Annotated in this window: 53 protein-coding genes and 3 pseudogenes (2 of these 56 running past the window's edge); 36 read left to right on the plus strand and 20 right to left on the minus strand. The window is 70.6% G+C overall.

Going from position 1 to position 56,293, the window contains the following annotated elements:
• A protein-coding gene (locus IEV65_RS15580) for a helix-hairpin-helix domain-containing protein (protein ID WP_229734890.1) crosses the window boundary here: on the minus strand, window positions 1-144 show its 5' end (the start). Its footprint begins 849 nt before the window's first position; 144 of the gene's 993 nt are visible here — the first part of the coding sequence; it begins with the start codon at window positions 142-144; the stop codon falls past the left edge of the window.
• A gap of 226 nt (window positions 145-370) precedes the next feature.
• Here IEV65_RS15580 and IEV65_RS04600 point away from each other — a divergent pair, with 226 nt between their 5' ends.
• The 5 genes from IEV65_RS04600 to IEV65_RS04620 all read left to right on the plus strand — a co-directional run bounded on the left by IEV65_RS04600 (window position 371) and on the right by IEV65_RS04620 (window position 5,350).
• Window positions 371-1,711: a patatin-like phospholipase family protein gene (locus IEV65_RS04600; protein ID WP_229734893.1), complete on the plus strand. Its 1,341-nt coding sequence runs from the start codon at window positions 371-373 to the stop codon at window positions 1,709-1,711.
• A 79-nt stretch (window positions 1,712-1,790) separates the two neighbouring features.
• Complete coding sequence (locus IEV65_RS04605; protein ID WP_188428385.1) at window positions 1,791-2,531, plus strand: response regulator transcription factor; 741 nt, start codon at window positions 1,791-1,793, stop codon at window positions 2,529-2,531.
• Window positions 2,532-2,535: 4 nt separating this feature from the next.
• On the plus strand, window positions 2,536-4,032 hold the full coding sequence (locus tag IEV65_RS04610) for a sensor histidine kinase (protein ID WP_229734895.1): 1,497 nt from the start codon (window positions 2,536-2,538) through the stop codon (window positions 4,030-4,032).
• A complete protein-coding gene (locus IEV65_RS04615) occupies window positions 4,029-4,925 on the plus strand; it encodes an NAD-dependent protein deacetylase (RefSeq protein ID WP_308642556.1) in 897 nt (298 codons plus the stop codon). The genes IEV65_RS04610 and IEV65_RS04615 overlap by 4 nt, the downstream gene beginning before the upstream one ends.
• Window positions 4,926-5,017: 92 nt before the next feature.
• Entirely contained in the window at window positions 5,018-5,350 is a 333-nt protein-coding gene (locus tag IEV65_RS04620) for a PRC-barrel domain-containing protein (RefSeq protein ID WP_188428386.1), read from the plus strand.
• A 94-nt stretch (window positions 5,351-5,444) separates the two neighbouring features.
• On the opposite strand, the gene lexA is transcribed toward IEV65_RS04620, so the two are convergent.
• The gene (gene lexA, locus IEV65_RS04625) at window positions 5,445-6,170 is read right to left on the minus strand and encodes a transcriptional repressor LexA (RefSeq protein WP_188428387.1); all 726 of its coding nucleotides are present in this window, start codon (window positions 6,168-6,170) and stop codon (window positions 5,445-5,447) included.
• Window positions 6,171-6,414: 244 nt separating this feature from the next.
• Here lexA and IEV65_RS04630 point away from each other — a divergent pair, with 244 nt between their 5' ends.
• A complete protein-coding gene (locus IEV65_RS04630; RefSeq protein ID WP_188428388.1) occupies window positions 6,415-6,819 on the plus strand; it encodes a LysM peptidoglycan-binding domain-containing protein in 405 nt (134 codons plus the stop codon).
• 47 nt (window positions 6,820-6,866) lie between these two features.
• Here IEV65_RS04630 and IEV65_RS04635 read toward each other — a convergent pair whose 3' ends face one another.
• Window positions 6,867-7,433: a hypothetical protein gene (locus IEV65_RS04635; RefSeq protein WP_188428389.1), complete on the minus strand. Its 567-nt coding sequence runs from the start codon at window positions 7,431-7,433 to the stop codon at window positions 6,867-6,869.
• Between the two features lie 95 nt (window positions 7,434-7,528).
• Here IEV65_RS04635 and IEV65_RS04640 point away from each other — a divergent pair, with 95 nt between their 5' ends.
• Window positions 7,529-9,712, plus strand: a complete 2,184-nt coding sequence (locus tag IEV65_RS04640; protein ID WP_188428390.1) for a RecQ family ATP-dependent DNA helicase — start codon at window positions 7,529-7,531, stop codon at window positions 9,710-9,712.
• Window positions 9,713-9,737: 25 nt separating this feature from the next.
• Here the strand turns inward: IEV65_RS04640 and IEV65_RS04645 are convergent, their stop codons facing one another.
• The gene (locus IEV65_RS04645) at window positions 9,738-10,049 is read right to left on the minus strand and encodes a hypothetical protein (protein ID WP_188428391.1); all 312 of its coding nucleotides are present in this window, start codon (window positions 10,047-10,049) and stop codon (window positions 9,738-9,740) included.
• The gene (locus IEV65_RS04650; RefSeq protein WP_188428392.1) at window positions 10,046-10,579 is read right to left on the minus strand and encodes a PadR family transcriptional regulator; all 534 of its coding nucleotides are present in this window, start codon (window positions 10,577-10,579) and stop codon (window positions 10,046-10,048) included. Before IEV65_RS04650 ends, IEV65_RS04645 begins: the two co-directional genes overlap by 4 nt.
• A gap of 182 nt (window positions 10,580-10,761) precedes the next feature.
• Between IEV65_RS04650 and IEV65_RS04655 the strand changes: the two genes are divergently transcribed.
• Entirely contained in the window at window positions 10,762-11,301 is a 540-nt protein-coding gene (locus IEV65_RS04655; RefSeq protein ID WP_188428393.1) for a hypothetical protein, read from the plus strand.
• 47 nt (window positions 11,302-11,348) lie between these two features.
• Here IEV65_RS04655 and IEV65_RS04660 read toward each other — a convergent pair whose 3' ends face one another.
• A complete protein-coding gene (locus IEV65_RS04660; protein WP_229734897.1) occupies window positions 11,349-12,185 on the minus strand; it encodes a CPBP family intramembrane glutamic endopeptidase in 837 nt (278 codons plus the stop codon).
• Between the two features lie 22 nt (window positions 12,186-12,207).
• On the opposite strand from IEV65_RS04660, the gene IEV65_RS04665 reads away from it, so the two are divergent.
• Window positions 12,208-13,482, plus strand: a complete 1,275-nt coding sequence (locus IEV65_RS04665) for a glycoside hydrolase family 32 protein (protein ID WP_188428394.1) — start codon at window positions 12,208-12,210, stop codon at window positions 13,480-13,482.
• Here IEV65_RS04665 and IEV65_RS04670 read toward each other — a convergent pair.
• Window positions 13,433-14,725 carry a VOC family protein gene (locus tag IEV65_RS04670; protein WP_188428395.1) on the minus strand — a complete coding sequence of 431 codons (1,293 nt, stop codon included), beginning with the start codon at window positions 14,723-14,725 and terminating at the stop codon, window positions 13,433-13,435. The genes IEV65_RS04665 and IEV65_RS04670 overlap by 50 nt on opposite strands.
• 256 nt (window positions 14,726-14,981) lie before the next feature.
• Between IEV65_RS04670 and IEV65_RS04675 the strand changes: the two genes are divergently transcribed.
• Entirely contained in the window at window positions 14,982-15,509 is a 528-nt protein-coding gene (locus IEV65_RS04675) for a dsRBD fold-containing protein (protein WP_188428396.1), read from the plus strand.
• Between the two features lie 19 nt (window positions 15,510-15,528).
• Here the strand turns inward: IEV65_RS04675 and IEV65_RS04680 are convergent, their stop codons facing one another.
• The 3 genes from IEV65_RS04680 to IEV65_RS04690 form a co-directional block, all read right to left on the minus strand.
• The gene (locus IEV65_RS04680) at window positions 15,529-16,548 is read right to left on the minus strand and encodes an LLM class flavin-dependent oxidoreductase (RefSeq protein WP_188428397.1); all 1,020 of its coding nucleotides are present in this window, start codon (window positions 16,546-16,548) and stop codon (window positions 15,529-15,531) included.
• A gap of 67 nt (window positions 16,549-16,615) precedes the next feature.
• Window positions 16,616-21,673, minus strand: coding sequence for an nSTAND1 domain-containing NTPase (locus IEV65_RS04685; protein ID WP_188428398.1), 5,058 nt, complete (start codon window positions 21,671-21,673; stop codon window positions 16,616-16,618).
• A 132-nt stretch (window positions 21,674-21,805) separates the two neighbouring features.
• Window positions 21,806-23,275: an aldehyde dehydrogenase family protein gene (locus IEV65_RS04690; RefSeq protein ID WP_188428399.1), complete on the minus strand. Its 1,470-nt coding sequence runs from the start codon at window positions 23,273-23,275 to the stop codon at window positions 21,806-21,808.
• 303 nt (window positions 23,276-23,578) lie between these two features.
• Between IEV65_RS04690 and nrdR the strand changes: the two genes are divergently transcribed.
• The 8 genes and pseudogenes from nrdR to IEV65_RS04730 all read left to right on the plus strand — a co-directional run.
• Window positions 23,579-24,055: a transcriptional regulator NrdR gene (nrdR, locus tag IEV65_RS04695; RefSeq protein ID WP_188428400.1), complete on the plus strand. Its 477-nt coding sequence runs from the start codon at window positions 23,579-23,581 to the stop codon at window positions 24,053-24,055.
• A gap of 86 nt (window positions 24,056-24,141) precedes the next feature.
• The gene (locus IEV65_RS04700) at window positions 24,142-27,039 is read left to right on the plus strand and encodes a vitamin B12-dependent ribonucleotide reductase (protein ID WP_188428401.1); all 2,898 of its coding nucleotides are present in this window, start codon (window positions 24,142-24,144) and stop codon (window positions 27,037-27,039) included.
• A gap of 540 nt (window positions 27,040-27,579) precedes the next feature.
• Window positions 27,580-28,110 (plus strand): LAGLIDADG family homing endonuclease, encoded by a 531-nt coding sequence (locus tag IEV65_RS15955; RefSeq protein WP_371870160.1) that lies wholly within the window; start codon window positions 27,580-27,582, stop codon window positions 28,108-28,110.
• 159 nt (window positions 28,111-28,269) lie between these two features.
• Entirely contained in the window at window positions 28,270-29,139 is an 870-nt protein-coding gene (locus tag IEV65_RS04710) for an HNH endonuclease (RefSeq protein WP_188428403.1), read from the plus strand.
• Window positions 29,140-29,302: 163 nt separating this feature from the next.
• Window positions 29,303-30,499, plus strand: coding sequence for a DNA cytosine methyltransferase (locus IEV65_RS04715; RefSeq protein WP_229734899.1), 1,197 nt, complete (start codon window positions 29,303-29,305; stop codon window positions 30,497-30,499).
• A 3-nt stretch (window positions 30,500-30,502) separates the two neighbouring features.
• Complete coding sequence (locus IEV65_RS04720) at window positions 30,503-31,357, plus strand: hypothetical protein (protein WP_188428404.1); 855 nt, start codon at window positions 30,503-30,505, stop codon at window positions 31,355-31,357.
• Window positions 31,358-31,469: 112 nt separating this feature from the next.
• Complete coding sequence (locus IEV65_RS04725; RefSeq protein WP_188428405.1) at window positions 31,470-32,705, plus strand: ATP-binding protein; 1,236 nt, start codon at window positions 31,470-31,472, stop codon at window positions 32,703-32,705.
• 583 nt (window positions 32,706-33,288) lie between these two features.
• A pseudogene (locus IEV65_RS04730) lies at window positions 33,289-33,714 on the plus strand (ISL3 family transposase); the annotation flags it as partial.
• 57 nt (window positions 33,715-33,771) lie between these two features.
• Here the strand turns inward: IEV65_RS04730 and IEV65_RS04735 are convergent.
• A pseudogene (locus IEV65_RS04735) lies at window positions 33,772-33,987 on the minus strand (ADP-ribosylglycohydrolase family protein); the annotation flags it as partial.
• A gap of 142 nt (window positions 33,988-34,129) precedes the next feature.
• Window positions 34,130-34,768 carry a DsbA family protein gene (locus IEV65_RS04740; RefSeq protein WP_188428406.1) on the minus strand — a complete coding sequence of 213 codons (639 nt, stop codon included), beginning with the start codon at window positions 34,766-34,768 and terminating at the stop codon, window positions 34,130-34,132.
• 192 nt (window positions 34,769-34,960) lie between these two features.
• On the opposite strand from IEV65_RS04740, the gene IEV65_RS15960 reads away from it, so the two are divergent.
• A complete protein-coding gene (locus tag IEV65_RS15960; RefSeq protein WP_371870161.1) occupies window positions 34,961-35,749 on the plus strand; it encodes a helix-turn-helix domain-containing protein in 789 nt (262 codons plus the stop codon).
• Between the two features lie 72 nt (window positions 35,750-35,821).
• On the opposite strand, the pseudogene IEV65_RS04750 reads toward IEV65_RS15960, so the two are convergent.
• Window positions 35,822-36,748, minus strand: a pseudogene (locus IEV65_RS04750) (ADP-ribosylglycohydrolase family protein); the annotation flags it as partial.
• A gap of 88 nt (window positions 36,749-36,836) precedes the next feature.
• Between IEV65_RS04750 and IEV65_RS04755 the strand changes: the two are divergent.
• The 8 genes from IEV65_RS04755 to IEV65_RS04790 all read left to right on the plus strand — a co-directional run bounded on the left by IEV65_RS04755 (window position 36,837) and on the right by IEV65_RS04790 (window position 42,143).
• Window positions 36,837-37,526, plus strand: a complete 690-nt coding sequence (locus IEV65_RS04755) for an NUDIX hydrolase (protein ID WP_188428408.1) — start codon at window positions 36,837-36,839, stop codon at window positions 37,524-37,526.
• 49 nt (window positions 37,527-37,575) lie between these two features.
• Entirely contained in the window at window positions 37,576-38,016 is a 441-nt protein-coding gene (locus tag IEV65_RS04760; RefSeq protein ID WP_229734903.1) for a very short patch repair endonuclease, read from the plus strand.
• A 140-nt stretch (window positions 38,017-38,156) separates the two neighbouring features.
• Entirely contained in the window at window positions 38,157-38,882 is a 726-nt protein-coding gene (locus IEV65_RS04765) for a hypothetical protein (protein WP_188428409.1), read from the plus strand.
• A complete protein-coding gene (locus tag IEV65_RS04770; protein WP_188428410.1) occupies window positions 38,879-39,328 on the plus strand; it encodes a phage holin family protein in 450 nt (149 codons plus the stop codon). Before IEV65_RS04765 ends, IEV65_RS04770 begins: the two co-directional genes overlap by 4 nt.
• Window positions 39,325-39,990, plus strand: a complete 666-nt coding sequence (locus tag IEV65_RS04775) for a DUF3618 domain-containing protein (RefSeq protein WP_188428411.1) — start codon at window positions 39,325-39,327, stop codon at window positions 39,988-39,990. Before IEV65_RS04770 ends, IEV65_RS04775 begins: the two co-directional genes overlap by 4 nt.
• A gap of 711 nt (window positions 39,991-40,701) precedes the next feature.
• Window positions 40,702-40,983: a type II toxin-antitoxin system RelE/ParE family toxin gene (locus IEV65_RS04780; protein ID WP_188428412.1), complete on the plus strand. Its 282-nt coding sequence runs from the start codon at window positions 40,702-40,704 to the stop codon at window positions 40,981-40,983.
• Between the two features lie 14 nt (window positions 40,984-40,997).
• Window positions 40,998-41,294 (plus strand): HigA family addiction module antitoxin, encoded by a 297-nt coding sequence (locus IEV65_RS04785; RefSeq protein WP_188428413.1) that lies wholly within the window; start codon window positions 40,998-41,000, stop codon window positions 41,292-41,294.
• A 102-nt stretch (window positions 41,295-41,396) separates the two neighbouring features.
• Complete coding sequence (locus IEV65_RS04790) at window positions 41,397-42,143, plus strand: DUF5677 domain-containing protein (protein ID WP_188428414.1); 747 nt, start codon at window positions 41,397-41,399, stop codon at window positions 42,141-42,143.
• 193 nt (window positions 42,144-42,336) lie between these two features.
• Here the strand turns inward: IEV65_RS04790 and IEV65_RS04795 are convergent, their stop codons facing one another.
• A complete protein-coding gene (locus IEV65_RS04795; protein ID WP_188428415.1) occupies window positions 42,337-43,539 on the minus strand; it encodes a DUF6236 family protein in 1,203 nt (400 codons plus the stop codon).
• Between the two features lie 273 nt (window positions 43,540-43,812).
• On the opposite strand from IEV65_RS04795, the gene IEV65_RS04800 reads away from it, so the two are divergent.
• Window positions 43,813-44,982 carry a protein kinase family protein gene (locus IEV65_RS04800; protein WP_188428416.1) on the plus strand — a complete coding sequence of 390 codons (1,170 nt, stop codon included), beginning with the start codon at window positions 43,813-43,815 and terminating at the stop codon, window positions 44,980-44,982.
• 505 nt (window positions 44,983-45,487) lie between these two features.
• Here IEV65_RS04800 and IEV65_RS04805 read toward each other — a convergent pair.
• Window positions 45,488-46,057: a TetR/AcrR family transcriptional regulator gene (locus IEV65_RS04805; RefSeq protein ID WP_188428417.1), complete on the minus strand. Its 570-nt coding sequence runs from the start codon at window positions 46,055-46,057 to the stop codon at window positions 45,488-45,490.
• 152 nt (window positions 46,058-46,209) lie between these two features.
• On the opposite strand from IEV65_RS04805, the gene IEV65_RS04810 reads away from it, so the two are divergent.
• The gene (locus tag IEV65_RS04810; RefSeq protein ID WP_188428418.1) at window positions 46,210-47,523 is read left to right on the plus strand and encodes a glycosyltransferase; all 1,314 of its coding nucleotides are present in this window, start codon (window positions 46,210-46,212) and stop codon (window positions 47,521-47,523) included.
• Window positions 47,524-47,626: 103 nt separating this feature from the next.
• Entirely contained in the window at window positions 47,627-47,881 is a 255-nt protein-coding gene (locus IEV65_RS04815) for a DUF427 domain-containing protein (RefSeq protein ID WP_229734904.1), read from the plus strand.
• Here IEV65_RS04815 and IEV65_RS04820 read toward each other — a convergent pair.
• On the minus strand, window positions 47,794-49,302 hold the full coding sequence (locus IEV65_RS04820; protein WP_188428420.1) for an Hsp70 family protein: 1,509 nt from the start codon (window positions 49,300-49,302) through the stop codon (window positions 47,794-47,796). The genes IEV65_RS04815 and IEV65_RS04820 overlap by 88 nt on opposite strands.
• A 277-nt stretch (window positions 49,303-49,579) precedes the next feature.
• On the opposite strand from IEV65_RS04820, the gene IEV65_RS04825 reads away from it, so the two are divergent.
• Together IEV65_RS04825 and IEV65_RS04830 are read left to right on the plus strand one after the other, a co-directional pair.
• Window positions 49,580-50,056 (plus strand): cupin domain-containing protein, encoded by a 477-nt coding sequence (locus IEV65_RS04825; RefSeq protein WP_188428421.1) that lies wholly within the window; start codon window positions 49,580-49,582, stop codon window positions 50,054-50,056.
• Between the two features lie 40 nt (window positions 50,057-50,096).
• Window positions 50,097-50,468 carry a GntR family transcriptional regulator gene (locus IEV65_RS04830; protein WP_188428422.1) on the plus strand — a complete coding sequence of 124 codons (372 nt, stop codon included), beginning with the start codon at window positions 50,097-50,099 and terminating at the stop codon, window positions 50,466-50,468.
• An 8-nt stretch (window positions 50,469-50,476) separates the two neighbouring features.
• On the opposite strand, the gene IEV65_RS04835 is transcribed toward IEV65_RS04830, so the two are convergent.
• A complete protein-coding gene (locus tag IEV65_RS04835; RefSeq protein WP_188428423.1) occupies window positions 50,477-50,662 on the minus strand; it encodes a DUF1059 domain-containing protein in 186 nt (61 codons plus the stop codon).
• Window positions 50,663-50,777: 115 nt separating this feature from the next.
• Between IEV65_RS04835 and IEV65_RS04840 the strand changes: the two genes are divergently transcribed.
• Both IEV65_RS04840 and IEV65_RS04845 read left to right on the plus strand, forming a co-directional pair.
• Complete coding sequence (locus IEV65_RS04840) at window positions 50,778-52,454, plus strand: NERD domain-containing protein (protein ID WP_188428424.1); 1,677 nt, start codon at window positions 50,778-50,780, stop codon at window positions 52,452-52,454.
• A gap of 70 nt (window positions 52,455-52,524) precedes the next feature.
• Window positions 52,525-53,070, plus strand: coding sequence for a dihydrofolate reductase family protein (locus IEV65_RS04845; protein WP_188428425.1), 546 nt, complete (start codon window positions 52,525-52,527; stop codon window positions 53,068-53,070).
• A 46-nt stretch (window positions 53,071-53,116) separates the two neighbouring features.
• Here IEV65_RS04845 and IEV65_RS04850 read toward each other — a convergent pair whose 3' ends face one another.
• Window positions 53,117-53,533 carry a CBS domain-containing protein gene (locus tag IEV65_RS04850; protein ID WP_188428426.1) on the minus strand — a complete coding sequence of 139 codons (417 nt, stop codon included), beginning with the start codon at window positions 53,531-53,533 and terminating at the stop codon, window positions 53,117-53,119.
• 141 nt (window positions 53,534-53,674) lie between these two features.
• Entirely contained in the window at window positions 53,675-54,241 is a 567-nt protein-coding gene (locus IEV65_RS04855) for an NADPH-dependent FMN reductase (RefSeq protein WP_188428427.1), read from the minus strand.
• Between the two features lie 126 nt (window positions 54,242-54,367).
• Between IEV65_RS04855 and IEV65_RS04860 the strand changes: the two genes are divergently transcribed.
• Window positions 54,368-55,339: a hypothetical protein gene (locus tag IEV65_RS04860; protein WP_188428428.1), complete on the plus strand. Its 972-nt coding sequence runs from the start codon at window positions 54,368-54,370 to the stop codon at window positions 55,337-55,339.
• Between the two features lie 2 nt (window positions 55,340-55,341).
• Here IEV65_RS04860 and IEV65_RS04865 read toward each other — a convergent pair whose 3' ends face one another.
• A complete protein-coding gene (locus IEV65_RS04865) occupies window positions 55,342-56,130 on the minus strand; it encodes a class I SAM-dependent methyltransferase (RefSeq protein WP_188428429.1) in 789 nt (262 codons plus the stop codon).
• A 93-nt stretch (window positions 56,131-56,223) separates the two neighbouring features.
• Here IEV65_RS04865 and IEV65_RS04870 point away from each other — a divergent pair, with 93 nt between their 5' ends.
• On the plus strand, window positions 56,224-56,293 hold the start of the coding sequence (locus tag IEV65_RS04870; protein WP_188428430.1) for a hypothetical protein. It continues 404 nt past the right edge of the window; 70 of the gene's 474 nt are visible here — the first part of the coding sequence; it begins with the start codon at window positions 56,224-56,226; its stop codon lies off the right edge, out of view.

Raw genomic sequence — 56,293 nt, forward strand, 5'->3', positions numbered from 1 at the left:
ATCGACGTGCGGGCCATCGAGGTGCAGGTCGTCGAGGTGCAGGTCGTCGAGGTGCTCGCCGTGCTGGCCGTGATCCTGACGAAGGTGGCGCAGCAGGTCGGCGAGTCGGTCGGGCTCGGTCTCGGTGGCGGCGTCACGTGGCATGCCGCGAACGTAGGTCGGGCGGCCGGTCGCCACCAGCGTCCCCCGCGCCTCTGTGGACAACGAGCTCCGCCGCTCAGGGCGTGTGGACAAGGGGCCCTCACGGCGGGGCGAGCGGTGACCGGGCACCCTCCCGACCTGCGGTGTCACCCGAGCCGTCACCTGGCGTACGCCCGACCATCCGCGTGCCGTTCACCCTCACGTCACCAGGTCCCGCTTGCCTGGCAGTGTGCTCCACCACCACGGACCGGGACACCCTCCCGGGAGCTCCGCGGACCTGGTCCTCGCGCAGCTGGAGGCCGCCCGCGCCACGGCGCACCACGGCCCCTCCGCCCGGCGACCGCGCAGCGGGACGGCCCTGTGCCTGTCGGGCGGCGGCTTCCGTGCCGCGCTCTTCCACCTCGGAGCCGTCCGCCGGCTCGACGAGCTCGGCGTGCTCGGCCGGCTGCGCACGATCAGCGCCGTCTCGGGCGGCTCCATCGTCGCCAACCTGCTGGCGCACCCCGACCTCGAGTGGCCCGACCCGGCCGGCCCGCCGGCCAGGGTCGGCGGCCTGGAGGAGCTCGTCGCCGCCCCGCTGCGCACGCTGACCGCGCGCAACGTCCGCACCCCGGCGCTCCTGGCGCGCCTCCGTCCGGAGGCCTGGGGTCGGGCCGGGGTCACGACGACCGTGCTGGCCGACGAGCTCGAGCGTGCCGTGCCGTGGTGGGGGACCGACCTGCGCGAGCACCGGCGTGGTGGCCCGGTCATCCTCACCGGCGCCACCGAGACCGGGTATGGCGTGTCCTGGGTCTTCGCGGACGCCCGCTCGGTCGGTCCGCGGGGCCGGGTGGGGGACCACCGGCTGGGGTTCGCCGCCCCGCCCCCGGGCCTACGAATCGTCGACGCCGTCGCCGCCTCGTGCGCGCACCCGCCCTGGTTCGAGCCGTTCCAGCTGGACGGCCGCGAGCTCGGGCTCAGCGGCGGGGTGCCCGACCTCGACGAGCCGCCGGAGGTGCGCGACGCCATCCTGCGCCGGCTCGAACTGGCCGACGGCGGTGTCTACGACAACTACGGCCTGGAGCAGGTCTGGTCCGACCACGCGACAGTCCTGGTCAGCGACGGGGGAGCGGTCTTCCGCGGACGCGCCGCCGGCTCGCCGGTCGGCCGCCTCTGGCACCTGCTCTCGATCGCGGCCAACGGCGGGCAGACCACGCGGCTGCGCTGGCTGCGCGCGAGCTTCTCCGCCGGCATCCTGGACGGCGCGACCTGGTCCCTCGAGACCCCCAACACCGTCTCCCCGGTCCCCGGTCACGCGCCGGAGGCGGGCCTCGTGGACGGCTACCCGGCCGGGCTCGTCGCCGCCATCAACCGGGTGCGCACCGACCTCGACGCCTTCACCCCGGATGAGCAGATGGTCCTGGAGCGGCACGGGTATGTCGTCTCCGACGCCTCGGTCCGCCGCCACAGCCCCGCGACGGTCGCGCTCGACGCGCCACTCCAGCCACCCCACCCTCAGGTCGCCGACCTCGACCGGGCCCGCCTCGCGCTGGCCCGCTCGGCGCGGGTGACCGCGCTGGGGCGGCGCTGACACGGCATACCACCTCCCTCACAGCAGGCGCACAGCAGGCTCACACCCCGGCCACCGAGTGGCAGGATGAGATGCACCCATGAGAGCCTCCGCCGCGCCGACACCACCCCGTCTGACCCGCGCAGACGGGTCACCGGTGCGCGTCCTGGTCGTCGACGACGAGGCCCAGCTGGCCGAGCTGCTGTCGATGGCGCTGCGCTACGAGGGGTGGCAGGTCGAGACGGCGGGCAGCGGCGCCGACGCCGTCCGGGTCGCCCGCGAGCTGCGGCCCGACGCGGTGGTGCTCGACATCATGCTCCCGGACCTCGACGGCCTCGAGGTCCTGCGGCGCCTGCGGGCCGACGACCCGGAGATCCCCGTCCTCTTCCTCACCGCCCGTGATGCCGTCGAGGACCGCGTCGCCGGGCTCACCGCGGGTGGGGACGACTACGTGACCAAGCCGTTCAGCCTGGAGGAGGTCGTCGCGCGCTGCCGGGCGCTCATGCGGCGCACGGCCGTGGTGGCCAGCGGGACGTCCTCGGTGCTCGCCGTCGGCGACCTCACCCTCGACGAGGACGCCCACGAGGTGCGCCGCGGCGGGGAGGAGATCACGCTCACGGCGACCGAGTTCGAGCTGCTGCGCTACCTCATGCGCAACCCCCGACGCGTCCTGTCCAAGACACAGATCCTCGACCGCGTCTGGCACTACGACTTCGGCGGCCAGGCCAACGTGGTGGAGCTCTACGTCTCCTACCTGCGCAAGAAGATCGACGCCGGGCGCGAGCCGATGATCCACACGGTTCGCGGCGCGGGCTACGTGCTCAAGCCGCCGGCGGGCTGAGCCGGTGGCCGCCCGGCGCAGCCGCTCCCTGCGCACCACGATCGTCACCTCGGTGGTGGCGCTCTTCGCCGTCGTCCTGCTGCTCTCGGCCGGGGTGACGACGCTCCTGCTCCACCGAGCGCTCTACGCCCAGCTCGACGCCGACCTGCGCGCCAGCTCCGAGCGGGTCGTGGCCGCCATGACGATGGGCATGGGCCACGGCCCGACCGGGATGCACGGCGGACCCGGCAGGCCACCGGGGACCGCGGCCCAGTCGCTGGTGCTGGTGGCGCAGCCCACCGGCGACGACCTCGAGATCGTCGCCAGCGAGGCCGTCACCCTCGACAACCGGGTCACCGAGCTCTCCGACGCGCAGGCCCGCCGGCTGCTGGCCGACGCCGACGAGCCGGGGGCCGGCGAGCCCCGCACGGTGACGCCGGGCGACGGACTGGGCCCGCACCGCGTCATGGCCACGAGGGTGGAGGCCGACGGCAGCGACCTGCTGGTGGTCACCGGCGTGCCGGTCTCGGGCGTCGTCGAGTCCACCCGTCAGGCGGTCCTCATCATGATCCCCGCCGGCCTCCTGTCGCTGGTGGTCGCCGGGAGCGGCACCGCCTGGCTCGTGCGCCGCAACCTCGCCCCCCTCGACCGGGTCGCGGCCACCGCTCGCCAGGTCTCGGCGCAGCCGTTGGCCACGGGCGAGGTGGCGCTCGCGGCCCGCGTGCCGGAGGCCGACACCGATCCCGCGACCGAGGTGGGCCAGGTCGGGCTGGCCCTGAACAACCTGCTGGACACCATGGAGTCCGCCCTGACGGCCCGGCACGAGAGCGAGCAGCGGGTCCGGCAGTTCGTCGCCGACGCCTCCCACGAGCTGCGCACGCCGCTGTCCTCGATCCGCGGCTACGCCGAGCTGAGCCGTCGCGACCCGGAGGCGGTCCCTGCGGGCGTCAGCCACGCGCTCGGGCGGATCGAGTCGGAGTCGTTGCGCATGCAGGGCCTGGTCGAGGACCTCCTGCTCCTCGCCCGCCTCGACGCCGGCCGGCCGCTGTCGCACGACGAGGTCGACCTCACGCTGCTGTGCCTGGACGCGGTCGGGGACGCCCGGGTCGCGGGGCCGGACCACCGCTGGGAGCTCGCGCTGCCGGAGGAGCCGGTCCTGGTCCGCGGGGACGAGGCTCGCCTGCGGCAGCTGGTCACCAACCTCCTGGCCAACGCCCGGGTGCACACGCCGGCGGGCACGACGGTCGCGACCAGCGTGCGCCGGGGCACCGAGGGCGTCCGGCTGGTCGTCGCCGACGACGGACCGGGTGTCCCGGAAGCCTTGCAGGGCAAGGTGTTCGAGAGGTTCACCCGCGGGGACGACTCACGCTCGCGCAGCACCGGCAGCTCGGGCCTGGGACTGAGCATCGTCGACGCCGTCGCCCGGGCCCACCAGGGGTCGGTCACCCTGGAGTCCTCCCCGGGCCGTACCGTCTTCACCGTGCTGCTCCCCGTCGACGGTCCGTCCGGGGCGGCGCCGTGAGCCGCGGCCCGGTGCCCCTCGACCAGACCCTCCCGCCCGACTCGGCCGTGGACGAGGAGGGGTATGCCGTGCTCCGTCGCCTCGTCTCCCGGGGCGGGGTGGTCGCGCTCACCGGCGCCGGCATGTCCACCGCGTCCGGGATCCCGGACTACCGCGGGCCAGACGGCCAGCGCCGGGTCCAGCCCATGCAGCACGCCGAGTTCGTCGGTTCCGCGCAGGCCCGACAGCGCTACTGGGCCCGCTCGTTCGCCGGCTGGGACAGGTTCAACGCCGCCCGCCCGAACCCCGCCCACCACGCGGTCGCCCAGCTCCAGCAGCTGGGTGTCCTGGGGCCGGTCGTCACCCAGAACGTCGACGGACTGCATCAGCGGGCCGGTGCCGACCAGGTGCTCGAGCTGCACGGGAGCCTGGACCGCGTCACCTGTCTCGACTGCGGCGAGCAGGTCGCACGGGTCGCGGTGCAGGAGTGGCTCGAGGCGGCCAACCCCGGCTTCCTCGCCAGGCTGGACTCCGGGTCGGCCGGTCAGGTGCGGCCGGACGGTGACGTGGTGGTGGCGGACGACGCCGTGGCCTCCTTCCGGGCGCCGCGCTGTCTGGTCTGCGGAGGCGACAGTCTCAAGCCCGACGTCGTCTTCTTCGGCGGCTCGGTCCCCAGGCCCGTGGTCGACCGCGCCTTTGCGACCGTCGAGTCGGCGTCGACCCTGCTCGTGCTGGGCTCCTCGCTGAGGGTGATGAGCGGCTACCGGTTCGTGCGCCGCGCGACGCGCCTCGGCATACCGGTGGCGGTGGTGACCAGAGGGGAGACGCGAGCGGACGGGGAGCCCACCGTCCAGCTGGACAGCCTCCTGGGTGACGTTCTTCCTCGGCTCGTCGCCGACCTCGCGGGTGCCTGACCAAGCCGTGACTGTGCTTGCCCGCCACGGACGCGTGTGGTGCACTGGCGCAGACGCGGCACGGCGGCGTGTCGCGCCCAGGAGGAGAAGACGTGATCTCTCAGGAGCAGCTGAACAGGCTCTACGACGCCGAGGTGCTTGATCAGGACGGCGAGCGGATCGGGGCCCTCGGCGAGGTCTACCTCGACAACCGCACCGGTGACCCTGCCTGGCTGACGGTGCGAGCAGGCTGGTTCGGTGGGCGCAAGGTCTTCGTGCCGCTGGCGACGGCCGAGGTGCGGGACGGGCAGATCCAGGTGCCGTACAGCCTCGAGAAGGTCAAGGGCGCTCCCGACGTCGTGGCGGACGGCCACGTGTCCGAGGGCGACGAGCAGGACCTCTACACCTACTACCGCGTCCAGGACGGGCCGGCTCCCTCGGCCTGAACGCAGCACAGCGCCGCCCCGGTCGAGTGGGGCGGCGCTGTGGGTCACGGACGTCCCGCCGGAGGCAGCCGGCGTGCAGGACGGCCCGCCTGGGTCACACGCGGCGCAGGACCGCCGTGACCTTGCCCAGGATGACGGCGTGGTCCCCGTCGATCGGCTCGTAGGCCGGGTTGTGCGGCATGAGCCACACCTTGTCGGTGCGCTTCTTGTAGGTCTTGACGGTCGCCTCGTTGTCGAGCATCGCAGCCACGATGTCGCCGCTGACGGCGGTGGGCTGGCGGCGCACGACCACCCAGTCACCGTCGCAGATGGCCGCGTCGATCATGGAGTCACCGACCACCTTGAGCAGGAACAGCTCGCCGTCGCCCACGATCTGACGGGGCAGGGGGAAGACGTCCTCGACGGCCTCCTCAGCCAGGATCGGCCCACCTGCGGCGATGCGGCCGACGACCGGCACGTAGGACGCCTCGGGGCGGGCGTCACCGATGCCGGTCTCGTCGTAGACGTCCGCGTTGCTGGGGGCCTCCGGGGAGGTGTCCTCGCCACGGCGGTAGCCGACGCCGTCCCGGCCGGGGGAGACGACCTCGATGGCGCGGGGCCGGTTGGGGTCGCGGCGGAGGTAGCCCTTGCGCTCCAGCATCTTCAGCTGGTGGGCGACCGAGCTCGGTGAGGTCAGACCCACCGCCTCACCGATCTCGCGCAGGCTGGGCGGGTAGCCCCTGGCGTCCACAGAGTCGCGGATGACGTCGAGCACACGCCGCTGTCGGTTGGTCAGCTGCGCGCCGCCGTCGCGGTCGGGAAGCTCGTGGATCGTGGCCATCTCCGCGTCTCCGTCTCTCGTCTGGTCCGGTCCGGCCGGCCTGTCCGGCAGGTGTGTCAGGCAGGTGTCTCAGGCAGGTCTGTCGGTGCTCGGTGATTCAGTTCCCGACATGACCTCAGCGTACGGCGAGCGCCTCGCCCGCACAAACATCTGTTCGACCGGCGTGTCGACAGATGCGTACGATCGTGCTATCAATAGGACAAGCGTCCGATCGAACGCGCGTCCGAAGTTCAGGAGGAGCACCATGAGCACCCTCGCAGTGAGCACCCTCGCAGTGCAGACCCAGGGCATCACCCTGGCTCCGGCCCGGAGCGGCCGTGGTCGGCGTGACCACCTGCGCCTCGTGGGCGAGCAGGAGCGCGCGCCGCGTCCGGCCGCGCTGCGCCTGACGCGTCGCGGCCGTCTCGCGCTCGCGAGCAGCCTCGCGCTCGTCCTCGCTCTGACGGTGGCCCTGGTCGTGAGCGCCCTCAGCCCGGCCGGTGCCAGCTCGGCGGTCGTCGTGGAGCCAGGGATGACCCTGACCCACATCGCGCAGGAGTACCTGCCCGACGTGCCCCTGAGCCAGGCCGTCAGCGACATCCAGCGAGCCAACCGGCTGAGCACCACGAGCATCGCCGTGGGGCAGGAGCTAGTGATCCCCGGCCGCTGAGCGCCAGGGCCGTCCAGGGTGACGGTCGTGCGGTCCTGCCAGCGACGTCAGCCAGTCGGCTCGTCGGCGTGGATGGCCGTCCAGACGACGGGCAGCTGCTCCGACGGGATGAAGTAGCCGCTCAGGTGCGGGTCGAACATGAGCCCCGCGATCTCCGCGGCCGTGTACGCCTCGGCCGAGCGGACGACCTCCTCGGGGGCCAGAGCGATCGCTCGCAGGTCCTCCGAGGGGGAGATCATCCCGTTCTGGACGGCGAAGTGACGTGCGCGCTCGGCGTTGGTGAAGGTCATCAGCATGAGCTGGCCGTCGATGGAGGCGGCGGCCGGGGACTCCCGACCCTGCTCTCCGACCGCCACGAACCACCACTGGGGCAGGGCCATGGTGGCCCGCCACAGCTCGGTCATCCCGGCGTGGTCCTCGGGTCCCTCGACGCGGGCCGCGAGCAGGTCGGTCTCGGTCTCCGCCGGGGGCAGCAGAGGGTCGACGGCGACCTCGGTCGGCTGGGTGGCTGACGACGTCGGCTCGGACGCCGGCTCGGGGCGCACGCCCTCGTAGATCGAGGGCGCCGGCTCGGGCCCGTCGTCCTGGAACGGCACGTCCGTGGGGGTGGTCATCCCCCTATCGGACCACATCGCGGCCTGCAGGGGCCATCCGAGCCCGCTGTGGACGAGCGTGCCGGTGTGTGGGTGCGGGCGGTTACGGTCGACCTATGACGAGCCTCACCCAGGACGCGACCGACGCCACGCCCGAGACGGTGGAGTCGGCCCGCCGGGCGCTGCGCCGCCTCGTGGGTCGCCCGGACGCGGACTTCCGCGACGGCCAGCTCGAGGCCGTCCTGGCCCTGGTGGAGCAGCGGTCCCGCGTGCTGGTCGTGCAGCGGACGGGCTGGGGCAAGTCGGCGGTCTACTTCGTCGCCACCGCGCTGCGCCGCGCTGCCGGAGCGGGCCCGACGGTCATCGTCTCGCCTCTGCTCGCGCTGATGCGCGACCAGATCGCGGCCGCCGCGAGGGCGGGGGTGCGGGCCGTGACGATGAACTCCGCGAACGCCACGGACTGGGACGACGTGCGCGCCGCGCTGGCGGCCGACGAGGTGGACGTCCTGCTGGTCAGCCCCGAGCGGCTCAACAACCCGCGCTTCCGAGACGAGCAGCTGCCCGACCTCGCGGGGCGGTGCGGGCTGCTCGTCGTGGACGAGGCCCACTGCATCAGCGACTGGGGGCACGACTTCCGCCCGGACTACCGGCGGATCCGCACGCTGCTCGAGACCCTGCCCGAGGGCACCCCCGTGCTGGCCACGACGGCCACCGCCAACGAGCGCGTCGTCGCCGACGTCGTGGAGCAGCTCGGTGCCGGAGGCGCGTCGGTCGCGACGATCCGCGGCCCGCTGGCCCGGGCCTCGCTGCGGCTGGGGGTGCTGCCCCGGCTCACGCCCGAGCAGCGTCTGGGCTGGATCGTGGCGCACCTGGGCTCGCTGCCGGGCAGCGGGATCATCTACTGCCTCACGGTGTCCGCCGCCGAGGACGTGGCGGCCGCCCTCCGCAGCGCCGGGCACGAGGTCGCCTCCTACACCGGGCGCACCGACCCGGAGGAGCGCGAGCGCCTGGAGGCCGCCCTGCGGGACAACAGGGTCAAGGCGCTCGTGGCCACCAGCGCGCTGGGCATGGGCTTTGACAAGCCGGACCTCGGTTTCGTCGTCCACCTGGGGGCGCCGAGCTCGCCGGTGGCCTACTACCAGCAGGTGGGCCGGGCCGGACGCGCCACCGAGCGGGCCGACGTCCTGCTGCTCCCCGGCTCGGAGGACCGGGAGATCTGGTCCTACTTCGCCACGGTCTCGATGCCCCGCCAGGACCAGGCGGACGCGGTGCTGCGCGCGCTCGCGGAGTCCGACCGGCCGCTCTCGACCCCCGCTCTCGAGACGATCGTCGACGTGCGCCGGACCCGCCTCGAGCTGCTGCTGAAGGTGCTCGACGTCGACGGTGCGGTCGAGAAGGTGCAGGGCGGGTGGCGGGCCACCGGGCAGCCGTGGTCCTACGACCGCGAGCGCTACGGCCGCGTGGCCGACGCCCGCGTGCGCGAGGCCGAGCTGATGACCACCTACCAGACGACCACCGGCTGCCGGATGGCCTTCCTGCAGGAGTGCCTGGACGACGACACGGCGACCGCCTGCGGACGGTGCGACAGGTGCGCTGGGGCGTGGTACCCCACGGACATCCCGGAGGCCGCGGTCGGGGCGGCCCGCCAGACGCTCGCGGCGGTCGGTGTGCCTCTCGACCCACGCTCCCAGTGGCCGACCGGCATGCCCCGCCTGGGCGTCGACGTCAAGGGACGCATCCCGGCCGGCGAGCTGGCCGAGGAGGGCCGGGCGCTCGCTCGTCTGTCGGACCTCGGGTGGGGGCAGCGTCTCCGTGCCGTCCTGGCCGACGGCACCTCGCGGGTCGTCGACCCGGACGACCCCGAGCGGGGGATGGCGCACGGTGCGCCCGTCCCCGACGAGGTGATCCGCGGTGTGGTCCAGGTGCTGGCCACGTGGGGCTGGGCTCAGCGTCCGGTCGGTGTGGTGGCCATGCCGTCGCGTCACCGTCCGGCGGTCACCGGCTCCCTGGCCGAGCAGATCAGCACGATCGGCAGGCTGCCGCTGCTCGGGCGGCTGGACTACCTGCACGGCGGCCCGGTCGGTGACTCCGGCGGCAACAGCGCCTTCCGCCTCGCGAACGTCTGGGGCCGGATCGGTGTCGGACCCGGGCTCGCCGAGGCCCTGCGGCAGACCCGCGGGCCGGTGCTGCTCGTCGACGACACGGCTGACTCGCGGTGGACCCTCACCGTCGCGGCCCGGGAGCTGCGCCGCGCGGGTGCGGAGGCGGTGCTGCCGCTCGTCCTCGCCGTCGAGGCTTAGGTCCTCGCTGGCCCCGTTCGGGGCGTCAGAGGGCCAGGGCCAGCAGGAAGGCCGCGTAGCTGCCCAGCGCTGCCCAGGCCAGCGGGTCGCGCACCCGGCGCGGCGCGTCGAGGGCGACCGCCAGGCCGACCCCGGCGAGCAGCGCCCAGCAGACGGGGTGCCCCCAGCGGATCGCCAGCGACTGCAGCCCAGCCGTCGTGTCGGCCTTGTCGGGGACGACGACCGTCCACAGGGTCGACATGCCGAGGGCGGCCACGGCGCCTGCCGCGCCCAGGACGCGCGAGCGGCCGGCCGCCCAGCCGCGCAGAGCCGTGATCGGTCGGGATGTTGGGGTCACGGCAGGTCCTCCTCGAGCAGCGCGGACGCGTCCGCGTTCCAGGCCAGGGTGGCGTCCACGAGCGCGATGCCGTGGCGCACGGTGATGAGCCAGTAGGTGCGGTCGGGGGAGTCCTGGGCGAGGACCAGCTGCTCGAGCGCGGCATACCTGGAACGGGCCTGCTCCAAGGCCTCCCAGTGCCGCCGGAGGTGGCCCTGCAGGACCCCGGGCGGCGCCTCGCGGCCGAAGAAGAGCTGGAGCAGCAGCTCGTTGCGCTCGGGCGTGAGCGACTCCGCCTCGCCGGCCAGCCAGGTGCGCAGCGCGCCCCGCCCTGCGTCCGTCAGCTCGAACGGGTCGCTGCGGGTCGTGCCGGTCCGGCGCACGAGTCCTTCGTCCTCCAGCTGGGCGAGCGTGGGGTAGAGCTGGCCGAAGCTCTCCCGCCAGAAGTGGCCGACCGAGCCGTTGATCTCCTCGCGGAGCCGGTAGCCGGTCATCGGCCCGTGCGTCAGCATGCCGAGGACGGCGTAGCGGGTCTTCGACGTCCGGCTCATGACTCAAGACGATATATCTGACAGATACAGTCCCGCAAGCAGGTCATGGGGCCCGCCGTGCTCGGCGGTGCGACCGTGCACACCCCAATCTCGCGTCGGCCGCACCCGCCGCCGGGCACGGTGCGCAACGACCTGTCCTCCGCGATCGGCAACAGCGGCGACGTCCACGACAGAGTGGGGGCATGAACCGCGTGCGTGCAGTGCTGCTGTCGGTCGGTCTGGGGGTCGCGGTCGTGTCGGTGTCGGGATGTCTCGGCTTGGCCCCCGCGCCCGCGCCGGTGTCCGGGGCGGTGGGCGTCACCGTCGACGAGACGGGCGGCCCGGTGCTGGTCGTCGAGGCGTGCGAGGAGAGCGCCGCGCGTGTGGAGCTGTCCTGGACGCGCGAGGGGCTCGCCGACGACCAGCAGAACCAGGCGATCGGCGTGTACGCCGCGACGGCGCCGAGGGCTGGCACCAGCCGCCTCGCGCTGGGTGACCCGGGCGCGGAGTGGGACGGGGAGCCCTTCGACCTCGACGGGGACACGCGGGGCGTGATCGCCGGCGGGTCGACCACCGCCGGCCACACCCTGCGCGACGTCGTCTTCCTTGAGTCGGACCTTGCCGAGCTCACGCCTGGTGCGGTGCGGTGGGCGCAGGGCGTCAGCGAACAGGGCACCGTGATCTCTTCGACGCTCCCCGAGGAGGAGTTCTCGGCCGCCGTGTGCGGCCCGGTCGACGGCTGAGGCGCCGCGGGCAGCGCCCGTCCGAGCTCCACCCGGCGGATCGAGGCTCAGTAGAGGAAGAAGGGGAAGACCGCCCGGTCGTGGGCGTGCACGATCGCGAGGTAGACGATGGCGTCGAAGAGCAGGTGGATGAGCACGACATACGTCAACGACTTGGTGCGCGTGAAGATGAAGCCCTGCAGCAGCGCGAAGGGCACGGTCAGCGCCGGGCCCCACTCGCGGTAGCCCAGCTCCCACAGGAACGAGACGAAGATCGTGGCCTGCAGCAGGTTGGCGAGCCAGACGGGGAAGTGGCGTCGCAGCAGCGCGAAGCACACGCAGATGAAGAACAGCTCGTCCCACAGCCCGACGGCGTTGACCCCCACGAAGAAGCGGGCGTACTCGCTGGCCGTGTGGATGGCGGGCCAGTTCTCGTAGGCGCCGGAACGGATGAAGTAGACCGGCAGGATGAGAAAGCCCAGGACCGGCACCAGCACGACGTAGGTCCACTGCAGCCGGGTCCAGCGCCGCCCCGTGAGCCACGGGAAGCGGATCGCCTCGCACCGGTAGACGAGCCGGTCCACGAGCACCGGCACGGCCACCGCCGCCGCGAGCACGAGCCCGAGCCGGACGAACATCGGCCAGCTGATGTCGGCCTCGACCGACGTGGTCGACACGATGCCGATGCCCAGGCCGATGAGCAGGAGGTCGCGGAACAGGCTGCGCTCGAGCAGGTATGCCGTGGCCAGGCTCGCGACCAGCAGCGCGTGCCCGGCCCAGGCGGTCTGGACGCCGAAGATCAGCACCGCCGAGACGGAGACGCCGACCGCGGGCAGGAGCGCGCTCCAGGACACGGCCGGCACGGGCTCGGCGGCCGGGTCGCTCGTCGTCGTGGCAGAGGGCACGGGCCGAGCGTACGGTGCCAGGGTGAGCGGTACGACATACCACCTCCGACCGGCGTCGGGATGGCTCAACGACCCCAACGGGATGGTGCGGCACGGGGACCGTTGGCACGTCTTCTTCCAGCACAACCCGGCGGGACCCTTCCACGACGCGATCGCCTGGGGGCACGCGAGCAGCGCCGACCTGGCGGGCTGGGACCTGCACCCGGTCGCCTTCGGGCCCACGCCCGGTGGCCCGGACGCGCTCGGCTGCTGGTCGGGATGCTGGCTGCCCGGGCTGGAACGGCCGGCGGTCGCGTACTCCGGCATCGCCACCACGGCGTTCGCGAGCACCGTGTGTGTGCGGACGGGCAGCGAGGACCTCCTCGGGTGGTCGGCGCCCACCGTGGTCGCCGAGACGCCGCCAGGGGTGCGGCAGATGCGTGACCCCTGCGTCGTCGAGCACGGCGGGCTCCGGTATGCCGTGCTCGGCGCCGAGCTCGACGACGGCGAGCCCGCGGTGCTGCTCTTCGGGCTCGCGGACCCGTGGCGGTGGGACTACCTCGGTGTCTGGCTCACACCGGCGTCCGCGCCGGTGCTGCAGCAGGCACGGCCGGCCGACGTGTGGGAGTGCCCCCAGCTGGTGCCGGTGGGCGAACGCTGGGTGCTGGTGCTGTCGCTGCACGACCGGGGAGTGCTCGGACCGGTCGTCGCGGCCGTCGGTGACCTGGTGGACGAGGAGGGGCTGCCGCGCTTCGTGCCCGAGCGCCTGGACCTCCTCGACGCGGGCAGTTCCTTCTACGCGCCGCAGGCCGTCCTGGACGGCGCGGCAGATCCGTGGGTGATGGGCTGGGTGCGTCAGGAAGGCAGGGCGCCGGGCGTGCACGACGCACCGACGTCCGACGACCTCGACGAACTCCACGCGCGGGACCATGCGGGGTGCCTCACCCTGCCCCGCCGGCTCGTCCTGCGCGACGGGCGGGCCCGCCTCGCGCTCGACCCTGCCGTGCGCCGCCTGGTGGTCGGGGACGGCGACGCGCTCGCCGCGGGCAGGCACGCCCTGACCGAGCCCGGTCGCGCCCTCGTGGACGGCGCCGCCCGACTGGAGCACCCGGCCCTCGAGCCCGTTGAGCTGCCGTCCGGCACCGAGGTCTGGGTGGACGACGACGTGGTGGAGGTCTACCCGGGCGATGGCAGCACAACCTCGACGTGGCGCGCTGCGCAGCCCTGGACGCTGCTGGTGGACGAGGGCGGTGCCACGTGGTCGCCGCTCAGCCCTGCTGCCCCGCCCACTGCTCCTCGCGCCCCACGGCCGTCGTGAGGTCGACCTCGTTGCCCTCCGGGTCGGCGACCGTCCACCAGATCGGCCCGGCGTCGCGCACGATCGTGCCGCCCGCCGCGACCGCCGCCTCCACCCGCGCGGCGAGCTCGTCGTCCGGCACGAAGACGTCGAGGTGGATCCGGTTGCGCTGGGCCCGACGGTCGGTCTCGGAGGCGTCCATCGGCTGGAGGACCAGTGGCAGGTTGAGCTGGCGGGGGTCGACGATGTCGGTCACCCCTTCGCGCTGGTCGGGCCGGTAACCGAGAGCGGCCTGCCAGAAGCGGCGCACCGCCGCGATGTCCACCGCGTCGACGACGACCTGCACGAAGCGGGCGAGGGCGGGGTCGGCCCGCAGGCCCAGGTCGCGTGCCGCCTCCTGCACGCGCGCCGCGAGCGCCTCGTAGCGCTCGTCCATCTCCCACGCGTCCTTGGCGGTGGCGAGGACGACGAGGCCCGGACGCAGGTCGATGCCGAGCGGCAGGCCCGCCTCGTCGGCCAGGGCGGCGGCGGCCTCGGCGAGATCAGCCGCCTCGTGCGGGGAACTGGTCCGGTAGCAGGCGACCGCAGCGAAGACGAGGCGCCAGTCCTCGGTGGCCGCTGACTCCCACCGGTCGGCGCCCGGCGGCAGCGGGAGCAGATCGGCCTCGTTCCCCTCCGGGTCGCCGACCGTGGCGTAGTAGCCGTGGTCGTGCAGCACCGTGCCACCCAGCCCCGTCACGGCCCCCACGCTGCTGACCGCCACCTCGTGCGGCGTCACGACATCCACGTGGAGCCGGTTGCGCAGCGGCCGGGGCGCGTCCTGCTCCTGGAACCAGATCGGCGCCGTGCGCCGGTGCGGGTCGACGACGTCCTCCTCCAGCAGGTCGTAGCCGAGCACCCGCTGCCAGAAAGGCATGACCGCGGTCGGGTCGAGGGTGTCCATCGCCAGCTGGACGTCCTGCACCGCGGCCGGGTCGGCCGTCAGCCCGAGGTCTGCGGCAACCTCCGACACCGCCCGCGCCAGGTCGAGGTGCCCGGCGCGGAAGCCGTCGTCCTGCGGCGTGAGCGGGATCCGGACGCAGACCCCGTCGGCGCGGATGTCGACGTCGACGTCGAGCTCGGCCAGCCGACGCGCGAGGCCGGCGCCCGCGCGGTGCGAGGGCGCGGCATACCAGGTGGCGGCGCCCCAGGCCAGGACGCGCCACTCGCGGCTGGCGTCGGAGCGCTGGAGGTCGAGGGCGGTCAGGGTGCGCTGCTGGCTCATGGTGACGAGAGTGGCACCGAACGCGGACGGATGCCGTCCTGAGTGCCTATCGGTAGAACTACCCATACCGCTGCAGCGTGCGGGGTGGGAGTCTGGGTCGACGGGGTGCAGCTCCCGACCGTGACCGGGGGTGCAGGGGGTGGACGGCCCCGGGCGCGCGGGACCGCGCCCGGGGCCGACCCTGGCGCCGGGCCGTGCGGAGGAGCATGATCGAGGTATGGGGCAGCGCCGCCCCAGCCGAGATCAGGAGGCTGTCATGAAGGCCCGAGTTGGGGACCACATCGTCCTCGCTGGAAGCCGTGTCGGCGAGCCGACGCGCGACGGGCGGGTGACCGAGGTCAGGGGAGCCGACGGCGGACCGCCGTTCGTCGTGGAGTGGGCGGACGGGCGCACCGGGGTGATCTACCCGGGGCCGGGCGCGGTCCTCCGGGTCGAGCACGCCGACGACGCGCCCCCGGCCCACGACGACGCGCCCGGACCGGTCGCCAGCCCCCGGCGCACCGACGACGGACGGCCGCACCTGCGGGAGTGGAGCGTGCGGATCACCATCTTCGAGGGCGGCGCCGACACCAGCGCGCAGGCGGTGCTGCTGTCTGACGCGCCCGAGCACCTACGTGCCGTCGGCCAGAGCCACCGCTCCGATGACGACCGGTCGGTCCCGGAGATCGGCGACGAGGTCGCGGTCGCCCGCGCCCTCCGCCACCTGGCCGACCGGCTGATGTCCGCTGCGGACGACGACATCGCCGCGATGACCGGCGAGGACGTCTACGTGCGTCGCAGCTGACGACCTTGGCTGGCCGGCGTCAGCCGGCCAGCCCCCAGGCCCGGGCCAGCAGCGCGTAGGACCGTCGCCGGAGCGCCGGGTCGAAGGTGTAGGTCGTGACGATCAGCTCGTCGAGCTCATGGGTCTCGACGAACTCCTCGAGCCGCTCCACGACGACCTCCGGCGTCCCCACGGCCCGGACCGCCTGGTGGGCCTGCGCCAGCCCGAGCAGCTCGGGCGGCACCGCCGCGGCCAGCGACTCCACGGGCGGGTCGAGCGGGGCCGGCTGGCCGCTGCGGATGCGGATCGCCATGAGCTGCGCCGTGGTGAAGAGGTGGTCGGCCTCCTCCTGCGTGGGGGCCACGAGCACGTTGACCCCGGCCATCACGGTCGGCCGCTCGACCTGCGCGGTCTCGGCGTCCGGGTTGAAGCGGTCACGGTAGACCGCCAGCGCCTCGCGCAGCTGCTCGGGCGCGAAGTGCGACGCGAAGCTGAACGGCAGCCCCATCGCGGCCGCGACCTGCGCCCCACCCGTCGAGCTCCCCAGCACCCACAGCGGCACCTGGGTGCCCTCGCCGGGGATGGCGCGCACCCGGGCCCCGGGCCGCGGCATACCGAGGTAGGCGCGGAGCGCGCGCACCTCCGCGGCGAAGTCGTGCAGGTGCCCGCTCGTGCGCGCCAGCGCCGCCGCGGTCATCGGGTCGGTGCCCGGCGCGCGGCCCAGGCCCAGGTCGAAGCGGTCGCCGTGGATGGTCGCGAGCGTGCCGTAGTACTCCGCCACCATGAGCGAGGAGTGGTTGGGCAGCATCACGCCGCCGGAGCCGAGGCGGATCCGCGAGGTGTGGTGCGCGAGGTGGCCGAGGAGGAGCGCGGTGGCCGACGCCATGAAGGCCTCGCTGCCGTGGTGCTCGGCGACCCAGTAGCGCCGGTAGCCCAGCGCCTCCGCCTCCTGCGCCAGCAGCGTCGACTCCTCGATCGCCTGCGCCGGCGTCATCCCCTGCGAGCGGGGGACCAGGTCGAGGACGGACAGGGGGACGCGACGCGTGCTGGTGGGGGACATGTCCCGGACAACGTGAGTCGGGGCCCGGGTATGCCGTCGCGCCGCCTGCGCGCGCCCGCAGCGGTCGTCATCCGGTCGGGTCCTCGCAGGTGGGCCGCCACGGCTGCCCGGGCCGGATGACGTCCCACTCGGACTGGGAGAGGTTGCGCCCCGCGACCGAACAGGCCGCGGAGACCCACTGCTCGGGGTCGGTGGGCAGGGTGAACAGGCGACCGCCGAGGTTCTCGGGGTCCGCGTCGATCTCGGAGGGGATCCTGGTCGGCCCTTCGGCGAACACGCTGACCTGGCTGCCGTCGTCCGCGAACACGGCCCACGTCCACTGGCCCGCCTCGACGAAGGGCTGTCCGAGCGGTGACCAGGTCGCGGTGTCCCAGAGCCGGGCCTCGCCGTCCGAGCCGGTGTTGACCAGCAGGCTCCCGTCCGGGCTGACCGCGAGGCTCAGGACATAGCCACCGACGGTCAGACGCGGTGGGGCCACCGGCTCGAGGCTGTGGCCGTCCAAGAAGTGCAGGGTGCCCTCGAGCGAGCCAAGGACGAGGACCGAACCGTCGGCGTTCCACTCCAGCGAGGTGATGGTGAGGAGATCCTCGCCGTCCTTGATCGCCTTCTCCGGCAGCAAGACCTCCCCGTCGGGCAGGCCGACGATCGCGACACCGTCGTCCCTGGCGATCGCCACCCGGGAGCCGTCGCGCGTGATCGCCACGGTGTCGGACAGGTCCCACCCACGGAAGGAGAACGGCAGCTCCGTGCGGGCGACCTGCTCTGTGGCAAGGTCGACGACGGCGTACCCCGGTCCCGCGTTGACCACCGCGACCCGGCCGGCCCGGTCGAGGTCGACGCCGTGCGGAAACATCCCCAGCTCGATCGAGTCCAGCAGCCTGCCGTCCTCGGTCGACCACAGGGCGAGCAGGCCCTGGTCAGGATCCTCCCCTTCCTCGGTGTAGAACGCATGGACCGTGGCGGCGACGGAGCCGTCTCCGGCCACCGCGGTGGCGACCGGCTGGCACACGCACTCCAGCTCCAGGGTCAGCGGGCTGATCACCTTGCCGGTCATCGGATCGAGCAGGTAGGCGCGGTTCGGTTGGTCGCCATAGAAGCCCTGGTGCGCGACGGCCACGCGACCGGCCAGGTCGACGGAGCCGTTCAGGGTGCTGACCTCTCCCGGCCGGTCGGTGAGCACCGAACGCTCGCCGCTGAGGTCCCAGGCGTTGATCAGCCCGTCCCGTCCCGCGCTCCAGACGAGTGAGCCGTCCGGGCCCGCGAAGACGGGGTGCATGGCCGCTCCGCTGTGACCGGTCAGGGTGTCGACCTCCGCGCCCGTCGCGCCGTCCCGCAACGTCACCGCCTCGGCCGTCCCGACGGCCAGCAGCGACCCGTCGGGTGACCACTCCGCCATCTTGACCTCCTTCACGGTGAACTCCTCCCCGGCGGGGCTGAGGTCCTCGGTGCGGTGGAGGCGCAGCGTCCCGGACCGCCCGTCCGCCACCAGTGACAGGAAGAGGGTGCCGTCCGGCGAGACCCGCAGGGCTCGACCGGGAAGCTGCTCCGGCTCCCGGTCCTCCGACGTGGGGTCGATCAGCCAGGGATCCATCTGCTCGCCCTCGATCACCGCGATCCGGCCGTCCGGCCAGAGCGCGAGAGGCTCCTCCGTGTGGTGCCCCCGGTCGGCCGGGACGGCACGGGTGAGCCGGCCCGACGAGTCACCCTCGACGACGTGGGTGCCGGTGACCGTCACCCAGCTGTCCGGTCCGGTCCACAGGGCATGGGTGGTGAAACCGTCGACCGGCTCATCCTTGTCCTCCTCCTCCTTGATGAAGGCCGTGATGTCGGAGGGCTCCACCGTCCAGAGCTGGTGCCCGTCGCTGGCGTCCACCAGGAAGATCCCGGCCCCGTCCGCGTTGCCCGCATACCCCCCGACGAGGAGCCCCGCCTCACCGACGTCGAGTGTCCGGGCGCCGACATCGGCCTCCTCGCTGCGCCACAGCACCTCGCCGGACACCGCGTCCAGCGCCCACAGCACCGGCTCGTTCTCGCTGACGAACACCGTGGACCCGTCGGGGCTGACCGCGGCGCGCAGGAACCGGTCGGGGGAGCGGACCTGGTGGATGAGCTTGGGCACGGAGACGAGCCGGGTGAGGAGCGCACCGAGGGTCTCCGGGCTCTCCTCCGACCGCACGGCCTCGACCGCCTGGAGGAGCGCGAGGTCGTGGTACTCCTCGTTCACCGCCTGGGCAGCGAGCTGCTTGGCCTCGGCGGCGAGCTCGTTGGCGGCGGCCACGTCCCGGGCCGCGGCCGCCTCCTGCCGCGACAGGACGGCCAGACCGCCGGCCACCAGCGCCACGACCAGCAGGCCCGCCACGCCGACGAGCAGCCTGCGCAGGCGGGCGTTCTGCACACGGGTCCGCCGTGCGCTCTCCTCGGCGGCGTGCTGCTCGGCCTCCACCGCGTCGGAGGAGGCGGCGAGGAAGTCGTGCTCGACGGCCGTGACCTCACCGGGGTAGGTCTCCGCGACCTCCAGCCCGGAGACCAGTCGGGTCCCGCGCCAGAGCTGCTGCGGCTCCCGTCCCTCCGCGTCCCACTCGGACGCCGCGAGCGCGAGGCGCCTGAGCACGGCCCGGCCCGTGACGTCCTCGGCCAGCCAGCCGGCCAGCCGCGGCCACTCCCGGAAGAGCGCCTCGTGCGCGACCTCGACCGTGCCCTCGGACACGGTGAGCAGCCGGGCGGCGACCAGGCGGTCCACCGTCCGGGCCGTCCCCTCCCCGGGAAGCCCGACCAGCTCGTCCAGCGGGACCCTCCTGCGGACCACCGTCGAGCCCTCGCCCGGGCCGGCCAGCCGCAGCAGCAGGGCCCGTGCCGCAGGGCCGTCCTCCTCCGGCAGCGCCTGCCAGGCGTCCTCGGCCAGGTGCGCGATGGCCCCGGGCAGCCCACCCATGGCGACGTACGCGGCATACCCCAGGCGGGCCCCCTTGCGCGACAGCCACAGCTGGGTGAGAGCCGCGGAGAGGAGGGGCAGCAGCCCGGGCTCGGAGCCGGCGTCCTCGACGATCGTCGCGGCGAGCCCGGCGTCGAGGACGAGACCCGCGCGCTCGGCCGGCACCTCGATGGCCCGCTGCACCTCGGCGGGCGTCGGGACGCCGACCAGGAGACCGTTGTCGGCGACGAGCCGGGCCAGCGCCGGGTGGTTGGCGAGGTGGGCGACGTAGTCGGCGCGCACCGCGACGACGACCACCGTGCGCCCCGCACCCACGGTGGCCAGCTCCACGAGGGTGTCGAGGAAGGCCTCGCGCTCGCCCGCGTCCTGGCAGAGGGTCCAGGCCTCCTCGAACTGGTCGACGACGAGCACCCGGGGCACCCGGTCGCGGCCGCCCGCCGGTGCACCGTCGCCCTCGGTGAGCAGTCGGGCCAGGGCGTCGCCGACGGTCCCGGTCTCCTGCCCGGTCGCCTCAAGCGCCGCGCGCGAGAGCTCGCGCATGGGATGGGCGCCGGGCCGCATGACGATCTGCACCCAGGCGTCGCTGCCGGGGATGAGGCCGTCCGCGAGACCGCCCAGCAGCCCGGCGTGCACGAGGCTGGACTTCCCGCTGCCCGACGCGCCGACCACGGCCACGAGGCGGCCGGAGGCGACGCGAGCGAGGAGCTCGGCCGCGAGTCGGTCGCGCCCGGCGAACCAGGCGCGGTCCTCATGACCGTAGGCCGCCAGCCCGCGCCACGGGCACTCGCCGGTGGGCTGCTGCGGGCCGGCGGGTGCGTGCTCCTGCCAGGTCACCGCCGCGTCGGCGATCGCGGTGCGCTGGTGGGTGAGCTGCTCGGCTGCCTCTCCGAGGGCGCTCGCGGCGGCGCCGATGCGCTCGCGGGCGCGTCCGCGGACGCGCGTGCGGGCGAGGGCGTGGAGCGCGGCGGGACGACGGTCCGCTGAGACGCGGACGAGCTCGTCGGCGTCCTCCGTCGGCAGGTAGGCGGCGACGAGCTGCCGCGCCGCCGCCTCGTCGAGCGGGCCCAGCTCGAGGCTCAGGTCGGGACGGACCGGGTATGCCGTGGCGTCGGGTCGGGTGCGCACCGCCAGCATCGCGCGGGGCGTGCGGGCGCAGGTCTGGCACCACTCCTCGTCGAGGACGTGCAGCACCGGGCCGGCGAAGTGGTCCTCGGGGCCCTCCAGCACCCGCACCCCGGACTCGGCGAGCTGGCTGGCGAACGCCTGCAACAGCCGCCGCCGGCCGCTGCCCTCCGGCCCGACGACCTCGGCGACGACCGTGCTGCCGCGCGCCGCGCGCTCCCAGGCGCGGGTGAGCTCGGCGAGCTCGTCCGCGCGACCGACCATCGGGATCTCCGGCTCGACCAGACCGCGGGGGAGCTGCTCGAGGCCGACGAGGTCGAGGTCCGGGTCCTGGGCGAGCACCCGCCGGTGCAGCTCTCGCAGCTCGGCGCCCGGCTCGACGCCCAGGTCCTCGTCCAGCTGGGTGCGGGCCCGGGCGTAGGCGGCCAGGGCGTCGCCCTGCCTCCCCGAGCGGTAGAGGGCGAGCACGAGAGCCGACCACAGGCCCTCGCGCCACGGGTGCGCCTTGACCAGGGTCTCCAGCGCCGGGATCGCGGCGTGGTGGTTGCCCAGCGCGATCTCGCTGGCCCAGTGGACCTCCTCGGCGGTCAGCCGCAGCTCGTCGAGCCGCCGGGCCTCGCGGACGGCGAACTCCGCCTGCTCCAGCCCGGCGTAGGCCGGGCCGCGCCACAGCGCGAGCGCGGCCGTGGTCGCCTCCACGGCCTGGACGTGCCGGCCGCGGCGAGCGGCGAGGCGGGCCTCGTCGACGAGCCTGGCGAAGCGGACGGCGTCGACGCTCTCGTCGCCCACGGCGAGCCGGTAGCCGCCCGCGTCGGTGATCACCACCGAGGGCCGCCCGTCCCGCCCCGGCTCCACGGCGTTGCGCACCCTCAGGACGTAGGTCTGCAGCACCTTGCGGACGTTCGCCGGAGGCTCCTGCCCCCACAGGGCGTCGGTGAGCGCGTCGACAGGGACCGTCCGCCCCGGCTCGGCCGCGAGGCGCGCGAGGAGGGCGCGCTCCTTCAGGCCTGGGACCTCGATGACGCGGCCGTCCGCGCTGACCGTCAGCGGCCCCAGGACACCGATGTCCATGCGCCGAGTGTAGGGGCGAACCTGCTCCATGGGGAGGCCTTCTTCCGCGTCGGACCGGTGGTCTGTCCACCTGCCCCCACGGTCGCCCGGCGCGGTAGAGGCCTGGTATCGGTCCGGTCGCGGACGGTGAGCTCAGCCCAGGCGCACGTTGATCTGCTTGATCTGGGTGAAGCCTTCGAGCATGCCCTCGAGCGAGAGCTCGCGGCCGAGGCCGCTGGACTTCATGCCGCCGTAGGACTGGCCGATCTGCTGGCCGCCGCCCTGGTTGACCTGGACCCAGCCGGAGTCGATGCGGTGGGCGGTGCGCAGCGCGGCGCCGATGTCCTTGGAGAACACGAACGCCGCCAGGCCGTAGTGGGAGGCGTTGGCCATCGCCACGACCTCGTCCTCGGTGGTCCAGGGGATCGCGACCAGGACGGGGCCGAAGATCTCCTCCTGGGCCAGGCGCCAGGAGTTGTCGGCGCCGGCGAGGATGACGGGGGCGTGGAAGAACCCGTGCTCGGGCACGTCCAGGGTCTGGTGCCCGTCGTAGACGACCCGGACACCCTCCCGGGCGAGGCCCTCCTGGTAGTACCCCTCGACCCGCTGCCACTGCTTGTCGTTGATGATGGCGCCGATGTCGGTGGCCTCGTCCCGGGGGTCGCCGACCTTGAGCCGGGCGGTGCGGGCGGCGAGCTTGTCCAGGAACTCGTCGTGGATGTCGGCGTGCAGGAACAGCCGCGACCCGGTCGTGCAGGACTGGGACTGGCGGGCGAACCGGCTCGCCAGCAGCACCTGCTCGACGACCTCGTCGGTGGCCGAGTCGGGGAAGACGATGCAGGGGGACTTGCCGCCGAGCTCGAGGGAGAAGTGGGCCAGCCGCCCGCCGGCCTTGGCCCCGACCCCGGCACCGACGGCGGTGGAGCCGGTGAAGGAGACCTTGTCCACGTCCGGGTGGACCACGAGGGCCTCGCCGATCTCGGCGCCGTAGCCGGTGACGACGTTGAGCACCCCGGCGGGCAGGACCTGGGAGCAGATCTCGCCCAGGCGCAGGATCGTCAGCGGCGCGTCCTCGGCGGCCTTGACCACCATCGTGTTGCCGGCGACGAGGGCGGCGGGGATCTTGAACGCGGCGATCATCAGCGGGCTGTTCCACGGCAGGATCGCCGCGACCACGCCCAGGGGCTGGCGGCGGGTGTACTGCAGCTGGTCGGGCGCGGTCGGCAGGGTGACGCCCTTGACCTCCCCGGCCAGACCGGCGAAGTAGCGGAACACGTCCACGAGCAGGGTCGCCTCGGGGCGGGCCTGGGTGCGGATCGCGTTGCCGGTGTCCAGCGCGGTCAGGGCCGCGAGCTCCTCCACCGCGTCCTCGAGCAGGTCCGCGATCTGCAGGAGCGCGCGCTGCCGGGCCGCGAACGGCATACCGGACCAGGCGGGGAACGCCGCGCGGGCGGCGGCGACGGCGCGGTCCGCGTCCGCAGCGCGGGCGCGGGGGACCGTCGCGATGACCTGCGTGCGGTCGATCGGGGTGATGACCTCGATCGACTCGCCGGCAGCGGCGTCGACCCACTGGCCGTCGATGAGCATGCCCCAGGTGCGGGGTCCGGCGTCCACAGCGGTCATGGTGTCTTCCTCGTCTTTCTCGGGCGGTCCGTCCCGGGGCGGGTATGGCGTGGGGCCAGCCTCACATGTCCGTCACCGGCGCGCGCGGGCGGCTGGTCGGACGGCTCCGACCAGCGCCTGCGCGGCGACACGCCGAGAGGTCCTCGTTGCTGTTGCGTCTAGTAGGGAGCGGGCATAAGATCCCTACATCTAGTAGTTACATCCCTGTGGTTCATCCACATCTTGTGCACAGGTCCGGCGTGTCCACCCACACGCCGTCCACAGGTCATCCCCAGACGAGCGGGCCGAGGAGGTCGTTGCCCGATGCATTGTCCCTTCTGCCGGCACACCGACTCCAAGGTCGTCGACAGCCGGGTCCAGGAGGACGGCACCGTCATCCGGCGGCGGCGTCAGTGCCCCGAGTGCGGGCGCCGCTTCGGCACGGTCGAGTCCGCGACCCTGTCCGTGATCAAGCGGTCGGGGGCCACGGAGCCGTTCAGCCGGGACAAGGTCATCTCCGGCGTCCGCAAGGCCTGCCAGGGCCGACCGGTCACCGAGGACCAGCTCCAGCTGCTGGCCCAGCAGGTCGAGGAGTCGATCCGCTCGCAGGGGCAGGCCGAGCTGGACGCGCACGAGGTGGGGCTGGCGATCCTGGAGCCGCTGCGCTGCCTCGACGAGGTGGCCTACCTCCGGTTCGCCAGCGTCTACCAGGCCTTCGACTCCCTCGAGGACTTCGAGGCGGCCATCACGCTCCTGCGCACGGAGCGGGACGCGCAGGTCGTCTCACCAGCAGGTATGTAGCTCAGAGCCGGGTCTGTCAGACCTCGGTGCTCCACTCGTAGAACCACCGCACAGCCCACCGCACGCCCGACCAAGGAGACAGAGTCATGACCGAGACGACCGGGGCCCGCTCACGCACCCGACGCGCCGGCAAGGGCCTGAAGATCGACCGCATCTTCACCACGCCCGGCGTCCACCCCTACGACCAGGTGACCTGGGAGAAGCGGGACGTGGTCCAGACCAACTGGAAGTCGGGCGAGACGATCTTCGAGCAGCGCGGCGCCGAGTTCCCGGACTTCTGGTCGGCCAACGCCTCCACGATCGTGACGACGAAGTACTTCCGTGGTGCGGTGGGCACCCCGGAGCGTGAGCAGAGCCTCAAGCAGCTGGTCGACCGCGTGGTGCTGACCTACGTCAAGGCGGGCAAGGACCACGGTTACTTCGCCTCCGACGAGGACGCCGAGATCTTCGAGCACGAGCTGACCTACCTGCTCGTCCACCAGGTCTTCGCGTTCAACTCCCCGGTGTGGTTCAACGTGGGCACGAGCAGCCCGCAGCAGGTCAGCGCGTGCTTCATCCTGTCGGTGGACGACTCGATGGACTCGATCCTCAACTGGTACCGCGAGGAGGGCAAGATCTTCCAGGGCGGCTCGGGCGCCGGCCTCAACCTGTCGCGCATCCGCTCCTCCAAGGAGCTGCTGTCCTCCGGCGGCACCGCCTCCGGCCCCGTCTCCTTCATGCGTGGCGCCGACGCCTCCGCGGGCACCATCAAGTCCGGCGGAGCCACCCGCCGCGCGGCCAAGATGGTCGTCCTCGACGTCGACCACCCGGACATCGAGGAGTTCATCGAGACGAAGGCGCGCGAGGAGGACAAGATCCGCGCGCTGCGCGACGCCGGCTTCGACATGGACCTGGGCGGCAAGGACATCGTGTCCGTGCAGTACCAGAACGCCAACAACTCGGTGCGCGTCTCCGACGAGTTCATGCGCGCGGTGGAGGAGGGCAAGGAGTTCGGCCTGACCTCCCGCCTCGACGGCTCCGTCATCGAGACCGTCGACGCCCGCGACCTGTTCGAGAAGATGGCCAAGGCCGCGTGGGAGTGCGCCGACCCCGGCATCCAGTACGACGGCACCATCAACGACTGGCACACCAACCCCGAGACCGGCCGGATCACCGCGTCCAACCCGTGCTCGGAGTACATGTCGCTGGACAACAGCTCCTGCAACCTGGCCTCGATCAACCTGCTCAAGTTCCTGCGCGAGGACGACACCTTTGACGTGGAGACCTTCGAGAGGGTCGCCGAGCTGATCTTCACGGCGATGGACATCTCCATCTGCTTCGCCGACTTCCCGACCGAGGCGATCGGCCAGACGACGCGCGACTACCGCCAGCTCGGCATCGGCTACGCCAACCTCGGCGCCCTGCTGATGGCCACCGGCCACGGCTACGACTCCGAGGGCGGCCGTGCGCTGGCCGCGGCGATCACCTCGCTCATGACGGGTGCCGCCTACAAGCGGTCCGCCGAGCTCGCCGCCGTCGTGGGTCCCTACAACGGCTACGCCCGCAACGCCGACGCCCACAACCGCGTCATGCGCAAGCACCAGGCCGCCAACGACGAGATCCGCGTCCTGCACACGATGGACGCCGACATCCACCGCGCGGCGACCAAGGCGTGGGACCAGGTCGTCAAGCTGGGTGACAAGAACGGCTTCCGCAACGCCCAGGCCTCGCTGCTGGCGCCGACCGGCACCATCGGCTTCATGATGGACTGCGACACCACCGGCATCGAGCCCGACTTCTCCCTGGTGAAGTTCAAGAAGCTCGTCGGTGGCGGCTCGATGCAGATCGTCAACCAGACGATCCCGCGCGCGCTGAAGAAGCTCGGCTACACCCAGGAGACCATCGAGGCGATCGTCGAGTACATCGCCGAGCACGGTCACGTCATCGACGCCCCGGGCCTGAAGACCGAGCACTACGAGGTGTTCGACACCGCCATGGGCGCGCGCGCCATCTCCCCGATGGGTCACGTGCGGATGATGGCGGCGACCCAGCCGTTCCTCTCCGGCGCGATCTCCAAGACGGTCAACCTGCCCGAGTCCGCCACGGTCGAGGAGATCGAGGAGGTCTACCTGCAGGGCTGGAAGCTCGGCCTGAAGGCCCTCGCCGTCTACCGCGACAACTGCAAGGTCGGCCAGCCGCTGTCCGACGCGAAGGCCAACAAGGACGACAAGAAGGCCGAGAACGAGGCCGAGCCCAAGGTCGAGAAGGTCATCGAGTACCGCCCCGTCCGCAAGCGCCTCCCCAAGCGCCGCACCTCCCAGACCACGAGCTTCGCGGTCGGCGGCGCGGAGGGCTACCTCACGGCCGGCACCTACGACGACGGCGACCTGGGGGAGATCTTCCTCAAGTTCGGCAAGCAGGGCTCGACCCTGGCCGGCGTCATGGACGCCTTCTCGATCGCCGTCTCGATCGGCCTGCAGTATGGCGTGCCGCTGGAGACCTTCGTCGAGAAGTTCACCAACCTGCGCTTCGAGCCGGCCGGCCTGACCGACGACGCCGACATCCGGATGGCGCAGTCGATCATGGACTACGTCTTCCGTCGCCTGGCGCTGGACTACCTGGACTTTGAGTCCCGGTCGTTCATGGGCATCCACACCGCCGAGGAGCGGGCCCGCCAGCTCGAGACCGGCTCCTACGCGCCGATGACGACCTCCGGCAGCTCCGACGAGGACCTCGAGGACGAGCTGGAGACCTACAGCCAGAGCCCGGCGACCACCCCGGCCAAGAAGGTCGAGAAGGCTGCCAAGGAGGTCGACAAGTCCGGTGCCGGCGCCGCCGACGCCCGCAAGGCCGACGCCGGGATCCACTCCTCGGCCGAGCTGCTCGAGGCGTTCTCCGGCAAGGTCAACGACGCACCGATCTGCATGACGTGCGGCACCAAGATGCGCCCGGCCGGCTCGTGCTACGTGTGCGAGGGCTGCGGGAGCACCAGCGGCTGCAGCTGATCTAGCTGGTCCGCTGAGGGCGGGCTCGGCGTCGAGAGACGCTGGGCCCGCCCTCGGGCGTTCCCGAGGTGTGTCAGTGCACACTGGTGGACGGGTTCTCACGCAGGAGACGGACGGAGGCGGGCGCCATGGGTGGGGTCGAGGTCGCAAAGCTGTTGGCGACGAGCAAGGGGCTCGTCCCTCGCTGGGGACTGGATGGCAATGGCGCGGGGAGACCTGGTGGAGGCTGAGGTTCAGCGACGGGTCGCTCGTGCGGTGCCCTCCGGAGGAGATCTTCAGGGCCATCGACGGGCGCACGGTCCGTGCTGACATCAGCGCGGCCGATCGCATCCAGCCACGTGTCGGCTACGCCCGCGCAGCGAGTGCTCGTCCCTGCTGCCCGAGGCCGCGGTGTCCGTAGCGCGGCGCTCATCCCTGGCGCTTCCGACCCTCTGGGACGAGGACCTTGCGCACTACGTCGGGTGGTTGGTCGGCGACGGGAGTTTCAGCGACCGAGGAACTGTGAGCATCTATGGCTCGGCGGCCAACGTGCGCGACGTCATGCCGGCTCATCGCGCGCTGCACTCCAGGTGGGCGGGCTTCGAGCCCAAGCCCAGCGTGCAGGCGAACGGGACCTGCCAGCTCCGCCTCACGCGCCAGGACTTCGTCGACTACCTCTCCGCGCTGGGCGTTTCGAAGGTGAGGTCCGCTGACAAGGAGATCCCGCACGCGATCTTCACAGCCCCGGAGGAGACGGTGACCGCCTTCCTCCGCGGTCTCTTCGACGCGGACGGCTGCGTGGTGAACGACCTCGGCAAGGGGACCCGATACGTCGGACTGGGAAGCAAGTCCGAGGAGCTCCTCCGCGGGGCACAGGCGCTGCTCGGCTCCCTCGACATCTGGGGCGGATCTATCGGACGGGGACGAAGAAGGACTACTTCACCTACGTGTGCAAGGACGGCACCCAGGCGACCTACTCTTCATCGGGCCCTTCGTTCGACCAACGGATCACGGGCAGGTCGCTTCGCGAGTTCGCGGCGCTGGTGGGGTTTGAGCTCGAGCACAAGGCGGCCAAGCTCCTGGACGTCGTAGATCTTCATGATTTCTACGAGGTGAGAGAGCACATGCGACTGCAGGCCGAACCGAGGTCAGGTAGCGGGAGCTCAACCGCAGGTCCCCTGAACATGGTGCTCCCATTAAGCTAGCGCCATGTTGTCGCCCGAAGCGGATGCGCCCCTCCGAGCTGCTGCGATGACCTGGCTCACCGTACGTTCCAATGACGGTGCCGACCCCCTGCCACGCCACGAGCTCGAATCCTTCCACTTCGAGGGTGAAAGGGTGCCCCTCATCGACCGCCAGCGCGGGATCCGGAAGCCTGCGATCCTCGAAGCGGCCCTGTCCATCATCACTGTCTATCGGGCCGAGGGCACGACCCGCCCATACGAGGATGGCACGGGGTCGGACGGCTTGATCCGTTACAAGTGGCGCGGCCTGGACCCCGATCATGCCGAGAACAGAGCGCTGCGCGTTGCGATGGAGCGACGGCTTCCGTTGATCTGGTTTGTCGGGGTTGCTCCTGGATGGTTCCAGCCCGTCTTCCCGGTGTATGTCGCGGGTGAAGAGCCGCAACTGAACCAGTTCGCTCTTGCGGTGGATGAGGTGTTCGGGCTCGTGGAGCCGGAGACCCACCTTGAGGCGCAGTTGCGCCGTTACGTCGAGCGCGTGACGAAGCAACGTCTGCATCAGCCCGTGTTCCGGTCGACCGTGCTGCGCGCCTACACCGGGCGGTGCGCGGTGTGTGCCTTGGCCCACCGCGATTTGCTGGACGCGGCGCACATCGTGCCGGACTCCCACGAACGAGGTGAGGCGTCCGTCCGCAACGGACTGGCGCTCTGCAAGCTCCACCACTCCGCGTTCGACAACCGCTACCTGGGCGTCACACCGGACCTGACCGTGCACATCAGGCAGGACATCCTCGAAGAGCAAGACGGACCCACGCTCCTGCACGGACTGCAGCGCAGGCACGGTCAGAAGCTGATGGTGCTTCCGGGGCCGCGCTCGCAATACCCGAGCAAGGAGCTGCTGGAGATCACCTATCGACGGTTTCTTGAGCCGGCCTGATGGGCTCCGCAGGGTCTGTCGCTGCTCGGTGGCATGGTGCCGGCATGAGGAACAACGCAAGCAAGTACCAGACGCCAGGGCGTGCCTGGCAGGTTGGCCCGGCGCGCCGACGTAGAGTTGGGCCACCGCAGCGACCGAGCGTTCTCGACCCAGGAGCCACCCCATGACTGTGCGTATGGCCGGGCTCTTCGCCGGCATCGGGGGCATCGAGCTCGGCCTGCGAGATTCGCTGGGCGACGGCTTGGAGACGACTCTCCTCTGCGAGTGGTGGGAGCCGGCCAAGCAGGTCCTTGGGGCGCGGTTCCCCGGCGCGCCGCTGCACCCCGACGTTCGAGAGCTCAGTGATCTGCCAGCAGATGTCGACCTGGTGGCCGCCGGCTTTCCGTGCACCGACCTGTCGCAGGCGGGCCGGACCGCGGGCATCCGCGGGGAGCAATCCGGACTCGTGAGCCACGTCTTCGCGATGTTGCGCAAGCGGGTTCGAGCTGGTTTGGCGCTGCCGAATCTGCTCATTGAGAACGTCCCGAACATGCTCAGCCTGGACCGAGGTGAGGCTATGGCCTACCTCGTCGAGGAGTTGGAGGCCCTGGGCTATGCGTGGGCCTACCGCGTGGTCGACACCCGGGCGACGGGTCTGCCGCAGCGACGTCGGCGGGTAATCCTCCTGGCATCGGCGACCCTGGACCCGAAGACAGTTCTGTTCGCCGACGAGGCCGGAGAGCGCCCGCCGGACGCCCTCCGCGATGACGCGTTCGGCTTCTACTGGACCGAGGGACGCGGTGGCCTCGGTTGGGCCCCGGATGCTGTCCCAACCCTCAAGGGCGGCTCAACCGTCGGCATCGCCTCGCCCCCCGCGATCTGGATTCCCGACGCCGCCCCGCAAGCGGCGTTCGTGACCCCGTCGGTGGAGGACGCCGAGATGCTCCAAGGCTTTCCACGAGGCTGGACTGACGTTGACTTCGATCTAGCGCCGGCGCGTGCCCATGGCACGCGATGGAAGCTCGTTGGCAATGCTGTCACGACGCGGATCGCTGCATGGGTCGGCGGCCGCTTGGGAGAGCCGGGTGAGGTTCTGTGTCCGTCTGTGCCTTGGACGGGAGTGCGCTGGCCGACGGCCGCCGCGGGGTATGACGGAGTTCGGGAGCAGATCGCTGCCAGCGAGTACCCGATTCTTGAGCCCTACCAACACCTCCTTGACATCGTGGATGTAGCAGAAGCGCGGTCACTCAGTCCGCGAGCCATCGCCGGGTTCCACAACAGGTTGCGGCGCGGGAACCTCGGAAAGCACCCAGGCTTCCGCGATGCTGTTGCTTCCGCGGACCTCGCGCTGAACCCTCCGACCCTCTTCGCGGTCAGCTGATCGATGTACGGTCCACGCATTCTCACGCGCTTCCTTGAGAGGCCCGGCCCCGAAGACAGCGCGGGCCTGCGCTGGCAGTACCACTCGCGCTCGGACCGGCACAGCAAGGTGGGCAGCTGGGGCGTGGCCCTGGACCTGCTTGCGACGTCTTCGCTTCTCCGTGCGCACGCTGACGAGGGGAAGGTCGTGCTCGGGGTCAACCACACCATGCGTGACTTTGCTACGGGCCGGAAGAAGGATCTCGACCTCGTTGTCGCCCGTCCTGGTGCTGATGCAACCGGCCGCGCGCGTTCCCTCCGGAGTCTGGTCGATGAGTACCAGATCCCTCTAACGCCGGAGGAAGAGGGCACGCTGCACGCACTTCCGGACATTCATGTGGCCCCTGTGGGAGCCGTTCTCATCGCCCTCGAGGCGAAGGCGTGTATGACGGCACACGTCAAGGCGCTCCCGCGTCTCTACGACGAGCTGAACAGTTCGCACCTGTGCGTGCACGGCGCGAGTTCGCAGGCGTTGGCGATCGCCTACGTCCAGGTCAACCACGCAGACCAGTTCATCTCGTCGAACCCCAAGAATGTGCTCCTGCGCAGTCATGGTGCGGAACCGGAGCGAACCCAGCACCGGCAGCCTGACGACACGCTCAGGGTGCTAGACAAGCTCACCGAGATCCCGCGCCGTAGCAGCAACAGCGGTCATGGGTTCGACGCCATCGGCGTTAGCGTACTTGAGTTGGCCAACGACGGTAGCCCTGTCCGACTCGTGGAGCAGTCTCCGGCACCGCAGTCGGGCGACTCCTTCCACTACGGCAGCATGATCGTGCGGATGGCCCACGAGTACGACGCCGTCTTTTCACGGATCTGAGTATGATCGAAGTCTGGCTCGCGACACAGAGCGTGATGCGCGGTATCGTTGGCGGAGTTCGTCTAGCGAAGGGGAAGAACACTTGATCAGGCCAGCCTTGACTCCGGCGGAGGTGTTCACGCCAAGCCGTGCACCCCTGAGGGAACATAACGTCTACGTATCCCGCGCTGACGCAGAGCGTGAGCTAGATTCCGCCATCAATCAGGGCGACACGCCGCTGATCTTCGGAGAGTTTGGAGTGGGGAAGACCAGTCTCGCTCTTCACTTCTTTCGTAATGAACGTGATGAAAACAGACTAGTCCACTTCGCGCGACCGGATAAGCAGTCGCTGGATGCCGTCTTTCGACAGGCTTTGGAACAGATTGGCTATATCGTCGAGACGAGCATGGTTGAGGAACGGGCCGATTCCGCGGATATCGGGCTCAGTGCCGGCCTATGGTCCGTATTCAAAGCGCGCCTAGGCGCCTCCATGAAGGACTCCGTCGCGACGTCGACCGAACTGTACGTCAAGTCTCCAACCGACGCAGCTGTGCTTGACGCCCTCGGTCTGCGTCGAATGATTCTTCTGATTGATGAACTGCACCAATCGGATGATGAATTTAGGCGTGACCTGGTTCGCCTTATTAAGACGCTTAGTGATCGTGGGGCGGATTATCCTAAGCTTGTCTTGGCGGGAACCAGCGCCCAGCCTGAGTTGCTTGTCAGACTGGATGAAGGTGTGGACCGCCTGGTCCGTGAAGTTCCCGTACGTCCGCTCACGCGTCACGAATCGGATCAAGTGGTCCGTCGGGGGTTTGGGAAGCTGCAAATAGCCCTGGACGACGTCTTGGTGGACAGATTGGTGGGCACTGCCGCAGGGGCCCCTTCTTTGTTGCACACACTCTGCCTTGAGGCGGCAGAACATGTCCGGGGAAGTCACTCCGATTCGCTGAACGACGACGCTATAGACGAAGCGATTCAAAAGGTGGTGCAACGGCACTATCATCGACTTACCGAGCGCTATATGAAGGCCACAAACACGACAGGATCAAAGCGCTATCGCGAGAAGATACTGCGCGCTTGTGCAGAATCGGATGCTGATTTCATCACAATGGAAATGCTTGTGGAAAAAGTATCCCTATATACGGGCGAATCGGTTCCGCGAACCAGATTGAGCGAGCCACTGCGCCATCTGAAGTCACCAGACTATGGAGACATCCTTGCGGATGTACCGAGGATTGACGGGGAGGGGCGACACTACAACCTTACTGTCTTCCGGGATCCCTCCATGAAGGCGTACGTGCGATTCCTTATGGCGATCGAGGATCAAGGGTATCCCATAAGCATGGCGCAGGACTCGGGTCGATAGGTCTGGCCGCCGGAAATCGTAAGCCGCGCCGGGAGGCTATTCGCCCATTATTTGAGGTGTGTTGATGTGTCGGCTCAGATTCTTGGCTGGAAGCCTGCAATAAAGAGGAGATGACCTGAGGGGTGGACGGAGTTCGATCGCTACTGTTTCAGCCGCTCTCAACTCCAGCACCTTTCAAGACCCTTCAGCCGCGGGAGCGCCGATGCTGGGTTGGTGACGTGTACTCGAACTTAGCTGATCTGAACCGGTCGGGGTACGTGGTCGGGCGGGGAGTGGTAAACGGCGTTAGCGATGGCGCTAGTTCAGGCAACTGACGCGCGGTCCCTCCGGCCTCGCTACCGAGCGTGCGGTTAGACGAGGGAGTGTTTGGAAGCACATCTGCTGACCCACCCCGCTCATGTGCCCACTCGGTCTTGGTAAAAACCAACAGACTTGGTACTCGCCGTCCTCCATGGTCGAACCCGAGTATTGTGGCTCTTCGCAGATGAGGGTGTAGTCGGCGCTGGCGCGTCGGTCCGGAGGTAGGTGTCGAGGTCTTCCGAAGATGGAGGTTCCTACACGCAGCCATCCGAAAGACCTCGACGTGCCCGACGCTACCTTCACGCGCCCCGACCTGACGACCTTCACCCGTCTGGACGGCCTCGGTCTGGAGGTCACGAGCCAGCTGCTCGAGCCCGATCGCGCCGTGCTCGCCTGCCGGGTGGTCGAGCCGGACGACTGGTGCCGGCGGTGCGGCTGCCAGGGCGTCCCGCGCGACACCGTGACACGGGAGCTGGCGCACGAGCCGTTCGGGTGGCGCCCCACCACGCTGCTGCTGACCGTGCGCCGCTACCGGTGCACCGAGTGCGCGCACGTGTGGCGTCAGGACACCACTGCCGCGGCCGAGCCACGGGCCAAGATCTCCCGCGCCGGGCTGCGCTGGGGGCTGGTCGGCATCGTGGTCCAGCACCTGTCCATGGCCCGCGTCGCCGAAGGGCTCGGCGTCTCCTGGAACACGGCCAACGACGCGGCCTCCGAGCAGTCCACCGGCGATCGCGGCGACGGTGTCCGTGTCGTGCCCGATCGAGACCGCGGTATGCAGTGCTGCCGCCACGTGGTCCGGGCCGGGGTCGGACGGCTGCGTGCGGTGGATCGACGACCACGCGGCCTGGAGCGCGGTGACCGTGAACCCGTTGTCCCTGAAGGACGTGGGCTCGCGCCTCTCGGCCTCCTCGATGCGCCGCAGCCAGTCGTCGCGGCGCGAGGCGGGCAGCAGGTCCAGCCCGCTGCGCAGGTCGAGCACGCCCTGGATTCCAGACAGCTCCTAAGGCCAGCAGCCCCCGTCCGCGCACTCCGGACCGGCCACGCCACTCTCTAGCGGCCGCGGCGGACGGACTGCCCCGAACGACTAGGCGACGAGGTCTACGTGCACCTGCACGCGGTCCTCAGGCGGCGCTCTCGAGGTGCCGGTCGAGCGCCTCGGTGAGCGTCGCGGCGCGGGAGACCGGTCCGCCGAGGCGGTGGACGCCGGTGTCGGTGTGCAGCAGCAGGGTGGGGTAGGAGTCGACCCCGAGCCTGCGCAGCTCGCGGAACTCCTGCTGCGCCTCGGCGCGACTGGCCGGGTCCTTGTAGGCGGCCGCAGTGGCGTCCGGGTCCAGCCCGAGCTCGGTGGCGATGTCGCGGTACACCTGGACGTCGGAGAGGTCGCGGCCGTCGACGTACCAGGCCCGCTGGAGCGCACCGGCGAGCTCGAGCTCCCGCTCCGGCGCCTGCTTGCGCAGCGCCACGAGCCCGGTCGCGGAGTCGGTGCTGTCCATCACCCTGATGCCCTCGGCCAGGACCTGCTGGTAGGCGTCGCCGAAGGTCACGCCGGTGAGGTCGGCGATCCGCTCGTTCGCCCCGGGGATGTGGGGGAAGGCCCCGATGGGCTGGGCGCTGGCTCCGGTGAACAGGCCGCCAGAGAGGACCCGCAGGTCGACCCGGTCGGCGTTCTCGTTGGCGAAGGTGCGCAGGGCCGGGCCAAAGCCATAGCACCAACCGCAGTAGGCGTCGAAGGCGTAGGTGAGACGGGCGCGGATGCTCATGGATGCTCCTGTGTGGTGGGAATCGGCCTTGTGTGTTCAAGGCTACGCAGAGGGCCCAGGTCGCACGAGGTATGCTGCGGTCTCGTCATGGTCAAAAACGGACAAGATGGGATCCCCGAGGTCGTCTACTCCCCGCCCCTGCCGGGTGCGGCGAGGGTCGAGGTGGTCCCGGTCGCCGAGCTGCACCGGCGGATGAGCCGGCACGAACACTCACCCTGGGCCCAGCGCCCCGACTTCCACCTCCTGCTCACCGTGGACGAGGGGGTGGTCTGGCACATGGTGGACTTCCACGAGTATGCAGTCGCCGACGGCGCGTGGCTGTGGGTCCGTCCCGGCCAGGTGCAGCGCTTCGGCGACCTCGAGGGCGCCTCGGGCCGGGTCGTCATGTTCCCTCCGGACACCCTGCCCCCGACCAGTTCCACCGGCACGGTGCTCGACGACCCCTTCGGCCCCGTCCTGCTGACCCCCAGCGGCGCCGACGCCCGCGCCATCCGGGAGGCGCTGGACCACCTCTCGGCCGAGTTCGGCTCCGCGGGTATCCCCGCTCCTGCGCGATCCGCCATCTTGCGCCACCTGCTCGCCGTGCTCGTGCTCCGTCTGACCAACTTGTCAGCGCCGGTAGGAACGCCGCGCGGGGACCACGCGGAAGCCTTCCTACGGTTCCGCGACGCGGTCGAGCAGGGCTTCGCGGAGCACCGGGACGTCGCCCACTACGCCTGGCGCCTCGGGTACTCCCAGCGCACCCTGACGCGAGCGGTGGTCGCGGCGGTCGGCGTCGGCGCCAAGGAGTTCATCGACCGACGGGTGGTCCTCGAGGCCAAGCGGCTCCTCGCCCACACCGACGACCCGGCAGCCAGCGTCGCCGCCAGGCTCGGCTTCCCCGACGCCAGCAACTTCGTCAAGTACTTCGCCCTGCGGGCCGGCCTCACCCCGACCCGCTTCCGGCAGCAGTTCCGATCCGGCACCACCCCGCGTCCCTGACCAGGGGGCGTAGGCCGCTGCGTCCCCCACCCCCCGGCGGGCGGTGAGCACAGCGAGGCGCACCAGGTCGTGGCTGCGCAGTCCCGGCCAGCCATGGACCCGCCGGGTCCAGCGGGCGGGGAGCCCGGACACGCCATACCGCGCACCCAGCAGTCCACCGGCGATCGCTGCGACGGTGTCGGTGTCGTGACCGATGGCGATCGCCGCGTGCAGGGCGGCCGCCACGTGGTCCGGACCGGGTTCGGACGGCTGCGTGTGGTGGGTCGAGGACCACGCGGCCTGGAGCGCGGTGACCGTGAACCCGTTGTCCCTGAAGGACGTGGGCTCGCGCGTCTCGGCCTCCTCGATCCGCCGCAGCCAGTCGTCGCGGCGCGCGGCGGGCAGCAGGTCCAGCCCGCTGCGCAGGTCGAGCACGCCCTCGGTCACGGCCACCCGGACCGCCTCGGACCAGAGCACGCACGAGTCGCCCGCCAGCGGGTCCCAGTGCGTCAGCTCGGCGATCGCCCGTGCGGCGCCGGCCGTGGCGTCGCGGTCGTCGAGCCGGTGCAGCCCGACCACGGCGGTGCGCATGAGCGCGCCGTTGCCGGCCGTCCGGCCGGTCCGCTCGTGCAGGCCGCGCGAGGCCTCGACCATCGCGGTCCTCGTGGGTATGCCGTGCGTGCGCCGGCGGGTGCGCCCCAGCACCGAGCTCGTCTGCGCGCCGATGTCGGCGGGGCCGTCGGCGTGCCAGCGGAGGAAGCCGTCGGCGACGGCCTCGAGCGCCGCGTCGTCGACGGCCGCGCCGGTCGCGAGCACCTCGGCGACGCAGACCGCCATCTGCGTGTCGTCCGACCACTCGCCCGGGGCGTAGTTGCCGAGGCCGCCGCCGCTCATCTGCGGTCCGGTGCTCGCGTCGAAGCGGGCGGTGCCGAACTCATAGGGGACGCCGAGCGCGTCACCGACGGCCTGGCCGAGGAGGACGCCGGCGGCGCGGTCGGTCTGCGCGGGGGAGAGCTGCATGGGTGACTCCTTCTGTTGCTGTCACTCTGACACTAAACCCTCGCACCGACATACCTGTCAAGAGGACAGAAAAGGCTAGTGTGGGGCCATGGCCTACACGTCGGAGTACCCGCCGTTCTACGTCGCGGTGGACCTCGTGATCCTGACGATCCGGGACGGTGCGTTCTCGGTGCTGCTCGTGGAGCGGGGTGGGGAGCCGTTCGCGGGTCGGTGGGCGCTGCCGGGCGGCTTCGTCGGGATCGACGAGGACCTGGCGGACGCGGCATACCGGGAGCTGGAGGAGGAGACGGGGGTCGGCGCGACGTCCGTGCACCTCGAGCAGCTGGCCACGTTCGGCCGGCCGGACCGCGACCCGAGGCACAGGGTGGTGTCCACGGCATACCTTGCGGTGGGTGCGGACCTGCCCGAGGTGCGGGGCGGCTCGGACGCGAGCGACGCGCGGTGGTGGCCGGTGAGCGACGCCGTGAGGCAGGGGCTGGCCTTCGACCATCGCGAGATCGTCGAGGCCGGCGTGGAGCGCGTGCGGTCCAAGCTGGAGTACAGCGACCTGGCGCTGCGGTTCGTGCCCCGGCAGTTCACGATGCCCGAGCTGCAGGCGGTTTATGAGACCGTCTGGGGCGTCGAGCTCGACCCGCGCAACTTCGCGCGCAAGGTGGCGCGGACCGAGCGGTTCGTGCAGGAGACGGGGGAGGCGCGGCGAGGCGGGCGGGGTCGGCCGGCGCGGCTGCTCGAGGCCGCCGGCGCGACGGAGCTGATGCCGCCGATGCGGAGGGAGTGAGCCGCCGCGCCTGGCGAGGGCGCTGAGGGCGCGGGCCTACGCTCGAGAGGTGCCTCCTCGCGTCCCGCCGCACCCCGGTGCCTCGTCGCCGGGCGTCTCGGCGCGGATGTCGGTGGCCGCCCGGCGCGACACGGCACCTGAGGTCGCGCTGCGTCGGGCGCTGCACGCGCAGGGGAGAAGGTTCCGCGTCGTCTATCCCGTGCCGGGCAACCGGCGCCGGACCATCGACATCGCGTTCACGAGGGCGAAGGTCGCGGTGTTCGTGGACGGCTGCTTCTGGCACGGCTGTCCGGAGCACGGGACGCAGCCCCGGGCCAACAGCGGCTGGTGGGCGGCCAAGCTGGCCGCCAACAGGGCGCGTGACGAGGACACCGACCGCCTGCTGCGCGAGGCGGGCTGGCGCGTCATACGCGTCTGGGAGCACGAGGACGTGGCGACCGCTCTGGCGAGGGTCCAGGAGACGCTGGGCGGGGTGCCCCGCCGCCCGTGAGCGGCCTGGCCTGAGGAAGAACGCCGGGCTGCCGCGCTCCTCACCCCTAGGGGTGACGGTGACGTTTGACCACGCGCGGGTGCCGGCGTCTCCCTACGGTCGAGGGAGGTGGACAACCGGTCCCCGAGGAGGCAATGACCATGAGTGACCAAGCGTTCGACCAGGATCAGCGTTCCCCGTCCACGGGTGACGTAGCGAAGCAGGAGACGGCCACGGTGGCCCACGACGCCAAGGAGGCGGGCCGGTCGGTGGCCAGCACCACCGGCGAGGAGGCCAAGGCGGTGCTCGGCGAGGCGAAGAGCCAGATCGCCTCGCTGTATGACGGTGTCCGCACCGACCTGCGGGACCAGGCCGGCACCCAGCAGGGACGCGTCGCCGAGGCGATGCGCGGTCTCGCCGGTGAGCTCGGCCAGATGGCCGACGGCGCGCAGCAGGGCGGCGGCATGGCCAGCGGCCTGGTGCGCCAGGTGAGCGAGCGGATGGACGGAGCGGCCACGTGGCTCAGCGACCGTGGACCGGAAGAGGTGCTCGACGAGGTGAAGCGGTACGCGCGCCGCAATCCCGGGACGTTCCTGGGCATCTGCGCGCTCGTCGGTCTCGTGGGCGGGCGGCTGACGCGTGGGCTGCGCGACGAGCAGCAGGACCAGGCCGGCTCCGGGTATGCCGCACCGCCGCCTGCGGCGCCCGCATACTCTCCCCACGGCACGACGACCACGATGTCCACGAGCACGAGGTCCACGAGCACGACATACGCGGTCGAGCCGGGCGTGGCGGACGCGGGCACCGTGCCGTCCTACGGCGGTCGGCCGAGCGCCGACGTGCCCGGTGACGTCCCGCCCGTGACCCGTGGGGTGGGTCAGCCATGACGGCTCCGGGCCAGCACCGAGAGCCCGAGCAGATCCACGGGGCGCACGACACCTACGACAAGGGTGAGGTCGCCTCCATCGGCGCTCTCGTCGCGGACATCTCCACGGACCTCTCCACGCTCATGCGGCAGGAGGTCGCGCTCGCCAAGGCCGAGGCCAAGCAGTCGGCTGCTCAGGCAGGACGAGGAGCCGGGCTGCTCGGCGGCGCTGCCCTCGCCGGGTGGTTCGTGCTCCTGTGGTTGTCCGTCGCCCTGTGGTGGGCGCTCGGCGCCGTCATGGACCGCGGCTGGGCCGCGGTCGTCGTGGCCGCCATCTGGGCGGTCGTCGCAGCGGTCCTGGCAATGATGGGCCGCTCGCAGATGCAGAAGGTCAGGGGTCTCCCGTACACGGTCGAGACAGCCAAGCAGGTCCCTGACGCACTCAAGGGAAACGAGGAGCCAGCATGACGAACTACCCCAGTGAACCGGTGCCGACCAGCGACGACCCCGAGGTCCTGCGCGCCGAGATCGAGCAGACACGCATGAACCTCAGCCGGGACGTCGACGCGCTCGGCGAGGCCGCCAGCCCCGGCAACGTCGCCCGCCGGCAGGCGGACAAGGCGAAGGACGCGGTCCTGGACGCCGGCCACTCCCTCAAGGAGAAGGTCATGGGCAGCGACGACCCCTACGACGACCGGCCGGGTCTCACCGGCCGGGCGTCCTCCACCGTGGGCGACGCAGCAAGCTCGGCCGGCCACGCCGTCGCGGCGGCTCCCGCAGCAGCGCGGCGTCAGACCCGCGGCAACCCGCTGGCGGCGGGCCTGGTCGCGCTCGGTGCCGGGTGGCTCGTCGGGTCCCTCATGCCCAGCACGGCCAAGGAGCGCGAGCTGTCCACCGCGGCCAAGGAGAAGGTCCAGGACAGCGGCGTCGTGGAGGAGGCCAAGGCGGTCGCGCAGGACGTCGTGGACCACGTCAAGCCTCAGGCCCAGGAGGCGGTCGACTCTGTGAAGCAGACGGCCAGCGACAGCGCCCAGCACGTCAAGGACGAGGCACGCCTCGCCACCGAGGACGTCAAGGCGAGCGCCGAGGAGTCCAAGGTGCGGGTCCAGGAGCAGCGCCAGCAGTACTGAACGAGGAGGTGGCCGTGCATCTCGGGGACGAGATGCACGGCCTCTTCATGCCCGCTGCAGCACGTAGGCAGCGAGGAAGATAGCGAGTGGGGTCAGGGAGCGAGGACCGTCTCGCGCACGGCGCGTCTCGACGCTGGTGATGACGCAGACCGCCTCGACGAGCTTGTCGTGACTCACGTCCTGGCGCAGCCAGCCGCGCCCGTCGACCCATGGCACCCAAGCTGCAGGACACCGATCCTGCGCTGCGTCTCGTCCCCCGAGGACACGATCCCCGAGGTCCAGACGGTGTTAGGAGGCGGTGTGGGGACAAGAGCTGGATCTGCGGCTCAGTCCTTCGCACAAGCCACTTCCCGGACCCGCAGCCACCACGCTGCTCAGCCGGCAGCCGACCCGGAAGATCGCGACCGGGGAGGCACCAGACCCACCGCGTCGACGCGCCGGCGGTATCAACGTGGAGCGCCCCACCGGACGAACGACGTTGACACCGACCAGCGTCGACGCACACTCGAACGCCCCCCGGCCTCGCCCCCTTGACAACCGGTGCCATAGAAGGGAGCCATGTCCGGACGTTCGTCGAGATGGTAAGGCGGCGACACACGGCGTCCGTTCGCGGCGGAGTGACGCGTGTTGAGAGGTTCCGACGGAAGGTGTGGCAGGGCTGGTCGCTCCCAGGGCCTGGCGTGGCATAACGCGGCACGTTATGCTGGTGAGGTGATCAGGTCGTTCCGGGACGGCGCGACCGAACGCCTGTGGTTTCGCCAGCGGGCCAAGGACCTCGACCCTCGGATCGAGAGAGTCGCCCTACGCAAGCTGGTCATGCTGGACGCGGCCGAGGTGCTGGAGGACCTGAGGGTGCCCCCGGCGAACAGGCTGGAGGCGCTCAAGGGCGACCGGGCCGGCCAGCACAGCATCAGGATCAACCAGCAGTGGCGGATCTGCTTCGTCTGGACAGATGCTGGTCCGCAGGACGTCGAGATCGTCGACTACCACTAGAGGAGGTGTGAGACATGAACGCGACTATCGCCCCCATCCACCCCGGTGAGGTGCTGCTCGAGGAGTTCCTCGGACCCCTGGAGGTCACCCAGCACCACCTGGCCGTCGCGATCGGCGTGCCCCCACGGCGCATCAACGAGATCGTGCACGGCAAGCGCAGCATTACCGCCGACACGGCACTGCGTCTGTCCCGCTACTTCGGCACCAGCGACCGGTTCTGGATCAACCTGCAGACCCGGTACGACCTGGAGAACCGCAAGGACGTCATCGGGGCCGACCTGGACCAGATCCACCCCCTCCAGACCGCCTGAGCAACGTCACGCACGCGGCGGAAGGACGCACCCGGTGTGATCCCGACGTGCGGCTCGCGGCATGAGCGTGTGTGGACGTTGGCGGTGACGTAGCCTGCCGCCGTGCCCCTCTCAGACCGCAACGAGCGACTGTCCTACCTGGCCCGTCAGTTGATCGCCGACTGGGAGAAGGCCCCGGGTCCGCCGACGATGGCATTGCCTGACGGGAGCCGAGCATCCGGAGCCCAGGTAGATGCCGTGAACATCACTTGGGGATGGACTGCACGGATCGTCCGCACAGGAGAGGCGGCGCTCTTGCTCAGCGACCACGCCTTCCACGTGGAGGCGTCACCCCTTCTTCGCTCCATGCTCGAACATGCCATCGCTCTCCGCTGGGTGGTCGACAAGCGAGGCAGCGCAGCTCAGGCTCTGCTCAGGGACAGGGCTAACGGCTACTCGCGATTCCAGGCTGCGCAGCACTCTGGCTGGCGCCTGGAAGGAGAAGCTGCAGAACGTCTGGAACGTGCCATTGCGGTCGAGACCGATGACGATACGCGCATCGAAGACCGGCACCTGGCGACCCTGCATCGGGCCCGAACATACGGTCTAATGAACCTATATCAGGCGTGGCTCATCGAGACATGGTCGACTCACGCAACGTTCGTGAGCGCAGAACCGTACTTCGACGTAGACGACGCAGCGAGGGGGAGACTGCATCGAGTCCCGGAATGGGAGGTCAACTCGGTCCCTGGTGGCGTGGCAATCACACTCCACAGTGCGCTCGCTTGTTACGAATCCATGGTCCCGGAGGCATTCTCTGGCCGGCTTGAGACGCGGCAGAACGAGTTCGAACAGATCATGAGCCCGTGACGTGGGAGGTGTCTGTCGACGCCGCATCACGGCCTTCACGTGCAGGACATAGCCTGGGCGGCGGCGGGCGCCACGCGCCCGACCGGACGCACCTCAACGTCTTCGCAGCAAGCGCGACAGTATTGCTTCCCGGTCCGGGAGGAATCCTGGTCCTCGTGAGCTCGTGATTCCCGCTGGGCGGACAATGCTTCAGTCACCCCCATCTCGGGGTGAACCCCACCTGCCGTCGCAACGCTTTCCGTGGTGTTAGAGCCGATTCGAGTTCGAGCAGGTAGTTTGCCGCCCCGTCGCGTCGCCGCAACTCGCGCCGACGGCTGGCCTCATTCACCCCGTATGCTAGTAGCACGGCACCGACTCCTGCTCCGGTTCCCACAATTGGATCGGTCAATGCGCCCAGTGCGACCCCACCAGAGGCGCTCAACGGAAGTTGTAACGTGACGAGGCTTCTGGCCGTCTCCAATCCGAACAACTGCAGCGCGCCTCGAAGCTCGTCGCGTGGATGAAGCAAGTGCCGGCGCGTGACCTCTATCACGTGCTCTCGAAGTATCGCGCTGTCGACATCCTCTGGCAACTGACGCAACTCCTGAGCGGCTGAAGCGACAGCCTTCTGAAAGTCACCAAGCAGATCCTCGTGACGCTTCCGGAAGCGCACGATATCCGTAGCATCAATAAGGCCGATTCTGCGTGGGATCACGGACTCGATAGCTAGAACGGCAACCCGTTGTTGTAGCGTCTGGGGCCGAGCGACGGGCGAGACCATTCCCTCGCCTAGGAGAGCCCGAGCAACCTCGTCGACGGACATCGCATCCATAGCCACATGCGCGAGGGGAACGTCTGTCACGGGATCGAGGTGGAAGTGGTCAGCGGTCAGTCGCGTCAGCACGGTCATATAAGTGGCGGCGAGCCGACTGTCCATCCCGATCCAATTGGCGGACCCGACGCTCATAGATAATCGGCGATGGCGGCCATGGTCATCGGACGCGCCGACCGCCAGGCCAGATTCGACCATCGCGCTGATGAGTTCCGTCGATAGCTTCTCGGCAAAGATGTAACCTATCGATCCGCCAGGACTAAGACCCCCATCGACAGGCGCATCGTGATGCTCACGCAGTGCCCCTCGGTCGGGTTGCACTCGCAATGATGCAGCTAACTCGTCACCGCGAACTTCCAAGAGGTCGAGGAATAAGCGAGACGCCTCAACAGCGGCCGCTCCAGGCCTGCGCGACTCGATAAAACCCAACTCATCACCCAGGACCTTCACCGTACGACTATCCCGCGTTGGGTAATCTCGGGGCACGATGCGATCTACCCTCTTCCAGTAGAGGGCTGCTGCTTTAAGCCACGCGTCGTCTCTGACATGGATATAGGGGTAGTAGAGCGCGGACTGCAAGAGCACGGGAGGGCCTCCACCTCGATGACGTCTTCCAATGGTAACGCGAGCATCGGCGACCGGGGTACCGATGCTCCGCCGTTGGGCGAGTCGTCCCCAAGGTCGCTCTACCCGGCACGTGACTGCAGCCCTTACCAATGGGGGGCTGCGTCCTGTTGAACCTTCGAGTGACGCAACGCGCAGCGATCGGATCGGGCGGGATCCTGAAGGATGCCTCTATGGTGGAATCGGCGAGATGGCGCCGCGTCGGCGACCGTGACGGTAGCCGAGAGGAGGACGATGACGACAGAGGCCATGATCATCAAGGAACTCAGGTCTAAGTACGAGTCGACGGCAAGCTCTCGACACTACGAGAACTTGTATGAGGACGACGAGGAGCTCGGCCATATATTCAGCGTACTCCACAAACGCCTTGACAAGCACTTTGAGGACATCAACGATCGATCGCGCAGCACGCGGCACTATTGGGCCGACAACAGTCGCGACCTCCTCGCGCTCATCGATGAGCTGAACGAAGACCTTCATAATATGTCTCGAGCGGGAGTGCCTGTTCAGATGTCTCCTGCGTATCAGTACGCGTTGGACCGATGCGAACCGTGGCTCACTCGGAGCGGTGGAAGTATTATACCTGACGACTTCGCGCGGATCGATATCATCAAGTACGAGCCTGTGTTTCGTCGCGACCTAGAATCAGTCAGGTTGAAGAAGATGGACCGGCCCGTGGAGTTGGAATTCGTGGGTGAGGGATCCTACGCGCAGGTATACTCCTACATTGACCCAGACTACGGCGTCCGATTCGCTGTGAAGCGGGCCAAGCGAGGGATAGGCGAGCGAGATCTGCACCGCTTTAAGAAGGAATTTGAGGTAATGAAGGAGCTCAATTTTCCGTATATAGTCGAAGTGTATGGATTCGACCCGGGACGCAACGAATACCGCATGGAGTTCTGTGACGAAACCCTCCGGTCATACATTGAAGGGAAGGGGCGGCACCTGTCTCTCTCGACCCGGAAGCGAATTGCTCTCCAGTTTCTTTATGGCATCAACTACATCCACACGAAAGACTTGCTCCATCGCGACATCAGTCTACAGAATGTCCTGGTGAAGGTGTTTGATCAAGGCGCCGTCCTGGTCAAGCTGTCGGACTTTGGGTTGGTTAAGTCGGGCAAGTCCGTTTTCACTCAGACCAACACGCACATGAGGGGCACCATCAGAGACCCCTATCTGGACGACTTCAAGTCGTACAATGTGGCGAATGAAATTTTCGCGATTGGATGCGTTCTCTCCTTCATTTTCAGCGGCAAGGAGGCGCTTCGGCCAGGCACAGGGCGATGGTGGCCAATCATTATGAAGTGCGTGGACCATGACGCAGGCCAGCGCTACAGTTCCGTGCGAGCGATCATCACCGATGTCGAGAACTTGAGAACGACCCCTAAAGGCTCACCTGCCTGACTCCGCTTGGAGGAGGCGAGGCAGCGTTGGTGGTCTTGTGCCGTCAGGTTGCAGCGCGCGGTGCGGGCTAAGTGCGGCGGGAACTTCGGCTCGTCACCACGCCCTGTATTCGGCGGTTGAGTGCTGTCACGACCGTCAACTCCTCCTGCTACGGCAACCTGGGCGGTGTGACGCTGCCCAGCCGTGGGGACGGGTCGACGCTGTTCGGTCGAGGTATCCGCTCGTCCGTGCGGTGGATGTGGGACCTCTGACGGATGGCCAGGGACTCCCGGGCTTGTGGCCGCGGACGTGCGGCCGCCAGGTCAGGCGACGCCCGCGCTCGCCGCCTCGATCGACTCGGGCGACAGTGCGAGGTCGATGGCAAGCGCGGCTGCCCCGAGGACGCCGGCGTGCTTCCATGCGACGGGACCCCCCGCCGAGACAGGTCTGGCACTCAGGGCAGACGGTCCGTCGCGCAGCCGTGAACCCGTGGCGCCTGAGGGCCCCGACCGAGGCCCGACTGAGGTCAGGGAGCGAGGACCGTCTCGCGCATGGCGCGGGTGACGAAGGCGCGGTACTCCTCCGGCGTCTTGCCGTCCAGCTCCACGAACCGGACGTAGCTCTCGACGCTGGTGATAACACAGATGGCCTCGACGAGCTCGTCGTGACTCACGTCCTGGCGCAGCCAGCCGCGCCCGTCGACCCATCGCAGGACGGCGTCGACCTGGGCGCGGATGAGCCCGAGCATCTGGAGGTGGTGGCTGCGCAGCTCGGGGTCGCCCTGGGCCGCGCCCGCGAGGGCCGTCCAGGCGCCCGCTGACGGCGCGTTGATCGCTAGGATGGCCTGCCCGACGGCTGCGGCGAGCTCGTCCGGGTTCTGAGCGGCAAGCACCGACCGGCCGGCCTCGCTGTCGAAAAAGTCGTTCTCACCCTCCACGCCGAACGAGGCCATCTCGACCGCCGCCTGGAGCAGCGCGGACTTGGGGCCGTGCTTCTGCACGGTCTCGACGGACACCCCGGCACGCTCGGCGAGCTGGGCGAAGGTGGTGGCCTGGTAGCCCTGGAGGCTGAAGATCTCGACGGCTGCCTCGACCACGCGCCGTCGCGTCTGAGCGGCCTGTCGCTGCCTGAGCTCTGAGCGGTACGGACGTCCGCGGGAGGCGGCGGATTTCATCATTGACGACCTTCTCATACAGGTGAATACTGCATCATAGTATTCAATCCTGGACGATGCCATCGGAGGCGCCCGTGCTGTCCATCATCATCGCTGCGGTCCCCATCCACGGCCACGTGACGCCGCTGCTGGCCGTCGCCCGGCACTTCGCGGAGCGGGGCGACCGGGTCCGCTTCCTGACCGGTGCCCGGTTCGCCGAGGTCGTGGAGGCCACGGGTGCCGAGCACGTGCCGCTCCCGGCCGAGGCCGACTTCGACGACCGGATGGACTTCAACACCGTGTTCCCGGAGCGGGCGGAGCTGAAGGGTGCCAAAGCCACCGCGCACGACATCGAGGCGATCTTCGCCCGCCCGGGACGGCCCCACCATGACGCGATCATGACTCTCCACGCCGAGGAGCCCGCCGACGTCCTGCTCACGGATCCGGCCTTCGCCGGTGGGGCGTTCCTGCTCGGCCACGAGCTGGGCCAGCGGCCGCCGATCGTCGTCTGCGGGGTGGTTCCGCCGCTGATCGTCAGCCGGGACACAGCCCCCTACGGCACGGGCATCACCCCGTTGGCCGGACCGGTCGGTCGGCTGCGCAACGCCCTGCTGCACACGGTCGCCTCGCGCACCGTGTTCGCGCGTGCGCGCCGGATGTGTGACGAGCTCAACCAGGAGATCCACGGCCGGCCGCTGCCGTTCTCCTTGCTGGACTGGCCGCGCCACGCGGAGGCCCTCGTCCAGTTCACGGTCCCCGAGTTCGAGTACCCCCGCTCCGACGCCCCGGCCAACCTCCACTTCGCCGGCCCGATCTCCGCGTCCGGCTCCCGCGCGCCCCTGCCTCCGTGGTGGGACGAGCTCGACTGTGCGCGTCGCGTCGTGCACGTGACGCAGGGCACGATCGCCAACCGCGACTACCGGCAGATCATCGCGCCCACCCTGGAGGCCCTGGCGGACGAGGACCTGCTCGTCATCGTCGCCACCGGAGGACGGCCGGTGGACACCCTGCCCCCGCTGCCGTCGAACGCGCGCGCCGCCGAGTTCCTGCCCTACGACGAGCTGCTGCCCCGGACGGACGTCTTCGTGACCAACGGGGGCTACGGCGGGGTCCAGTACGCGTTGCGGTATGGCGTGCCGATCGTCACCTCCAGCGGCAAGGAGGACAAGCCGGAGGTCGCGGCCCGGGTGGCCTGGTCCGGCGTCGGGCGTCGGATCAACTCCGAGACCCCCTCGACGGCCGCCGTCGGTCGGGCCGTCCACGCGGTGCTCGACCAGCCTCGCTACCGACAGGCGGCGCAGCACGTCGCGCAGCGCATGGCCCAGTTCCCAGGTATGCCGTACCTCGCCTCGGTGGTCGACCAGCTCGCGGCCGACGGTGCGAGGCCCGGCGGCGGCGCCGCCGGGTGAGGGATCCGCGCACACGCCCGACGGGGGAACGGCATACCCGCTGCCCGGCCCGGTCGACCGCCTTCTGGCCGGACGACCCGACGCTGGACGGGCAGGTCTGCACGTGGTCGTGCGGCTCGACGGGACCGTCCTGGCGGACGCCGTCCGTCCGGTCGCCCTCTTCGAGACGCACCTGCCGACCCGTTGGTGTCTGCCGCGCGAGGACGTCCGCATGGACCTGCTGTCCGACTCCTCGACACACACGGTGTGCGGCTACAACGGGGAGGCGAGCTACACGCCCAACCGGTGGGTCACGGCATACCCGCTGCCGAGCTCGGTGATCGCCACGTCCACCAGCCCGTTGCTGTCGACCGTGTAGACCTCCTCGACCAGCGGTCCCTCCATCCGCCGCACCCGGTGACGCCGTAGGTCGCGCCCGTAGCGCAGCGTGGGGTCGAAGGCGACGAGCAGCTCGCCGTAGGGCACCAGCTCGCCCGTCGGGGCACCCTCGGCGTCGACGCCGGCGTACTCGACGAAGCGGAAGTGGCCCACGTCGTGCATGGCCTGGTAGCGGCGGTGCACCTGCACGCGGTGCCCCGTCTCCAGCCGCTGGTCGCGTCCCAGCACCTGGTCGAAGCCCACGCCCGCGCCGGAGCCGGTCTCGCGGAAGACCCCGACCGCGCGCGAGAGCCGGTCGGTGAGGGAGTAGCCGGAGCTCTGGTCCGCGGCGATCGCCAGCCCGATCGCAGTCGACGCCGCGGGCAGGGGAGCGCGGTGCACGCGCCGCCCGAAGCGCTCGCGCAGCGTCCGTGGGACCAGCGGCAGCGCGGAAGCGCCACCCACCAGGTAGAGGCCGGCCACGTCAGCAGCCCCCGGGTCCTCCAGCCCCCTCACGAGCGGCGCCATCGCCTCGATCGTCCGCTCCACCAGCGGGGCCGCCGCCGCGTAGAAGTCCTCGACGGGCACGGTCACGGGCTCGCCGCCCACCTCGAGCACCAGCCGTCGGCTCTGCGGCGCGAGCCGCTCCTTGGCCTCCCTCGCCTGCTCCACCAGCTCGAGGTATGCCGTGCTCCCGGGCCGGATCTGCGCCGTCGCCCCCGTGCTCCCCGCCCGGGCTAGGGCCAGGTCGGCCAGCACCACGTCGAAGTCGTCGCCGCCGAGGCGGTTGAGCCCCAACGAGCCGTCCACCTCGTGCTGCGTGCCGTCGACGGTCACCAGCGAGGCGTCGAACGTGCCGCCGCCCAGGTCGTAGACCACGACCCGGCGCCGGGCACGAGTGAGGGTGCGGGCCTTGCGGTGGGAGTACTCGAAGCCCGCGGCCGACGGCTCGTTGATCATCTGGACCACGTCGAAGCCGGCGGCCCGGAAGGCCTCCATCGTGAGGAAGCGCTGCGCGCTGTGGGCGTGGGCCGGGACCGAGATCACGGTGCGACCCAGCTGCTCGCCGGCCACGGTCGACCGGGTGCGCAGCGCCTCGGCCAGGGTCCGGAGAAAGCCGGCGAGCAGGTCCGGGAGCGCCACCGGCTCGTCGCCGACGAGCACCTTGGTGCGCGGACCCACGTCGGGCTCGGCGAGGGCCCGCTTGAACGACCGCACCGCGGGGGCGCCCTGCGCGACCGCCGCGAGCGCGGCATACCCGAAGACGAGACCGGCCGGTCCAGGCCCGGTGCGGGCGACGACGGAGGGGAACCAGTCCCGCACGTCGTCGTCGGCGTCGAGGAAGCCGACGACCGGGTAGTTGCCCCGGTCGGAGACGGCGACGGTCGTGCGGGTCGTGCCGAGGTCCACCCCGAGGTCCATGAGAAGGAGGCTAGCAACGCCTCGGCCCCTCCGACCCTCCGCATGCCCGAGCACCCAGACCGGCACTTTCCGCGGCGGGGAGGGAAGCGGCCCGGTGTGGCGCGGTTCTGCGCGACTCGCGGGGAAAAGTGCCGGTTTGAACGCACGCCGCGGGGCAGCGCACCCGGACCGTGGTGGCCCGAGGCGACCACGTCGCCGCAGCCCTCCCCGGGCGCGACCGGTCAGGACACTGGCTAAGGTCGAAGCACCAGTGAGCATCCGAGTGGAAGGACGTCCGATGCCTATCACCGACCCCGGCCCCAAGCCCCACGTCTTCGACATCGAGAAGGCGACGACCGGCAACGACACCTACCGCACCGTGGCGTGGACGGGCAGGTACCTCCAGGTCACGCTGATGTCGATCCCCGTGGGCGAGTCCATCGGTCTGGAGGTGCACCCGGAGACCGACCAGTTCCTGCGTCTCGAGGCCGGCAAGGGCCGGTGCGTGATGGGCCCGAGCGAGAAGGACCTGCCCTTCCAGGAGGACGTCGAGGACGACTGGGCCATCCAGGTGCCCGCAGGCACGTGGCACGACGTCATCAACACCGGCGACGAGCCGCTGAAGCTGTATGTGGTGTACGCCCCCGTCCACCACGCCCAGGGCATCGTCCAGCAGACCGCCGAGGACGCCGAGCAGGACGAGGAGTCCGGTAAGGACGAGCCGCCCGCCTATTCCGTCCAGCCGGGCGAGGGCAAGCCCGACCAGACCGCGTGACCTGGCTCAGGAGCGGCGCGGCGTCACCGGGCAGCCGCTGATGTTCAGTCCCGTCGACGCGAGCTCCTCCACGCCGCCGTTCGAGCAGCTCCGGGCACAGGTGCTGACGCTCGTCGGCGACGGCGCGCTCGTGCCGGGCGACCGTCTGCCGACCGTGCGCAGCCTGGCCGGCGAGCTGGGGATGGCACCCAACACGGTCGCGCGCGCCTACCGCGAGCTGGAGGCTGACGGCGTGCTCGAGGGTCGCGGGCGCTCGGGCACCTTCGTGCGCGCCGGAGTCGTCCAGGGGCGCACGGCAGACGCTCTCGTCTCCGCGCGGGCGGCGGCGGAGAGGTATGCCGAAGCTACGACCTCGCTGGGAATGGAGCCCGAGGCCGCGCTCGCGCTGGTGCGCCGCGCGCTCGGACTCTGAGCCGGACGTCAGCCGGCGTCGCGGATCTGCGCCTCCACCTGGCTTGCGAAGCCCGGGTCGGTGACCTGCTCCTCGCTCAGGCCGTGCACCTCCTGCGCATGCTGGGCGGCCTGCGTCAGCACGTCGTAGGCGGTCTCGCCCTCGACGACCCCGTCGCAGTCGAACCCCACGTCGCGGCAGTTGAGCTGCTTCATCAGCGACCTCCTCGTCACCTCGGGCCGGACGGGCCCGGTGACTCTCCACCGTACTCCCGCCGGCCCCTATGCTCGCGTCCATGAGCGACGGAGCTTGTGGAGGCAGGGGTATGGCGTGGCCGCGCGGCTGATCCCGGCGGAACCGGTGTTCGCCAGCAACGCCGAGCAGGAGGTCTGCGAGCGGTTGGTGGGCCAGCTGGGCGACGCGGACGTCGTGCTCGCCAACCGGAGGCTGACCGACCACGAGCAGGACCACGAGGCCGATCTCGTGGTGCTGATGCCGGGCGTGGGGATCGTCGTGGTGGAAGTCAAGGGCGGGAGCGTCAAGGTCGACGGCCAGGGACGGTGGTGGCAGTACGGCGGTCGGGCGCCGCGGACCATCGACCCCGTCAACCAGGCGCGCAAGGTCAAGCACGCGCTGCGGACCTACGTGCAGCACGACCCGCGGTGGCGCGACTCCTCCCTGACCAGGGTGAGATGGGCGCACGCGGTCGTGACGCCATACTCCACGGTCCCGGACGACTTCGCCCAGCCCGACTGCCCGCGCTCGATGATCCACGGCAAGGCCGACCAGGCGCACCTGGCCGCGCGGCTCCGTGAGGTGGCGGCCACGCAGGAGACGAACTACCGCGTGCCGGACCAGGACGACGTCGACCTGGTCGTGGAGATCCTCTCCGGACGCAACCCCATGCAGCGTGAGGTGATGGCCGAGGCCGACGACCGGGAGGCCCGCGCCGACCGGCTCACCCAGGAGCAGGCCATGATCCTCCGGGTCACTCGGCTGCTGCACCGGGTCGAGGTGCGCGGCGGCGCGGGCAGCGGCAAGACGGTGCTCGCCATGGCCCAGGCCAAGCAGCTGACCCGCGGCTTCGGTGGGCAGCCTCCGCAGCGCGTGGCGCTGCTGTGCTACTCGATCGGACTCGGCGAGTGGTTCAAGCGGGCGTTCGCGGGGGAGGCGCGCAAGGCCCGGCCGGCGTTCGTCGGGCGCTTCGAGGACCTCGCCAAGGAGTGGGGCGTGGAGATCACGGCGGACCGCAACCAGTCGGAGTTCTGGGAGAAGGAGCTCCCGGCCCAGGCGGCCCGCGCAGTGGCGCAGGTCCCGGAGGGCAAGAAGTTCGACGCGATCATCGTCGACGAGGCGCAGGACTTCGCCGAGGACTGGTGGGCACCGCTGCTGGGCGGGCTCAGGGATCCGGAGGAGGGCGGGCTCTACGTCTACTCCGACGAGAACCAGAAGGTCTTCGAGCGCTTCGGCAGACCGCCCGTGGAGCTGGTACCGCTCGTGCTGGACCACAACCTGCGCAACACCCGGCAGATCGCCGAGTCGTTCGGGCCGTTGGCGCCGATGCGCATGCGGGCCCTGGGCGGGGAAGGGCCTGACGTCGAGTTCGTGCAGGCCAGCGACGGGGACGCCCTCGGAGTCGCTGACGACGAGGTGGAGAAGCTCCTCGACGACGGCTGGCCGCCCGAGCACGTCGCGCTCATCACGACCGGCAACCGCCACCCGGAGCAGAACTCCCGCCAGGCCGCGCTGGGTCAGGAAGGCTATTGGCACACCTTCTGGGACACAGACGACGTCTTCTACGGCCACGTGCTCGGCTGCAAGGGGCTGGAGCGGAGGGCCGTGGTGCTGTGCGTCAACGACCGAAAGCCGCACGACCGGGCGCGCGAGCGCCTCTACGTGGGCCTGTCGCGGGCCACCGACAAGCTCGTCGTCGTCGGGGACGCGGAGCGGATCCGGGAGACGGCAGGCGAGGAGCTGGTCCGCCGGCTCCTAAGGTCCGCGCGCTGACGCGTCGATGAGTCTCCGCTGCGGCCAGGGTCGGACCAGCACGCGACCTCATCTACCGGAAGGCAGCACCATGGCACGCACGGTCATCGCCCACCTCTTCAACTCCGTCAACGGGGTCGTGGAGTCGCCCGACCAGTGGCAGCTCGACTCCTTCGGTCCCGACGACATGGCGGCGATGGGGGAGGCCATCGCCGGGATCACCGACGTGGTCATCGGGCGGGTGCTGTGGCAGGAGTGGGCCGGTTACTGGCCGACCGCTGACGATCCCTTCGCACAGTTCATCAACCCGGTGCGCAAGCACGTCATCTCCACGACGCTGGACGACGTGTCGGCGTGGCAGGGATCCAGCCTCGTCGAGGGTGACCCGGTCGAGTTCGTGCGCTCACTCGCGGACAACGGCGAGCAGGGCTCGGTGTCGGTGGCCGGCGGCATCGACACCGTGCGCTCGCTCTTCCTGGCGGGCGTCATCGACGAGCTGACGCTGAACACGCACCCGGTCGTGGGCGCGGGCCGTCGTCTCTTCGACGACACGGTGCCGATCACCCGACTCGAGCTGGTGTCGACGCGTCCGACGTCGACGGGCAACGTCTACCTGACCTACCGCCTGCGTCCCTGAGCCTGGGGCAGCGGGTGAGGATCTGCGGTCGTGGCTGCGGTCGTCGTCAGCGGGCGTAGACCTCCTGCGCGAAGTGGCTCATCCGGTGCTCGTCGAGCCGACGGGTGAGGTCCGACTCGCTGATCATGCCGACCAGCCGGTGCTTGTCCATCACCGGCAGGCGCTTGACCTGGTGCTCCTGCATCACGGCCAGGGCGTCATCCATGTCGGTGTCGGCGTCGACCCAGTACAGCTTGCCCTGGGCCATCGAGCCGGCCTTGACGGTCGCGGGGTCCATGCCCTCGGCGAGGCAGTGCACGACGATGTCGCGGTCGGTGATCATCCCGTGCAGCTTGTCGTCCTTGCCGCAGATCGGCAACGACCCGACGTCGAGGTCCCGCATCATCCGCGCGGCGTCGAGCAGGGTCTGGTCCTCCTTGATGCACTCGGCGCCAGAGCTCATCACGTCACGGGCTGTGGTCATGTCGGGTTCACCTCCTGGTGGGTGGATAGGGCGTCTTCCACCATCCACCCGACCCGCCGGTAGCACCACCCCGCGTCTCGGTCCCGAGACCGTCACCCGTCGACGAGCGGCCGCACCTCCCGCCAGGCCGAGCGAGGGCCGTCAGTGGCGGGGCAGGACCGTGAGCACCCGCTCGATGTGGTCGTGGAACTCCTGCATGAAGGTCGTGAGGATCTTCTCGAGGTCAGGGTCGGAGACCGACCCGTCCTCGTTGTAGGCGTCGGGCTTGAACTGGATGTAGGCCTCAGGGGCCGTCATCTGGCGGGCGTTGCAGAAGCTGAGGACGCTCCGCAGGCTCTGCTGGGCCACCGCGGTGCCTATCCCGCCCGGCGAGGCGCCGATCACGGCGGCCGGGACGTGGTCGAAGGAGTTCTGCCCGTAGGGGCGCGAGGCCCAGTCGATGGCGTTCTTCAGGGTGCCGGGGATGGAGCGGTTGTACTCCGGCGTGACGAACAGCACCGCCTGCGAGGCGGCGATCGCCTCCTTGAGCGCGCGCGCCGGTGCTGGCAGGTCGCCCTCGAGGTCGCGGTTGTAGAGCGGCAGGTCGCCCGTCGTGATCTCGGTGAACTCCAGCGCGTCGGGCGCGTAGTGGATGAGGGCCGTGCTGAGGGTCCGGTTGATGGACTGCGACGACAGGCTGCCGATGAAGTAGCCGACCTTGTACGACACGTCTCCTCCTCAGGGGGGTGGGGGCGCGACCGGGGCGGCCGCAGGTCCACCATCCCAGAGACCGACGTCGGGCGCCTGCCGGTGCGGTGCCGGGAGGTTGTGGGTGGCCGCTGGCACAGTGGGGCCATGACGAGGACGGGGCCGCGGACGGACGACGAGCGCGACGTGCTGCGCGAGACCTACGGCAGCCTGCGTTGGCTCCTCGTCCTGCTGCCGGCCGTGCTCTTCGTCGTGAGCGTGCTCACGGCGCTGACCTCGCGCGAGCTCGAGACCTCGATCAGCGCCTACTACGGCGGGCCCGTGCGCGACGTCTTCGTCGGGGTGCTCGTCGCCGTGGCTGCCTGCCTGGTCGCCTACCAGGGCTCGACGACGTTCGAGGACTACAACCTCAACGGCGCCGGCTCCTACGCCGCGTTCGTCGCGCTGGTGCCCGCCGGGCTGGACGAAATCCTGGCGGACCTTCGCCGCAGCGCTCTCCTCACGCCCCAGGGCGTCACCCCGGCGGAGTACGTCTGGTCCCTGCGCTTCGGGCTGACCTCGGTCGTCGCCCTGAGCGCGATGCTGCTGGCGCGCGAGCTGCGGCGCTCGCATCGGGTGCGCGCGCTCGCTCGGGAGGATCGCACCACGGGCCTGTTCATCCTGCTGACGAGCGGCACCCTGGTCGCCTTCCTCACCCTCGCCATGTGGCAGCTGTGGGTCCCCCCGGTCGACGAGGTGCGCCTCGAGGGGCTGGCGCTCGGCCTGCCGGGCGCGGATCTGCGGCTCTCGATCCACCACCTCGCCGCGATCTTCCTGATCAGCGCGCTCGCCGTCGCGGTCTGGAGCCATGCCTGGCCGCACCGAGCCACCCGCACCGGGTCCGAGGCCGGGCCCGGGTATGACGAGCTCGTCCGCCGACGCGGCTACCAGCTCATCTTCTTCCTCATGCTCGCCGGGCCGCTGGTCGCCGCGGCGGCGGCGCAGGCGTTCGCGCCCGGGCACCTGGTGATCTTCCTGGAGTGGTGGGAGATCGGCCTGTTCTGCGTGTTCTGGGTCCTGGAGACAAGGCGGCTCAGCGCACCGCCGCCCACGGCTCAGCCGGCTATGCCGGTGCGCTGAGCTCAGGAGGGCACCGTGCCCACGGCGGCGTGGGCGACGGCCTCCAACGGGAAGGTGCCGGTGGGTGACCCGAGGCGGCGACGGTACGCGTCATGCACCAGCTGGCGCTCCTCCTCGGAGAGCGTGAGGACGTGGGCGCCGACGGGTCCGGCCCCGCCCAGCAGGATGTCCCACAGCTCGTCGAGGCTCTCGTAGCGCGTCCGCACCGTGAGCATCTCCTCCCTGACGGACGTGAGACCGGCCTCCTCCAGGAGCGCGGACTGCTCACCGGCCCGACCCAGCGGCCAGCGCCGCAGCCGGTCTGGGAAGGCCACCTCCATGTCCTCCAGCGCGTCGACGAAGGCGGAGATCATCGACATACCTCCGCCGTCGTCCCACACGCAGGTCGCCACCCGGCCGCCGGGCAGGGTGACCCGCCGCATCTCGGCCACCGCCTGCTCGGGGTCGTCGACGAAGTGCAGGACGAGCTGGGCGAGGGTGACGTCGAAGCTGTCGTCGCCGAAGGGGAGGGCCTCGGCATACCCGGCCCGCAGGTCCACGGCGGAGAGCCGGGAGCGCGCGGTCTGGAGCATCGGGGAGGGGTCGGTGCCGGCGACATGCTCGGCACCCAGGCGGCGCACCAGCTCGCTGGTCAGGACGCCGGTCCCGCAGCCCACGTCCAGGGCGACGAGGCCAGGAACCACCCCGGCGAGGTCGGCCAGCAGCGGGGCAAGCGGGCGTGAGTAGCGGCCCATGAAGTTCTCGTACGCGTCGCCGCCGGCGGTGAAGAAGGTCGAGGATTCGTCGCCCATGAGGCATTGTGGCTGCTCATCGGGGTCCGGGGTATGGGCAGTTCTGCCCAGGCGAGGGGTGGACGGCCGTCCGCCTGTGCGTCACGATGAGGTATGGCAGCCCAGCCCGACGCGACCTTTGCCGAGTACCTCGAGCAGGTGCGGGCTCACCGCGCCGAGCTCC

Source organism: Ornithinimicrobium tianjinense (assembly GCF_014636495.1).
GTDB classification, from domain to species: domain Bacteria; phylum Actinomycetota; class Actinomycetes; order Actinomycetales; family Dermatophilaceae; genus Ornithinicoccus; species Ornithinicoccus tianjinensis.

Bases quoted from the DNA above. Each gene is read 5' to 3' on its own strand.
- IEV65_RS04865 (WP_188428429.1), bottom strand. From the start codon at position 56,130: ATGGGCGACGAATCCTCGACCTTCTTCACCGCCGGCGGCGACGCGTAC.
- IEV65_RS04700 (WP_188428401.1), top strand. From the start codon at position 24,142: ATGACCGAGACGACCGGGGCCCGCTCACGCACCCGACGCGCCGGCAAG.
- IEV65_RS04655 (WP_188428393.1), top strand. From the start codon at position 10,762: ATGAACCGCGTGCGTGCAGTGCTGCTGTCGGTCGGTCTGGGGGTCGCG.
- IEV65_RS04680 (WP_188428397.1), bottom strand. From the start codon at position 16,548: ATGTCCCCCACCAGCACGCGTCGCGTCCCCCTGTCCGTCCTCGACCTG.
- IEV65_RS04770 (WP_188428410.1), top strand. From the start codon at position 38,879: ATGACGGCTCCGGGCCAGCACCGAGAGCCCGAGCAGATCCACGGGGCG.
- IEV65_RS04785 (WP_188428413.1), top strand. From the start codon at position 40,998: ATGAACGCGACTATCGCCCCCATCCACCCCGGTGAGGTGCTGCTCGAG.
- IEV65_RS04710 (WP_188428403.1), top strand. From the start codon at position 28,270: ATGACCTGGCTCACCGTACGTTCCAATGACGGTGCCGACCCCCTGCCA.
- IEV65_RS15955 (WP_371870160.1), top strand. From the start codon at position 27,580: ATGCCGGCTCATCGCGCGCTGCACTCCAGGTGGGCGGGCTTCGAGCCC.
- lexA (WP_188428387.1), bottom strand. From the start codon at position 6,170: ATGGCCACGATCCACGAGCTTCCCGACCGCGACGGCGGCGCGCAGCTG.
- IEV65_RS04765 (WP_188428409.1), top strand. From the start codon at position 38,157: ATGAGTGACCAAGCGTTCGACCAGGATCAGCGTTCCCCGTCCACGGGT.
- IEV65_RS04755 (WP_188428408.1), top strand. From the start codon at position 36,837: ATGGCCTACACGTCGGAGTACCCGCCGTTCTACGTCGCGGTGGACCTC.
- nrdR (WP_188428400.1), top strand. From the start codon at position 23,579: ATGCATTGTCCCTTCTGCCGGCACACCGACTCCAAGGTCGTCGACAGC.
- IEV65_RS04830 (WP_188428422.1), top strand. From the start codon at position 50,097: ATGTTCAGTCCCGTCGACGCGAGCTCCTCCACGCCGCCGTTCGAGCAG.
- IEV65_RS04715 (WP_229734899.1), top strand. From the start codon at position 29,303: ATGACTGTGCGTATGGCCGGGCTCTTCGCCGGCATCGGGGGCATCGAG.
- IEV65_RS15960 (WP_371870161.1), top strand. From the start codon at position 34,961: ATGAGCCGGCACGAACACTCACCCTGGGCCCAGCGCCCCGACTTCCAC.
- IEV65_RS04685 (WP_188428398.1), bottom strand. From the start codon at position 21,673: ATGGACATCGGTGTCCTGGGGCCGCTGACGGTCAGCGCGGACGGCCGC.
- IEV65_RS04850 (WP_188428426.1), bottom strand. From the start codon at position 53,533: ATGACCACAGCCCGTGACGTGATGAGCTCTGGCGCCGAGTGCATCAAG.
- IEV65_RS04670 (WP_188428395.1), bottom strand. From the start codon at position 14,725: ATGAGCCAGCAGCGCACCCTGACCGCCCTCGACCTCCAGCGCTCCGAC.
- IEV65_RS04860 (WP_188428428.1), top strand. From the start codon at position 54,368: ATGACGAGGACGGGGCCGCGGACGGACGACGAGCGCGACGTGCTGCGC.
- IEV65_RS04720 (WP_188428404.1), top strand. From the start codon at position 30,503: ATGTACGGTCCACGCATTCTCACGCGCTTCCTTGAGAGGCCCGGCCCC.
- IEV65_RS04605 (WP_188428385.1), top strand. From the start codon at position 1,791: ATGAGAGCCTCCGCCGCGCCGACACCACCCCGTCTGACCCGCGCAGAC.
- IEV65_RS04775 (WP_188428411.1), top strand. From the start codon at position 39,325: ATGACGAACTACCCCAGTGAACCGGTGCCGACCAGCGACGACCCCGAG.
- IEV65_RS04640 (WP_188428390.1), top strand. From the start codon at position 7,529: ATGACGAGCCTCACCCAGGACGCGACCGACGCCACGCCCGAGACGGTG.
- IEV65_RS04635 (WP_188428389.1), bottom strand. From the start codon at position 7,433: ATGACCACCCCCACGGACGTGCCGTTCCAGGACGACGGGCCCGAGCCG.
- IEV65_RS04820 (WP_188428420.1), bottom strand. From the start codon at position 49,302: ATGGACCTCGGGGTGGACCTCGGCACGACCCGCACGACCGTCGCCGTC.
- IEV65_RS04825 (WP_188428421.1), top strand. From the start codon at position 49,580: ATGCCTATCACCGACCCCGGCCCCAAGCCCCACGTCTTCGACATCGAG.
- IEV65_RS04845 (WP_188428425.1), top strand. From the start codon at position 52,525: ATGGCACGCACGGTCATCGCCCACCTCTTCAACTCCGTCAACGGGGTC.
- IEV65_RS04800 (WP_188428416.1), top strand. From the start codon at position 43,813: ATGACGACAGAGGCCATGATCATCAAGGAACTCAGGTCTAAGTACGAG.
- IEV65_RS04630 (WP_188428388.1), top strand. From the start codon at position 6,415: ATGAGCACCCTCGCAGTGAGCACCCTCGCAGTGCAGACCCAGGGCATC.
- IEV65_RS04650 (WP_188428392.1), bottom strand. From the start codon at position 10,579: ATGAGCCGGACGTCGAAGACCCGCTACGCCGTCCTCGGCATGCTGACG.
- IEV65_RS04675 (WP_188428396.1), top strand. From the start codon at position 14,982: ATGAAGGCCCGAGTTGGGGACCACATCGTCCTCGCTGGAAGCCGTGTC.
- IEV65_RS04835 (WP_188428423.1), bottom strand. From the start codon at position 50,662: ATGAAGCAGCTCAACTGCCGCGACGTGGGGTTCGACTGCGACGGGGTC.
- IEV65_RS04690 (WP_188428399.1), bottom strand. From the start codon at position 23,275: ATGACCGCTGTGGACGCCGGACCCCGCACCTGGGGCATGCTCATCGAC.
- IEV65_RS04740 (WP_188428406.1), bottom strand. From the start codon at position 34,768: ATGAGCATCCGCGCCCGTCTCACCTACGCCTTCGACGCCTACTGCGGT.